The organism is Burkholderia sp. SR8, from assembly GCF_052851275.1.
This window is the reverse complement of sequence record NZ_JAULUC010000015.1, coordinates 1-56,706: the sequence shown is the minus strand read 5'-3', so window position 1 is coordinate 56,706 and position 56,706 is coordinate 1. Positions and strand designations below refer to the sequence as shown.

General features: G+C 63.8%; 54 protein-coding genes, 1 tRNA gene and 1 pseudogene (1 of these 56 only partly in view). 32 read left to right on the top strand and 24 right to left on the bottom strand.

Translation table 11 applies throughout. The annotated features are described in order from the left end of the window. The 5 genes from Q3A80_RS19755 to Q3A80_RS19735 form a co-directional block, all read left to right on the top strand. A protein-coding gene (locus tag Q3A80_RS19755; RefSeq protein WP_006749970.1) for a zinc-finger domain-containing protein crosses the window boundary here: on the top strand, positions 1-168 show its 3' portion. The gene continues 27 nt to the left of window position 1, outside the view; the window shows 168 of its 195 coding nt (coding positions 28-195); its start codon lies off the left edge, out of view; the stop codon is at positions 166-168. Between the two features lie 138 nt (positions 169-306). Further along, entirely contained in the window at positions 307-1,344 is a 1,038-nt protein-coding gene (gene waaF / locus Q3A80_RS19750) for a lipopolysaccharide heptosyltransferase II (RefSeq protein WP_121859459.1), read from the top strand. A 114-nt stretch (positions 1,345-1,458) separates the two neighbouring features. Further along, on the top strand, positions 1,459-1,905 hold the full coding sequence (locus tag Q3A80_RS19745) for a nuclear transport factor 2 family protein (protein ID WP_040141776.1): 447 nt from the start codon (positions 1,459-1,461) through the stop codon (positions 1,903-1,905). A 33-nt stretch (positions 1,906-1,938) separates the two neighbouring features. Further along, the gene (locus Q3A80_RS19740) at positions 1,939-2,976 is read left to right on the top strand and encodes a hydrolase (RefSeq protein WP_446330582.1); all 1,038 of its coding nucleotides are present in this window, start codon (positions 1,939-1,941) and stop codon (positions 2,974-2,976) included. Further along, complete coding sequence (locus Q3A80_RS19735; RefSeq protein WP_446330581.1) at positions 2,969-3,583, top strand: DUF2946 family protein; 615 nt, start codon at positions 2,969-2,971, stop codon at positions 3,581-3,583. The genes Q3A80_RS19740 and Q3A80_RS19735 overlap by 8 nt, the downstream gene beginning before the upstream one ends. A 37-nt stretch (positions 3,584-3,620) precedes the next feature. Here the strand turns inward: Q3A80_RS19735 and Q3A80_RS19730 are convergent, their stop codons facing one another. After that, positions 3,621-5,321: a M48 family metalloprotease gene (locus tag Q3A80_RS19730; protein WP_446330580.1), complete on the bottom strand. Its 1,701-nt coding sequence runs from the start codon at positions 5,319-5,321 to the stop codon at positions 3,621-3,623. 241 nt (positions 5,322-5,562) lie between these two features. Here Q3A80_RS19730 and moaC point away from each other — a divergent pair, with 241 nt between their 5' ends. Continuing rightward, a complete protein-coding gene (gene moaC, locus Q3A80_RS19725) occupies positions 5,563-6,051 on the top strand; it encodes a cyclic pyranopterin monophosphate synthase MoaC (RefSeq protein ID WP_446330579.1) in 489 nt (162 codons plus the stop codon). A 90-nt stretch (positions 6,052-6,141) separates the two neighbouring features. After that, positions 6,142-7,347 carry a hypothetical protein gene (locus tag Q3A80_RS19720; protein ID WP_446330578.1) on the top strand — a complete coding sequence of 402 codons (1,206 nt, stop codon included), beginning with the start codon at positions 6,142-6,144 and terminating at the stop codon, positions 7,345-7,347. A 97-nt stretch (positions 7,348-7,444) separates the two neighbouring features. Here the strand turns inward: Q3A80_RS19720 and Q3A80_RS19715 are convergent, their stop codons facing one another. The 10 genes and pseudogenes from Q3A80_RS19715 to recA form a co-directional block, all read right to left on the bottom strand. Then, complete coding sequence (locus Q3A80_RS19715; RefSeq protein WP_446330577.1) at positions 7,445-7,795, bottom strand: TonB family protein; 351 nt, start codon at positions 7,793-7,795, stop codon at positions 7,445-7,447. A gap of 340 nt (positions 7,796-8,135) precedes the next feature. After that, positions 8,136-8,258 (bottom strand): annotated as a pseudogene (locus tag Q3A80_RS19710) (1,6-anhydro-N-acetylmuramyl-L-alanine amidase AmpD); the annotation flags it as partial. 71 nt (positions 8,259-8,329) lie between these two features. Further along, entirely contained in the window at positions 8,330-10,108 is a 1,779-nt protein-coding gene (locus tag Q3A80_RS19705; protein WP_446330576.1) for a PglL family O-oligosaccharyltransferase, read from the bottom strand. A gap of 168 nt (positions 10,109-10,276) precedes the next feature. Further along, positions 10,277-10,873, bottom strand: a complete 597-nt coding sequence (locus Q3A80_RS19700) for a pilin (RefSeq protein WP_446330575.1) — start codon at positions 10,871-10,873, stop codon at positions 10,277-10,279. Positions 10,874-10,970: 97 nt separating this feature from the next. Further along, a complete protein-coding gene (locus Q3A80_RS19695; RefSeq protein WP_446330574.1) occupies positions 10,971-11,675 on the bottom strand; it encodes a TerC family protein in 705 nt (234 codons plus the stop codon). Positions 11,676-11,831: 156 nt separating this feature from the next. After that, positions 11,832-12,713, bottom strand: a complete 882-nt coding sequence (gene sucD, locus Q3A80_RS19690) for a succinate--CoA ligase subunit alpha (protein WP_006477916.1) — start codon at positions 12,711-12,713, stop codon at positions 11,832-11,834. Between the two features lie 146 nt (positions 12,714-12,859). Further along, positions 12,860-14,026 (bottom strand): ADP-forming succinate--CoA ligase subunit beta, encoded by a 1,167-nt coding sequence (sucC, locus tag Q3A80_RS19685; protein WP_175720016.1) that lies wholly within the window; start codon positions 14,024-14,026, stop codon positions 12,860-12,862. Between the two features lie 68 nt (positions 14,027-14,094). Beyond that, a complete protein-coding gene (locus tag Q3A80_RS19680; RefSeq protein ID WP_446330573.1) occupies positions 14,095-14,703 on the bottom strand; it encodes a DUF2889 domain-containing protein in 609 nt (202 codons plus the stop codon). A 146-nt stretch (positions 14,704-14,849) separates the two neighbouring features. Next, positions 14,850-15,719 (bottom strand): recombination regulator RecX, encoded by an 870-nt coding sequence (recX, locus tag Q3A80_RS19675; protein ID WP_446330572.1) that lies wholly within the window; start codon positions 15,717-15,719, stop codon positions 14,850-14,852. Continuing rightward, entirely contained in the window at positions 15,719-16,789 is a 1,071-nt protein-coding gene (recA, locus tag Q3A80_RS19670; RefSeq protein WP_446330571.1) for a recombinase RecA, read from the bottom strand. Before recA ends, recX begins: the two co-directional genes overlap by 1 nt. A gap of 189 nt (positions 16,790-16,978) precedes the next feature. On the opposite strand from recA, the gene Q3A80_RS19665 reads away from it, so the two are divergent. The 7 genes from Q3A80_RS19665 (at position 16,979) to Q3A80_RS19635 (ending at position 24,246) form a co-directional block, all read left to right on the top strand. Then, positions 16,979-17,707, top strand: a complete 729-nt coding sequence (locus Q3A80_RS19665; RefSeq protein WP_446330570.1) for a response regulator — start codon at positions 16,979-16,981, stop codon at positions 17,705-17,707. A 17-nt stretch (positions 17,708-17,724) separates the two neighbouring features. Then, positions 17,725-19,278 carry a sensor histidine kinase N-terminal domain-containing protein gene (locus Q3A80_RS19660; protein WP_446330569.1) on the top strand — a complete coding sequence of 518 codons (1,554 nt, stop codon included), beginning with the start codon at positions 17,725-17,727 and terminating at the stop codon, positions 19,276-19,278. Positions 19,279-19,512: 234 nt separating this feature from the next. Then, positions 19,513-21,171 (top strand): MFS transporter, encoded by a 1,659-nt coding sequence (locus tag Q3A80_RS19655; RefSeq protein WP_446330568.1) that lies wholly within the window; start codon positions 19,513-19,515, stop codon positions 21,169-21,171. A 134-nt stretch (positions 21,172-21,305) separates the two neighbouring features. Then, a tRNA-Met gene (locus Q3A80_RS19650) sits at positions 21,306-21,382 on the top strand. 84 nt (positions 21,383-21,466) lie between these two features. Continuing rightward, positions 21,467-22,786, top strand: a complete 1,320-nt coding sequence (locus Q3A80_RS19645; RefSeq protein ID WP_446330567.1) for a site-specific integrase — start codon at positions 21,467-21,469, stop codon at positions 22,784-22,786. 94 nt (positions 22,787-22,880) lie between these two features. Further along, complete coding sequence (locus Q3A80_RS19640; protein ID WP_004635424.1) at positions 22,881-23,480, top strand: hypothetical protein; 600 nt, start codon at positions 22,881-22,883, stop codon at positions 23,478-23,480. 4 nt (positions 23,481-23,484) lie between these two features. Then, positions 23,485-24,246, top strand: coding sequence for an autoinducer binding domain-containing protein (locus Q3A80_RS19635; protein WP_209954024.1), 762 nt, complete (start codon positions 23,485-23,487; stop codon positions 24,244-24,246). Between the two features lie 102 nt (positions 24,247-24,348). On the opposite strand, the gene Q3A80_RS19630 is transcribed toward Q3A80_RS19635, so the two are convergent. After that, complete coding sequence (locus Q3A80_RS19630; protein WP_038788748.1) at positions 24,349-24,594, bottom strand: helix-turn-helix domain-containing protein; 246 nt, start codon at positions 24,592-24,594, stop codon at positions 24,349-24,351. 114 nt (positions 24,595-24,708) lie between these two features. Between Q3A80_RS19630 and Q3A80_RS19625 the strand changes: the two genes are divergently transcribed. From Q3A80_RS19625 to Q3A80_RS19615, 3 genes are all read left to right on the top strand, one after another. Beyond that, positions 24,709-25,947, top strand: a complete 1,239-nt coding sequence (locus tag Q3A80_RS19625) for a hypothetical protein (protein ID WP_446330566.1) — start codon at positions 24,709-24,711, stop codon at positions 25,945-25,947. Positions 25,948-26,012: 65 nt separating this feature from the next. Further along, a complete protein-coding gene (locus tag Q3A80_RS19620; protein WP_446330565.1) occupies positions 26,013-26,690 on the top strand; it encodes a hypothetical protein in 678 nt (225 codons plus the stop codon). 33 nt (positions 26,691-26,723) lie between these two features. After that, positions 26,724-27,719, top strand: coding sequence for a hypothetical protein (locus Q3A80_RS19615; RefSeq protein WP_446330564.1), 996 nt, complete (start codon positions 26,724-26,726; stop codon positions 27,717-27,719). Here Q3A80_RS19615 and Q3A80_RS19610 read toward each other — a convergent pair. From Q3A80_RS19610 to Q3A80_RS19600, 3 genes are all read right to left on the bottom strand, one after another. Further along, positions 27,692-28,000 (bottom strand): hypothetical protein, encoded by a 309-nt coding sequence (locus Q3A80_RS19610; protein WP_446330563.1) that lies wholly within the window; start codon positions 27,998-28,000, stop codon positions 27,692-27,694. The genes Q3A80_RS19615 and Q3A80_RS19610 overlap by 28 nt on opposite strands. 101 nt (positions 28,001-28,101) lie before the next feature. Further along, positions 28,102-29,475 carry a relaxase/mobilization nuclease domain-containing protein gene (locus tag Q3A80_RS19605; RefSeq protein ID WP_446330562.1) on the bottom strand — a complete coding sequence of 458 codons (1,374 nt, stop codon included), beginning with the start codon at positions 29,473-29,475 and terminating at the stop codon, positions 28,102-28,104. After that, on the bottom strand, positions 29,472-29,882 hold the full coding sequence (locus tag Q3A80_RS19600; RefSeq protein ID WP_446330561.1) for a plasmid mobilization protein: 411 nt from the start codon (positions 29,880-29,882) through the stop codon (positions 29,472-29,474). Before Q3A80_RS19600 ends, Q3A80_RS19605 begins: the two co-directional genes overlap by 4 nt. A gap of 424 nt (positions 29,883-30,306) precedes the next feature. On the opposite strand from Q3A80_RS19600, the gene Q3A80_RS19595 reads away from it, so the two are divergent. Together Q3A80_RS19595 and Q3A80_RS19590 are read left to right on the top strand one after the other, a co-directional pair. Next, positions 30,307-32,235, top strand: a complete 1,929-nt coding sequence (locus Q3A80_RS19595) for an ATP-binding protein (RefSeq protein WP_446330560.1) — start codon at positions 30,307-30,309, stop codon at positions 32,233-32,235. 168 nt (positions 32,236-32,403) lie between these two features. Continuing rightward, positions 32,404-33,552 carry a hypothetical protein gene (locus tag Q3A80_RS19590; protein WP_446330559.1) on the top strand — a complete coding sequence of 383 codons (1,149 nt, stop codon included), beginning with the start codon at positions 32,404-32,406 and terminating at the stop codon, positions 33,550-33,552. Here Q3A80_RS19590 and Q3A80_RS19585 read toward each other — a convergent pair. Continuing rightward, complete coding sequence (locus tag Q3A80_RS19585) at positions 33,549-34,472, bottom strand: hypothetical protein (protein ID WP_446330558.1); 924 nt, start codon at positions 34,470-34,472, stop codon at positions 33,549-33,551. The two genes, Q3A80_RS19590 and Q3A80_RS19585, sit on opposite strands and share 4 nt — an antisense overlap. Before the next feature lie 64 nt (positions 34,473-34,536). Between Q3A80_RS19585 and Q3A80_RS19580 the strand changes: the two genes are divergently transcribed. The 5 genes from Q3A80_RS19580 (at position 34,537) to Q3A80_RS19560 (ending at position 39,661) form a co-directional block, all read left to right on the top strand. Continuing rightward, on the top strand, positions 34,537-34,935 hold the full coding sequence (locus Q3A80_RS19580; RefSeq protein ID WP_446330557.1) for a hypothetical protein: 399 nt from the start codon (positions 34,537-34,539) through the stop codon (positions 34,933-34,935). Positions 34,936-34,950: 15 nt separating this feature from the next. Beyond that, the gene (locus Q3A80_RS19575) at positions 34,951-36,231 is read left to right on the top strand and encodes an MT-A70 family methyltransferase (protein ID WP_446330556.1); all 1,281 of its coding nucleotides are present in this window, start codon (positions 34,951-34,953) and stop codon (positions 36,229-36,231) included. A 34-nt stretch (positions 36,232-36,265) separates the two neighbouring features. Then, a complete protein-coding gene (locus Q3A80_RS19570) occupies positions 36,266-36,472 on the top strand; it encodes a hypothetical protein (protein WP_446330555.1) in 207 nt (68 codons plus the stop codon). A gap of 220 nt (positions 36,473-36,692) precedes the next feature. After that, positions 36,693-37,877 carry a hypothetical protein gene (locus Q3A80_RS19565; RefSeq protein WP_446330554.1) on the top strand — a complete coding sequence of 395 codons (1,185 nt, stop codon included), beginning with the start codon at positions 36,693-36,695 and terminating at the stop codon, positions 37,875-37,877. Beyond that, entirely contained in the window at positions 37,874-39,661 is a 1,788-nt protein-coding gene (locus Q3A80_RS19560; RefSeq protein WP_446330553.1) for an ATP-binding protein, read from the top strand. The genes Q3A80_RS19565 and Q3A80_RS19560 overlap by 4 nt, the downstream gene beginning before the upstream one ends. A 294-nt stretch (positions 39,662-39,955) precedes the next feature. Here the strand turns inward: Q3A80_RS19560 and Q3A80_RS19555 are convergent, their stop codons facing one another. Beyond that, entirely contained in the window at positions 39,956-40,915 is a 960-nt protein-coding gene (locus Q3A80_RS19555; protein ID WP_446330552.1) for a replication initiation protein, read from the bottom strand. 187 nt (positions 40,916-41,102) lie between these two features. Between Q3A80_RS19555 and Q3A80_RS19550 the strand changes: the two genes are divergently transcribed. Further along, positions 41,103-42,350: a hypothetical protein gene (locus Q3A80_RS19550; protein ID WP_446330551.1), complete on the top strand. Its 1,248-nt coding sequence runs from the start codon at positions 41,103-41,105 to the stop codon at positions 42,348-42,350. 304 nt (positions 42,351-42,654) lie between these two features. Here Q3A80_RS19550 and Q3A80_RS19545 read toward each other — a convergent pair whose 3' ends face one another. Then, positions 42,655-43,632, bottom strand: coding sequence for a LysR family transcriptional regulator (locus tag Q3A80_RS19545; RefSeq protein ID WP_446330550.1), 978 nt, complete (start codon positions 43,630-43,632; stop codon positions 42,655-42,657). A 168-nt stretch (positions 43,633-43,800) separates the two neighbouring features. Further along, the gene (locus Q3A80_RS19540) at positions 43,801-44,769 is read right to left on the bottom strand and encodes a GlxA family transcriptional regulator (RefSeq protein ID WP_446330549.1); all 969 of its coding nucleotides are present in this window, start codon (positions 44,767-44,769) and stop codon (positions 43,801-43,803) included. A 114-nt stretch (positions 44,770-44,883) separates the two neighbouring features. Here Q3A80_RS19540 and Q3A80_RS19535 point away from each other — a divergent pair, with 114 nt between their 5' ends. Both Q3A80_RS19535 and Q3A80_RS19530 read left to right on the top strand, forming a co-directional pair. Beyond that, entirely contained in the window at positions 44,884-45,567 is a 684-nt protein-coding gene (locus Q3A80_RS19535) for a DJ-1/PfpI family protein (protein WP_446330548.1), read from the top strand. Between the two features lie 95 nt (positions 45,568-45,662). Further along, the gene (locus tag Q3A80_RS19530; RefSeq protein ID WP_446330547.1) at positions 45,663-45,974 is read left to right on the top strand and encodes a cupin domain-containing protein; all 312 of its coding nucleotides are present in this window, start codon (positions 45,663-45,665) and stop codon (positions 45,972-45,974) included. A gap of 44 nt (positions 45,975-46,018) precedes the next feature. On the opposite strand, the gene Q3A80_RS19525 is transcribed toward Q3A80_RS19530, so the two are convergent. Both Q3A80_RS19525 and Q3A80_RS19520 read right to left on the bottom strand, forming a co-directional pair. Further along, positions 46,019-46,303: a PAAR domain-containing protein gene (locus tag Q3A80_RS19525; RefSeq protein ID WP_011657840.1), complete on the bottom strand. Its 285-nt coding sequence runs from the start codon at positions 46,301-46,303 to the stop codon at positions 46,019-46,021. Positions 46,304-46,461: 158 nt separating this feature from the next. Beyond that, positions 46,462-46,854, bottom strand: a complete 393-nt coding sequence (locus tag Q3A80_RS19520) for an MAPEG family protein (protein ID WP_446330546.1) — start codon at positions 46,852-46,854, stop codon at positions 46,462-46,464. Between the two features lie 402 nt (positions 46,855-47,256). Here Q3A80_RS19520 and Q3A80_RS19515 point away from each other — a divergent pair, with 402 nt between their 5' ends. Next, positions 47,257-50,364: a transglycosylase domain-containing protein gene (locus Q3A80_RS19515; protein WP_446330545.1), complete on the top strand. Its 3,108-nt coding sequence runs from the start codon at positions 47,257-47,259 to the stop codon at positions 50,362-50,364. Positions 50,365-50,397: 33 nt separating this feature from the next. Here the strand turns inward: Q3A80_RS19515 and Q3A80_RS19510 are convergent, their stop codons facing one another. Next, the gene (locus Q3A80_RS19510) at positions 50,398-50,745 is read right to left on the bottom strand and encodes a GFA family protein (RefSeq protein ID WP_446330544.1); all 348 of its coding nucleotides are present in this window, start codon (positions 50,743-50,745) and stop codon (positions 50,398-50,400) included. A gap of 165 nt (positions 50,746-50,910) precedes the next feature. Here Q3A80_RS19510 and Q3A80_RS19505 point away from each other — a divergent pair, with 165 nt between their 5' ends. Beyond that, entirely contained in the window at positions 50,911-51,156 is a 246-nt protein-coding gene (locus tag Q3A80_RS19505) for a DUF1272 domain-containing protein (RefSeq protein ID WP_446330543.1), read from the top strand. Between the two features lie 21 nt (positions 51,157-51,177). On the opposite strand, the gene Q3A80_RS19500 is transcribed toward Q3A80_RS19505, so the two are convergent. Further along, the gene (locus Q3A80_RS19500) at positions 51,178-51,882 is read right to left on the bottom strand and encodes a FadR/GntR family transcriptional regulator (protein WP_446330668.1); all 705 of its coding nucleotides are present in this window, start codon (positions 51,880-51,882) and stop codon (positions 51,178-51,180) included. Between the two features lie 134 nt (positions 51,883-52,016). On the opposite strand from Q3A80_RS19500, the gene dgoD reads away from it, so the two are divergent. Continuing rightward, a complete protein-coding gene (gene dgoD, locus Q3A80_RS19495) occupies positions 52,017-53,165 on the top strand; it encodes a galactonate dehydratase (RefSeq protein ID WP_072443519.1) in 1,149 nt (382 codons plus the stop codon). Positions 53,166-53,315: 150 nt separating this feature from the next. On the opposite strand, the gene Q3A80_RS19490 is transcribed toward dgoD, so the two are convergent. After that, complete coding sequence (locus Q3A80_RS19490) at positions 53,316-54,248, bottom strand: CopD family protein (RefSeq protein ID WP_446330542.1); 933 nt, start codon at positions 54,246-54,248, stop codon at positions 53,316-53,318. A 377-nt stretch (positions 54,249-54,625) separates the two neighbouring features. On the opposite strand from Q3A80_RS19490, the gene Q3A80_RS19485 reads away from it, so the two are divergent. Then, complete coding sequence (locus Q3A80_RS19485; RefSeq protein WP_059447825.1) at positions 54,626-55,390, top strand: c-type cytochrome; 765 nt, start codon at positions 54,626-54,628, stop codon at positions 55,388-55,390. Between the two features lie 19 nt (positions 55,391-55,409). Continuing rightward, positions 55,410-56,706, top strand: a 1,297-nt coding sequence (locus Q3A80_RS19480) for a c-type cytochrome (protein WP_446330541.1), incomplete at its 3' end; no start/stop codon positions are given.

The window sequence follows — 56,706 nt, the reverse complement described above, 5'->3', positions numbered from 1 at the left end:
GTCGAGCTGACGGCCAAGGATCTTCCCGCCTACTGCCCGAACCCGGCGATGGCGCGCTGGAGCGCGCACCCGCGCGTCTTCATCGACGTGTCGCACGGCGAGGCGCGCTGCCCGTACTGCGGCACGCGCTACAAGCTGCGCGACGGCGAGGTGGTCAAGGGCCACTGAGCCCCGGTCCGGGCCCGTGGGCCCGCCGCACGCGAGGCGGCGCAGCCGGAAACCCGGCGCGCCGCCCTTTTCCTGTTCTGACAACCCGAACGCGGTGCCTGCGCGCCGTGCTTCATTACGACATCGGAAGTCGACCTGATGCGTCGAGCGCTGGTTATCGCACCGAACTGGATCGGTGACGCATTGATGGCGCAGCCGCTTTTTGCGCTGCTGAAGAAGCTCCATCCCCGCATCGCGATCGATGCCGTCGCGCCCACCTGGGTCGCGCCCGTGCTCGAGCGGATGCCCGAGATCCACGATGTCTACGCGACCGATCTCGCGCACGGCAAGCTGCAGCTGCTGCGCCGCTGGCAGCTCGCGAGCGACCTGCGCGACGTCGGCTACGACGCGGCGTACGTGCTGCCCAATTCGCTGAAGTCCGCGGTGATCCCGTGGCTCGCGAACATTCCGCTGCGGATCGGCTATACCGGCGAGCACCGCTACGGGCTGCTCAACGTGCGGCACGCGAACCCCGACAAGTCGGCCGAGCGGCCGCCGATGACGACGCACTACGCGGCGCTCGCGTATGCGCCGGGCGCGAAGCTGCCCGAGTCGATGAAGACGCTGCCCGCGCCGCGCCTCGACGCGGACCTGAACGAGACGGCGCGCGTGTCCGCGCGTTTCAATCTCGATACACGCAAGCCGCTCGTCGTGTTCTGCCCGGGCGCGGAATACGGCCCGGCCAAGCGCTGGCCGCCCGAGCATTTCGCGACGCTCGCGACGATCGTCCACCAGTCGTTCCCGTACACGCAGATCGTCGCGCTCGGCTCGCAGAAGGACGCGGCCGCCGCGCAGGCGATCGCCGACCACGCGCCGAACGTGCGCAACCTGTGCGGGCAGACGTCGCTGTCCGAGGCCTGCGCGCTGATCGCGCGCGCGAACGCGGTCGTGACCAACGATTCGGGGCTGATGCACGTTGCCGCCGCGCTGCGCCGGCCGCTCGTCGCGCTGTACGGCTCGACGGATCCGCGCCACACCCCTCCGCTGTCGGAGCTGGCGAAGGTACAATGGTTGCATCTCGAATGCAGTCCCTGCTTCGAACGCGAGTGTCCGCTCGGCCATCTGAACTGTCTGCGCGAACTCGGGCCCGAGCAGGTATTCGGCGATTTGCGCGGCATGCTCGTCGGGCAGCGCTGACCCTGACCGGCAGCGTCGCACGACGCGCCGGGCAATCCGATTCACCGGTGTATGGCGGCCCTACCCGGGCCGCCGTGCGAATACGGCGCGCGACGCGCGCGAGAGACAACCCCGATGCCACGTTTTGCCCGCCTTTTCGAAGCCGCTGCCGATACGCTGAACGCCTACTACCAGGCCGTCGCCGATGCCAATCTCGACGCGCTGCTGGGGTTGTGGATCGACGAGGACTTCGCCAGCTGCGTCTGGGCCGACGGCGAGCATCTGCACGGCCTCGACCAGATCCGCAGCGGGCTCGGCAATCGCCTCGCGACGCGCCCGGTGACGATCGAGCCGCTCGACATCCGCGTATACGATAGCCTCGGCACCGTCGTCTACACGATCGCCGAGGCGCATCAGCAGGCCGACCTGACGGCCGAACCCGACATGGTTTTCGCGACGTACGTGATGATCCACGAACGCGGCGAGTGGCGGATCGCGCACATCCACGCGAGTCCGATTCCCGAACAGGCGGCCGGACAATTCGCCGCGAAGATCCGTCACGGGCAGGGTCCGCTGCACTGACGAAGAACGAAGCAACGCATTAGCGGGGCGATCATGAGTACGGCTTCTCCGCCCACCTCGCCGCTGACCGGGGCCCCGGCCCCCGACGACGATTCATTGCGCTATCGCGCACCGCGCTGGCTGCCGAACAGCCATGTGCAAACCATCGTGCCCGCGCTGTTCGCGCGACGACCGACCGTCGCGTACCGACGAGAGCGATGGGAAACCCCCGACCACGACTTCATCGATCTCGACTGGGTCGCGCACCTCGACAGCGCGGCGCCGCCGCCCGACGCGCCGCTGTTCGTGCTGTTCCACGGCCTCGAAGGCAGTTCCGGCTCGCACTATGCGCTCGCGATGATGTCCGCCGCGCGCGCGAAGGGCTGGCATGCGGTCGTCCCGCACTTTCGCAGTTGCAGCGGCGAGCTCAACCGGCAGCCGCGCTTCTATCATCTCGCCGACAGCGCGGAGGTCGACTGGATCCTGCGCCGGCTCGCCACGCAGCATCGCGGACCGATCGTCGCGGCCGGCGTGTCGCTCGGCGGCAACGTGCTCCTGCGCTGGCTCGGCGAGCACCGCAGCGACACGTCGATCGTGCATGCGGCCGCCGCGATCTCGACGCCGATCGACGTGCATGCCGGTGGCCGCGCGCTGTCGCAGGGCTTCGCGATGGTCTACACGCGCAGCTTCCTGAAGACGCTGAAACGCAAGGGGCTTGCGAAGCTCGACCAGTATCCGGGGCTGTTCGACCGCGACGCGATGCTGCGGGCCGTGACGATGCGCGACTTCGACGAAGTCGTGACCGCGCCGCTGCACGGCTTCGCGAACGCGGACGACTACTGGACCCAGGCCACGACGCGCCCGCTGCTGCGCGCAATCGACGTACCCACCCTGATCCTCAACGCCCGCAACGATCCGTTCCTGCCCGAATCCGCGCTGCCGAGCCCCGCCGACGTGTCGCCGGCCGTCGAGCTCGACCAGCCCGCGCACGGCGGCCATGCGGGATTCATGACCGGGCCGTTCCCCGGCCGCCTCGACTGGCTGTCGGCGCGGGTGTTCGGCTATTGCTCCAAATTCGTCGACCATGGATGACATCGTCAGGCAGGCCATCGCCAAATGGCCCAACGTTCCGCACTGCACGGGCTGGCTGCTGCTCGACCGGCGCGGCGAATGGCGGCTGCGCGACGACGCTGCGCAGGCCGCCGGCGAACTCGGCTCGCCGATCCGGCATGCGGCGCTGAACGCGTTCATCGGACGGAACTACGAGTGCGATGCGCACGGCCAGTGGTTCTTCCAGAACGGGCCGCAGCGCGTGTACGTCGAACTCGCGTATACGCCGTGGATCGTACGACTGGCCGAGCGCGACGGAAAGCTCGCGCTCACCGACCAGACCGGCGCGCCGTTCGAACCGGACGCCGCGTGGCTCGACGATGCGGGCGGCGTACTGTTTCGCGCGGCCGGCACACCGCCGCGCATCGCCGCGTTGCACGACCACGACCTCGGCCTGTTCGCCGATCACGCGGACTTCGACGCGCAGCCTCCCGTACTGCGCTGGTGCGACGGGCACACGCTGCCGCTCGGCAACGTCGCCTGTGCCGACGTGCCGGCGACGTTCGGCTTCGTCGTGAGCCCTGCGCAGCGCGCGCGTCGCGATCAAGACGCGCCGCCGGATGGCGGCGACGGTGACGTCGACAGCTGAGCGCGCAGCAGCAGCCGTGACCGGGGGCTGACGGCCGTCATCCGCGGCCGTTCTTCTCGTCCTCGCGCTCTTCCTTGTAGCGCGCCTCGAATTCCAGCAGCCGTGCGCCGATGATCGACTGGTCGTAGAACGACACGTCCTTCGCGTCGCGCGCCTCCTTCAGCTGGCGGATCGCCGACGGCCACGCGCCGTCGAGCGCCAGCTTTTCCGCGAGCGCACGGCGCCGCGCAAGCACGTCGCCGCGTCCGTCGCTCGCCTTCGCGAGGTAGTCCCACCAGTCCGGCTGCTCGGGGTCCGCCTTCGCCTGCGTGCGCGCGAGCGCCTGCGCGTCGGCGAAGCGGCGCGCGGCGAGCAGCGCCTGCAGGTGCGCGACGATCGCCGCGTGCGACGCCGGCCAGCGCCGCTGCGCGAGCGCCGCGAGCCGCACTGCGTCGTCGGTGCGGCCGGCACGGCGGGCGATGTCCGCGGCCAGCACGTCGAGGCTCGGCGAACTCGTGGCCGGATCGTCCGCGCGCCGCTCGCGTGCGTCGAACGCGGCGCGTGCCGACGCGAGCGCGCGGTCGGCCGCGTCGTATTGGCCGAGCAGCGTGTTCGCGAGCGCGATCCCGTAGTCGTTCGCCGCGACGTTCGGCGCGGTGCGATCGTCGATTTCGAGCTGCATCCGGCGCGCCTCGGCCGCGATGTCGTTCGGCGCGCGGTTCTGCAGGATGCGCAGCCGTGCGCGCACGAAACCGTATTCGGCCGACTGGCGCGGCTGCCGGTACGGCGCACGCCGCGCGCGATCCTCCATGTCGGCGATCCGCTCGCCCGTCAACGGGTGCGTGCGCGCATAGGCCGGCACGCCCGCGTCGCCCATCGACGCGCGTTCGAGCCGTTCGAAGAAGCCCGGCATCCCGTACGGGTCGTAGCCGGCGCCCGCCAGCAGCTGAAACCCGACGCGATCGGCCTCGCGCTCGGCCGACCGCGAGAAGCGCAACTGGTTGTCGACCGCATACGCCTGCCCGCCCATCGCGATCGCGCTGCCCAGGTCGCCGCTGCGCGCGAGCACGCCGGCCAGCACGCCGAGCAGCATCGTCGCGAGCGCGGTGTAGCCCGTCTTCTCGTTCGCGCCGATCATCCGCGCGATGTGCCGCTGCAGCACGTGCCCCATCTCGTGGCCGACCACCGACGCGAGTTCCGATTCCGTCTGCGTCGTGACGACCAGCCCGCTGTTGATGCCGATGAAACCGCCCGGCATCGAGAACGCGTTGATCTGCGGATCGCGCACCGGGAACAGGTCGAAGTCCGGCGTGTAGCCGCCGATGTAGCGCGCCGCCGCCGCGGCCGCGAGCCGCGCGGCCATTGCGTTCAGGTAGTCGCGCACCAGCCAGTCGTCGAGATAGTCGGGGTCGCGCCGCACCTCGCGCATCACGCGCTCGCCGAGACGGCGCTCCGCCTGCGGCGTGAGCGAACCGCCGGAGCCGTCGCCGAGATCGGGCAGTTCCAGCGCGCGCAGCGGGGCGCGCAGGGTCGCGACGGGCGCGGAGGCGCCGCCGGCGCCCACGCCCGAAAAGCGGCTTTCCGCGCCGCCGTAGGTGCCGAACACGCCGGGCGCGATGCCGGCCGGCACCGTCGAAAGCGACGGCGATGCGCCGGCCGCCGGCTCGAGCGGCAGCGCCGACGCGCGCTGGGCGTAGCCGCTCGGCGGCACCGAAAGCGCCGCCGACAGCAACACGGCAAGCAACTGTTTGACACGCATGGCAGGTTGAAGGCGACGCCGTCCCGCGCGCCGGGCGCGCATCGCGGCGTTTGGTCTGAATATTCGGGTCATTGTACCGGTGCGATCGCGACTGTTCGGTGCGGCGAACGCACGATCTGCGCGCGTGGCGTCGTACCGGCCGCTGCTATGATAGGCGCCCGTTGAAACGTTGCAGATGTTTGCGGCCCGGCGCCGGATGCGGCGAACCGAGCGGCCGCGACACCCGAGATCGGAGCACGACATGTCAGGACTTACCCATTTCGACGCCGCCGGCCACGCGCACATGGTCGACGTCGGCGGCAAGCAGGAAACGCAACGCATCGCGATCGCGCGCGGCACGATCCGGATGTTGCCCGCGACGTTCGCGCTGATCCGCGACGGCAAGGCGAAGAAAGGCGACGTGCTCGGCGTCGCGCGCATTGCCGCCATCCAGGGCGCGAAGCGCACCGCCGATCTCATTCCGCTGTGTCATCCGCTCGCGCTGACGCGCGTGGCCGTCGACTTCGAACTCGACGATGCGCTGCCGGGCGTGCATTGCATCGCGCAGGTCGAGACGTTCGGGCGGACCGGCGTCGAGATGGAGGCGCTGACGGCCGTGCAGGTCGGGCTGCTGACCGTGTACGACATGTGCAAGGCGGTCGATCGCGGGATGGTGATCACCGACGTGAGCGTGCGCGAAAAGCGCGGCGGGAAGTCGGGGGACTGGAAGGCGGAGGATGCGGCGGGGTAAAGCATGCGTGCCGCGGGGCAATTCGGAGGAATCGTCGGCCGTAACGATTCGCCGGCTCAAATTTCAGAAAATCAAAACGACACGTCATCGATGAAGAAGACGCTCAAGTACGCGGCGCAGATACTGTGCACGCTTGTCATGCTACCGCCCGCGAGCTTCGCCGCCGGCCCCTGCCCCGCCGCCGACACCGCCGCGCGCGCCGCCCTCGACGCGCAACATCGCGTGCAACACGTCCCCAACCCGGAAAGCGACGGTGCCGGCACCGTTGACGTTTCGCCGCCTTTACGCGACGCGCTTCGCGCCTACAAGCAGGCACTCGTCACGGCGATCGACGCGCGCCTTGCATGCAGCGACGAACACGTCGAACCGGCCACACTGAAACGCACGCTCGCGGCGACGCTCGGCGTGCCCACCCAACCTGCCCAGCCGAAAGCCGGCGAATCGTCGTTCGGCCGCAACCCGAATATAGACGTCACGCGCGACGGCACGTCCCGCCCGCTGCTGTTCGTACGCGCCGGCTTCGACATCGCATGCGGCGACGACAACCTGCTCACCGCGTACGCGTGGGAAAACGGCGGCTGGCGGCGCGTGCTGCGCTGGCAGGCCGACGACTACAAGGATATCGGCGGCGCGTACGGCGGCGGCTTCTGGTTCGGCGCGTTGCCCGGCGGGCAAGTGGCGATCGTCCATGGCACGCCGTGGTGCTCGTCGCGCTGGAGCCGCTTCGGTGCGGACGTGGTCGCGCCGGCCAACGGTTCGGCCGCGCAACGCACGCTGTTCCACACTGCGCACGGCTACGTGATCGACGACGATGCGATCCGCTTCAAGGTTCGCGCCGACGGCTTCGAGCTACGCACGACCGTCGGCTCGCTCGACAGCGACGTGATGACGCGGCCGGGCATCTTCCGCTATCGCGTCGACGGCGACACCGTGCAACGTGTGCAGCCGGCGGCCGCCAACGGCCGCGATTTCGTCGACGAATGGTTGAAGGTGGACGACGCGCTCGCGCGCGAATGGAGCGAACCTGCGGCCGCCGCGGCAGCGCTGAAAGCCCGGCAGGCGTTCAACGCCGAAAGCAAGGCGCCCGATATCGGCTTCGCATACGGCCCGGTACGCGGCTGTTCCGACAGCAAGGATCGCTTCCAGGTCGAACTGGATCTGACGGGCAAGGGCGGAGAAACGGTCGCGCGTCGCTACGCGCTGATCCGCCAGGAGCGCAACGGCTTCACGATGCTCGGGCTGCGCAATGCGCCCGAGCCCGCGTGCCGCGGCGCGGATCTGATGCCGCGGCGCTGAATGGCGGCCGCGTGGCGCAACGGTGAAATCGCACCGGACGAGCAACGATGATCGGCGGCCGGTGCGTCACGGCATGACCGTACGCACCGGCCGCGCGTCATTCGGCGCGCCGCGGCTCGAACACGAATGGTTGCGTGAGCAGGAACGGATTCGCGGTGGCGCCGGTCTGCGCGCAGGTCGCATGCGTCATCGCGTCGACGGCCGCACGGTCCGCCGCCGCGTTGCGGCTGCTCGTCGTCACGGTCACGTTCTGCGCTTCGCCGGAAGTCGTCATCAGCGCACGCACGAGCACGGTGACCGGCCGCGTCAGCGGCTTCGCGCCGTCCGGATAGACGGCGCGCGGAATGTGGCAGGTGAGCTTGCTTTCCTGCGACGACGACAGCATCGCGCAGCCGGAAAACAGCACGGCGACGGCAGGCAGGATCAGGAGTGTGGAGCGAAGGGCCATGGTCGATGTCGTTCTTCAGTACTGTTCCGGACGAATGCCGCACCGGCGTACGTCGTGCGCCGCCTGCATCGCCCCGCGCCGCGGCCATCGGACCGGCGCCCCGTTACGGCCGCACGGCCGATCGTTGCATCGGCCGCGATCCTGCTTGGCGGATTCCCCGATCGCCGGGGCGGCGTTCGCCTGGGCGGCACGCGCCGCCCGGGCATACGAACGCTTTCGCGCATTGTGCACGCACCGTGTTTCCCGTGGCAGCGATTTGACAATGGTTGACGCGAATCGCACCGCATTACCCGGATACCCGTTCTCAGCGCGAAACAATCGCTGGCCCGTCACGGGCTGCCATCGCGTCGCCGCCGAACTCGCCCGATGGCAGGCTGATGTTGCGGACGACGACGAGCGTCGGCACCGCGCCCGCGGGCCGCGCCTCGAAATTCGGCGACGGCGCATGGCGCGCGTCGCGCACCCAGCCGTGTGCCCCACGGCGTCATCGCGCGACAACACATGCCGGAATTCCCCGCCCGGCGCTGCGCGGCATCACTCCGAATCGTCTTCCGCGTCTTCATCGTCCGCGTCGGCCGGGACTTCGCCGTACTTCGCGACGACGGCCGCCTTGAACGACTTCAGCGCCGGCTGCTGGTCGCACAGCTTGTACAGCGACGCGAGCTGCTGCGGCCAGTCCTTCAATTCCTTCGCGAAAACGTGCAGCCGCGCGACCGTATCGAGCGCGTCGGCGTCGCGGTCGGCCAGCGCCTGCAGCGCCGCATAGCGGCGCAGCACCGTCTCGCCGGGCAGCAGCGCGATCGCGCGCTCGTGCGCGGCAAGCTTGAGCGGCAGGTTGTCCGGCGAAATCGTCAGCAGCGTCGCCGCGCCGTAATCGCCCCATGCGCCGAACAGCAGCGACGGCGCATCGCGGTACTGCGCGGCCGGATCGCTACCGTAATACAGCACTTCCGCGCGCTGGTAGTCGCGCAGCACCGGCACCGCCGCCAGCACGCCGCCGACCGACAGCACCGCGAACAGCGCGAACGCCGCGCGGCCCGGCAGGATGCGCAGCGGCTTCACGTCGAGCAGGCCGATCACGAACATCGCGGGCAGCAGAAAGAACATGTACTGCTGCGGGTATTCGACGAGCGCATGCATCAGCAGGATGCCGATCAGCGCGAGACCGAACACGCGTGTGCTCGACTGCGGCGCGCGCACGGCACGCACGAACCACGTCACGAGCGCGATGACCAGCACGCCGAGGCCGACGAAGCCGGACTTCGCGAGCAGGTCGATGAAGATATCGTGCGAGTTGTTCGCGATCTCGACACCGCCGAGCGTGCGCACCAGCGCGAACTGGTGCGACGGGAACTCGCCCCAGCCGACGCCGAGCACCGGATGCTCGCGGAACATCGCGAGCCCGTACTTCCACAGCGCGAGGCGCGGTGCGATCTGCCCGGCGTCGCGCATCCGTTCGGCCGCCGATTCGGCGAGCCCGAGATGGAAATGCACGTTGGCCCAGCGCACCGCGACGTTCACCGCGACGAACGCCACCGCGAGCACGACCGGCATCAGCCACGCGCGGCGGTTGCCCGGCGTGCGGCGCGACTCGAGCCATGCCATCCAGAAGCCTGCGACCACCATCACCGCGACCTGCAGCCACGGACCGCGCGATACCGTCAGCGCGAGGCCGGCCGACAGCACGATCGACAGCGCGAGCCATGCCCACACCGCGAGACGGCGCGTCTGCACCAGATACAGCGCGCCTGCGAGCGCGAACGCGATGTAGCTCGCCAGGTGGTTCGCCTGCGCCATGTTGCCGTACGGGCGGCGATCGACCGTGATGTTGTACACGACGACGAACGGCGACAACGCGGACTCGAGATGGAACAGCTGCGCCACCTGGGTCGCAACCGCGAACACGCCGCCGACGAGCAGCGCGCCGGCCATCATGCGAGCAGTTGCTTCGGCGAGCCCTTCGCGTGCAAGCGTATAGCCGGCCTGCATCGCGACCAGCGCGGCGGCCAGATAACCGACCGCCAGCCAGTTCATCGACGGCACCTTCAGCGGCATCAGCGCGACCTGCGCGATCAGCACCGCGGCGAAGCCGAGCGGCGCGACGAACGCGGCCGGCGCGGCAAACGGTTGCGCCGGGCGGCCCGTGCGCGCGAGCAGCACGACGGAGAGCCCTACCAGCAGGTACAGCACCAGCGCGGCAAATTCGGAATAGAAGGTCGGGATCGGATACGTGTGATTCGTGATCGCGTACGGCACGATCAGGGCGACAGCCAGCGCAACGAGCGGCAACGAACGGGAAAAAGTAGAAGGCATGAGCGAACCGGATGTCAGCAACCGGCGCACTATACAAAACTTTCCCCCGTCTGTGCGGCCGCCGTCGCGCCGCCACGCGACGCGGCAGAACCGGCGCGACCGGCCGGCGCAGCTGGCACCGCATCGTGCACGCCGCCCCGCCCTGCCCCGGCGCGCACGCCGCTGATCCTACGCGCGGCACTCCGCAGGCGCGTATTTCGCAGGCAACGTCGCGGCCTCGGCCGGCAACGGGCCTGCTCCGGGCGCCGGCAGCGACGATGCGGTCTTGCCGGACGCAAAGCATTCCCACGCGATCGCGCCGGCCTGCATCGCGCCCTTTTTGAGCGGCACGCGTGCGGTCGGCGTGTCGGCCTTGTCGGGCGCGGACGGCACCAGCACCAGCGTATTCGCGCCGGCCGCGGCGACGCGGGTGGTGAACGTCACCGTGATCTGGCCGGTGTCGCCGTCGATCGCGACGGACTCGACGTTGCGGGTGCCGGCCGGCGGGCTGTAGCCGCCGTCGAGCCCGGCGCCGCTCGCGGCGTTGTCGGCAACCGCGAGCCGCGCGGACGATGCGAGTGCGAGTCCCTCGCCCACGCGCGAGCGCGCGAGGTAATCCTGGTAAGCGGGAATCGCATACGCGGCGATCACGCCGACGATCGCGAGCACGATCATCAGTTCGATCAGCGTGAAGCCGGCCGGCCGCCAGCGCGGCACCGGCCGGCGCGCGTGCCGCAGGTCGGCGGCGATGCGACGGAACAGGGAAACGGAAAAGGCTTCGAACATGACTGGCTCCGGAAACGAAAAACGCCTGCCGAATCGGGCAGGCGTTTCGATCGTAGCCAGCGGGCCGCGAACCCGGCAGTCGGCCGGACGGCCAACGTCAATGCGCGTGCGGCACGGCGCGGCGGCGCCGCAGCGCATAACCGGCCGCCACGACGAACAGTGCGCCGGCGATGCTCGCGCCGTAGACCGCGGCCGGCGTATCGAGCACCGGCCAGCGATCGCCGACCGGGTCGTGCACCATCAGCCCGCCCGCGATCCAGCCGAGCAGCCCCGCGCCGAGCGCGACGACGACCGGGAACCGGTCGAGCAGCTTCAGCACCAGCGTGCTGCCCCACACGATGATCGGCACGCTCACCACGAGCCCGAAGATCACGAGCGCCAGCCGGTGCGACGGATCGGCCTGCTCGGCCGCGCCGGCGATCGCGATCACGTTGTCGAGGCTCATCACCGCGTCGGCGATCACGATCGTCTTCACGGCGTCCCACAGCCGGTCGGCCGGCTTCACGTTGTCGTGCGCATCGGCGTCCGGCGCCATCAGCTTGATGCCGATCCACAGCAGCAGCAGGCCGCCGCCGAACTTCAGGAACGGCACGTCGAGCAGCACCACTGCGAACGAGATCAGCGCGACCCGCAGCAGGATCGCGCCGGCGGTGCCCCATACGACACCGCGCAGCCGCTGATTCGCCGGCAGGTTGCGGCACGCGAGCGCGATGACGACCGCGTTGTCGCCGCCGAGCAGGATGTCGATGATGACGATCTGGAATACGGCGCCCCAGTGCAGCGACGTCAGGAATTCAAGCATGAGTGGTATCGGATGGAGGAACGGCAGTCGGGCAGGCTGCCCGCTTCATCGCCGGCGCATGCGTCGCGCATGCCCGGGGCTTACAAATTCATTGCGCGAGCATAACAAAAAACGCCGGCAGAGCCGGCGTTTTTTGCAGGACGAACCACGCGGAAATTACAGCGCCTTCTTCAGCAGACGGCCCATTTCCGACGGGTTGCGCGTGACGGTGATGCCGCACGCTTCCATGATTTCCAGCTTCGCTTCGGCCGTATCCGCACCGCCCGAGATCAGCGCGCCGGCGTGGCCCATGCGCTTGCCCGGAGGCGCCGTGACGCCAGCGATGAAGCCGACGACCGGCTTCTTCATGTTGTCCTTGATCCACTCGGCGGCGTTGGCTTCGTCCGGACCGCCGATTTCGCCGATCATCACGACCGCATCCGTATCCGGATCGTCGTTGAACATCTTCATCACGTCGATGTGCTTCAGACCGTTGATCGGGTCGCCGCCGATACCGACTGCCGACGACTGGCCGAGGCCCAGCGCGGTCAGCTGCGCAACCGCTTCATACGTCAGCGTGCCCGAACGCGACACGACGCCGATGCGGCCCTTGCGGTGGATGTGACCCGGCATGATGCCGATCTTCAGTTCGTCCGGCGTGATCGTGCCCGGGCAGTTCGGCCCGAGCAGCAGCGTCTTGCGGCCTTCGCGACGCATGCGGTCCTTCACTTCGATCATGTCGCGCACGGGAATGCCTTCCGTGATGCAGATCGCGAGATCGAGGTCGGCTTCGACCGCTTCCCAGATCGCGGCAGCAGCACCTGCCGGCGGAACGTAGATGACCGACACGGTCGCGCCGGTTTCCGCCTTCGCTTCCTTGACGCTCGCGTAGATCGGAATGCCTTCGAAATCTTCGCCGGCCTTCTTCGGGTTCACGCCCGCGACGAATGCTTCGCGGCCGTTTGCGTATTCACGGCAGGCGCGCGTGTGGAACTGACCGGTTTTGCCGGTAATGCCCTGCGTGATGACCTTCGTGTCCTTGTTGATCAGAATCGACATGTATTTTGACCTCTGTTCGATTGGCGTCGCGTGCAAGCCGCGCCGCCATGCGTATTCGATAGCTATCAAGAAAACGCCGGGCAGCCCCAAGTTTTCTTGACCCCTCTGGGGCCCTGGCGCGCAGCGCCAGGTCCGGGGGCGCTTCTTTACTTGCCTGCGGCAGCCGCGACGACCTTCTGCGCAGCCTCTTCCATGCTGTCGGCCGAGATGATCGGCAGGCCCGAATCGGCCAGCATCTTCTTGCCGAGGTCCTCGTTCGTGCCCTTCATGCGCACGACGAGCGGCACGTTCAGATTCACGGCCTTCGAACCGGCGATCACGCCTTCCGCGATCACGTCGCAGCGCATGATGCCGCCGAAGATGTTCACGAGGATCGCCTTCAGGCCCGGGTTCTTCAGCATCAGCTTGAACGCTTCCGTGACCTTCTCGGTCGTCGCGCCGCCGCCGACGTCCAGGAAGTTCGCCGGTTCGCCGCCGAACAGCTTGATGGTGTCCATCGTCGCCATCGCGAGGCCTGCGCCGTTCACGAGGCAGCCGATGTTGCCGTCGAGCGAGATGTACGCGAGGTCGAACTTCGACGCTTCGATTTCAGCCGGATCTTCTTCGTCCAGATCGCGGTACGCGACGATTTCCGGGTGGCGGAACAGCGCGTTCGAGTCGAAGTTGAACTTCGCGTCGAGTGCGATGACCTTGCCGTCGCCGGACACGTTCAGCGGGTTGATTTCAGCCAGCGATGCGTCGGTTTCCCAGAATGCCTTGTACAGGCCTTGCAGGATCGCGCGCGCTTGCGGGATCGACGCAGCCGGCACGCCGATCTTCGCGGCGAGGTCGTCGGCCTGGGCATCCAGCAGGCCCGTCGACGGCTCGACGATGACCTTGTGGATCAGTTCCGGGTGCTTTTCGGCGACTTCCTCGATGTCCATGCCGCCTTCGCTCGAACCCATCAGAACGATCTTTTGCGACACGCGGTCGACGACGAGGCTGACGTACAGTTCCTGCTTGATGTCCGCGCCTTCTTCGATCATCAGACGGTTGACCTTCTGGCCTTCCGGACCGGTCTGGTGCGTGACGAGCTGCATGCCGAGGATCTGGTTCGCGTATTCGCGCACCTGCTCGATCGACTTCGCCACCTTCACGCCGCCGCCCTTGCCACGGCCACCCGCGTGAATCTGAGCCTTCACGACCCAAACCGGGCCGCCGAGCTCTTCTGCCACCTTGACGGCCTCGTCAACCGAGAACGCCGGCTTGCCGCGCGGTACCGCGACTCCGAATTTCCGCAGGATTTCCTTACCCTGGTACTCGTGAATCTTCATGCGTGATTCCCTTCAGTCTGAGAGTTGGATGAAATGTCGCTTAAGACGCTTCTTCGAATGATTTCCGTTCATTCCTTCGTGCTGCCTTCACCGGGCAGATCCGGCCGGAGCGGGCCATACCACCGCGGGTAGTACTGCCGCACGACCTCGCCGTCGAACCGCAGCGCCCGGCAACGGCCGAGCTGGAAAGGCGGTTCGGCGTGCACGCCGTCATGGTCCGGTCCTTCGCCGCCCTCCTCGCGCACGTTCCATACGTCGCCGGCGAACGCCTGGATCGCTGCGGTGGGCAGCACGGCGCACAGTTCGGTGAGATGGGAACAGCCTGCGACGCCGGCGAGCAGCCGGTTCGCGTTACGGCGGAAATTGCGGAAGAGGTTGAGCCCGATGAGGGCCCGATAGGCAGGAGGGGCGGATTGACAGTGACCGGGATAGGGAACCCATTCCGACGACGCTTCGGCGTCGACGACATTGAGGTCACGATCGATAGTCACGCGCAGCCAGAGTTCGTGGATCGGCAGGCCCTGAGGCCGGATGCCCGACGCAAGCGCGACATCGCGCGGCTTGTGGTCGGTCAGGCAGGCTTCGATATCCCACAAGCCGTCGCCGCGCTCGTAGGCTTCCGCTCGGATTGCGCGTCGATGTCGCAACTGACGGGGCACGGGCTCGGATAGCGGCATGCTGGAGGTTGAGGCCGAAGAGGAAAACCCGTGGATTTTAGCATATTGGGTATTTGAGGCAGTCGGCCGCAACGGCGGGTATTCCCGCCTGTCCGGAAACGGTTGCATTGCAGCAAAATCGCGCGCCGCGCGCGCGACCGGACCGGTCAGTCGTCGAGCGGAAAATCGTCGCCGACCTTCAGCAACTTCACGATGGTCGCACTCGAGAAGCCGCGCGCGGCAAGGAAGCGCGCCTGCTTCGCGCGTTCGGCCGGCGTTTGCGGCAGTGCACCGAATTTCTTGCGCCAGACGGCCTGCGCGCGTGTCCACTCGGTCTCGCGCAATTGTGCATTCACTTCCTCGACGAGACTGTCGCCGACCGCATGGCGCTTCAGTTCGCTGACGATGCGCGCGACGCCGACGCGCGATGCGCGGCGATGCACGAGGCTTTCGGCAAAGCGTGCGTCGGACAGCCAGCCTTCCTGCTCCAGCGCATCGAGCACCGGTTCGACGGATTCGTCCTCGCCGACGTACGGTGCGAGCTTGCGCGCGAGTTCCGCGCGGCTGTATTCGCGCCGGGACAGATAGCCGAGCGCGCGGCCCTTCAGTGAACGCGGCGACTTCGACGATTTGCGCGCGGTGGCGCCGGACTCGTCGCCGGAAGCCGCGCCGGCGCCACTGCCGGACGCACGGCGCGTGCGGCGCGGATGCTGGCTGCTGCGCGTATAGACGTCTTCCGTGGCCGGCGCCGCCGCATCGGCCGTACGTTCGGCCGGGAAGCTGACGCCGGACACGCGACGGCGCGACCGGTCGTGCGCGTCGAACGATTCGTCGTCGTCGAACGGATCGACCGGCGCAGTGATTTCAAACGAAACGAGGGCATCGTCGGATGCCCTCGTCGTGGTGCGGTGCGCGGGATGATTGCCCGCGCGCCGCCGGTCGGCACCCGAGGATTCGGCTCGCCGGCCGGAGCGAGCGGCCGTTTCGGGCGTGTCGCTCGGCTCCGGTTCGCCAGCCTGACCTCGGCGCCCGACCATCACTCTTCTTCGTCCATCGCCTCGGCTTCGTCGACCACGCCATCGGGCATCGCGACGACGCCGAGCGACTCGCGAATGCGGTTCTCGATTTCGCGCGCGATTTCCGGATTCTCGCGCAGGAATTCACGCGCGTTGTCCTTGCCCTGACCGATCTTCTCGCCGTTGTAGCTGTACCAGGCGCCGGCCTTGTCGACGATCTTCGCCTGCACGCCGAGGTCGATGATTTCGCCCTGACGCGAAATGCCTTCGCCGTACAGGATGTCGAAGATCGCTTCGCGGAACGGCGGCGACACCTTGTTCTTCACGACCTTCACGCGGGTTTCGTTGCCGATCACCTCGTCGTTCTTCTTGATCGAGCCGATCCGGCGGATATCCAGACGCACCGACGAGTAGAACTTGAGCGCGTTGCCGCCCGTCGTGGTTTCCGGGTTGCCGAACATCACGCCGATCTTCATCCGGATCTGGTTGATGAAGATCACGAGGCAGTTCGTGCGCTTGATCGTGCCCGTCAGCTTGCGCAGCGCCTGCGACATCAGGCGAGCCTGCAGGCCCGGCAGCGAATCGCCCATCTCGCCTTCGATTTCGGCCTTCGGCACGAGTGCCGCGACCGAGTCGATGACGATCATGTCGATCGAACCCGAGCGCACCAGCGCGTCGGTGATTTCGAGCGCCTGCTCGCCGGTGTCCGGCTGCGAGATCAGCAGCTCCGGCACGTTCACGCCGAGCTTCGCTGCATATTGAACGTCGAGCGCGTGCTCGGCGTCGATGAACGCTGCGGTGCCGCCCAGCTTCTGCAGCTCGGCGATGACCTGCAGCGTGAGCGTGGTTTTACCCGACGATTCCGGACCGTAGATCTCGACCACCCGGCCGCGCGGCAGGCCGCCGACGCCGAGCGCGATATCGAGGCCCAGCGAGCCCGTGGAGACGACCTGGATGTCTTCGGCCGCTTCGCCGTCGCCCATCCGCATGATCGACCCTTTGCCGAACTGCTTCTCGATCTGCGCGAGCGCGGCCGCCAGCGCCTTGCTCTTCTCGGCGGTCATCCCGGAGCCCTTCTTGCTATCTTCCATGAATCGTCCTTTGCTATGATGAGCAGCGTCTGTCAGAGGCGCGCCCGCTTTCAAGCGCTGCCCACGAATGCAGACACTGTATAAAAAAACAGTGTTTTATGCAAGCCCGCAATGCAGGCTGCGTTGTACACGGATAACTTCGGAGACAGCCGCGCCGGCGCGCACGCCCGCCGGCCACCGGTCAGCAACATGCGAATTCTCATCGCCGAAGATGACAGCATACTCGCGGACGGCCTCACCCGGTCACTCCGCCAATCGGGCTATGCGGTCGACCACGTGAAGAGCGGCGTCGAGGCCGACACTGCGCTGTCGATGCAGACTTTCGACCTGCTGATCCTCGATCTCGGGCTGCCCAAGATGTCCGGGCTCGACGTGCTCAAGCGCCTGCGCGCGCGCAATTCCACCCTCCCCGTGCTGATCCTGACCGCCGCCGACAGCGTCGACGAGCGCGTGAAGGGGCTCGACCTCGGCGCGGACGACTACATGGCCAAGCCGTTCGCGCTCAACGAGCTCGAGGCGCGCGTGCGCGCGCTGACGCGGCGCGGCGCGGGCGGCGGCCCGACCGTCGTGCGCCACGGCTCGCTCGCGTTCGACCAGGTCGGCCGCATCGCGTATGCGAACGACCGCGTGCTCGATCTGTCCGCGCGCGAGCTCGGGCTGCTCGAAGTGCTGCTGCAGCGCATCGGCCGGCTCGTATCGAAGGAGCAGCTCGTCGACCATCTGTGCGAATGGGGCGAGGAAGTCAGCAACAACGCGATCGAAGTGTACGTACACCGGCTGCGCAAGAAGATCGAGTCGAGCGGCGTGCGGATTTCCACCGTGCGCGGCCTCGGCTACTGCCTCGAGAAAGTCGCGCCCGCGGCGCCGGCCGATCCGGCCGCGCCCCGACCCGCGGCAGCCGGCACGCCGCTGCGCTGACGCCGGCCGCTGCCGCGATGGCCACGCCGGCCCGTTCCCGCCATCCGACCGGCGACCAGCCGTCCGCCGCCGACGCCGTGCGCGACGCGCGCTACGCGAACCCGTTCGCGCCGCCCGACGAAACCGACGCGCCGGAGGCAGCGCGCCCGCGCTCGCTGTTCGGCGAGATCCTCGACTGGATGCTCGCGCCGCTGCTGCTGCTGTGGCCGATGAGCATCGCCGTCACCTATCTGGTCGCGAAGACGATCGCGAACGGCCCGTTCGACCGCGCGCTCGAGACCAACGCGTACGTGCTCGCGCGGCAGATTCATCCCGTCAACGGCGTCGCCGAACTGACGCTGCCGCAGCAGACGCGCGACTTCCTGCGCGCGGACAACGTCGACAGCGTTTACTTCCAGGTGCTCGGCACGCGCGGCGAGCTGGTCGCGGGCGAGGCCGACATGCCGCTGCCGCGCGACGAGGACCGTCCGCCGCCGGGCGTCGTCGTGTTCCGCGACGATCTCCTGCGCGGCAACGACGTGCGCGTCGCGTATACGACCGTCGAGCTGCCGCAGTCGAACGGCGCGCAGCCCGTGCTCGTGCAGGTCGGCGAGACGCTCGACAAGCGCAACGCGCTCGCGAACGACATCATCAAGGGCGTGATCCTGCCGCAGTTCGTGATCCTGCCGCTCGCGATCCTGCTCGTCTGGTTCGGCCTGTCGCGCGGGCTCGCGCCGCTCAATGCGCTGCAGGCGCACATTCGCGCGCGGCGGCCCGACGACCTGTCGCCCGTCGAGGCGCAGCGCGCACCGCCCGAGATCGAGCCGCTCGTCACGTCGTTCAACGACCTGCTCGCGCGCCTCGAGCAGAACATGGCGCTGCAAAAGCGCTTCATCGCCGATGCCGCGCACCAGATGAAGACGCCGCTCGCGGGGCTGCGCACGCAGGCCGAGTTCGCGCTGCGCCACCCGGTGCCGCCCGACGTGCAGCGCTCGCTCGAGCAGATCGCGACGAGCTCCGAGCAGGCCGCGCGGCTCGTCACGCAACTGCTCGCGCTCGCGCGCGCCGAGAACCGCGCGAGCGGGCTGACGTTCGAGCCGGTCGAAATCGGTTCGCTCGCGCGGCGCACGGTGCGCGACTGGGTGCAGGCCGCGCTCGCGAAACGCATGGACCTCGGTTACGAAGGCCCGGACGACGACGCGCCGCTCGACGTCGACGGCAATCCGGTGATGCTGCGCGAGATGCTCGGCAATCTGGTCGACAACGCGATCCGCTACACGCCCGAAGGCGGTCGCATCACCGTGCGCGTGCGGGCCGAGTCCGCGGCGCGGCGCGTGCATCTCGAAGTCGAGGACACCGGGCCGGGCATCCCGGCCGCCGAGCGCGATCGCGTCGTCGAGCGCTTCTACCGGATCCTCGGGCGCGAAGGCGACGGCAGCGGCCTCGGGCTCGCGATCGTGCGCGAGATCGCCGCGCAGCACGGCGGCACGCTGACGCTCGACGATCACGTGTACCAGCACGCACCGCGCCTTGCCGGCACGCTCGTGCGCATCAGCCTGCCGTTGTCGGAAGCCGCCCCGGATCAATCCTGATCCATGTGGCTCCCTGCCGCGCGGCGCGGGGCGGCGTGATCGCGCCGAAAACGGTGCTTTACCGCCCGTTGGCGGCACGATCGGCGCGCGAACGAGCCGATTCTTCGCGGGTTAACGCGCAGTCGTTTTGTCCGCGCGAGTCAGTGCGCCGTAAGTTTCCCTGCCAATAATCGTCGACAGGCCCGCCCACCCAAGGCGGCCGCATATCTATATCAAGGGACTTGGAGACGATTCATGGCAACGTTAGGCGGGCAAATTTCGCACTCGCCGATGACGGGCGAAGAGAAGAAGGTGATCTTCGCGTCGTCGCTCGGCACCGTGTTCGAGTGGTACGACTTTTACCTGGCCGGCTCGCTCGCGGCCTACATCAGCAAGAGCTTCTTCTCCGGCGTCAATCCGACCGCCGCGTTCATCTTCACGCTGCTCGGCTTCGCGGCCGGCTTCGCCGTGCGCCCGTTCGGCGCGATCGTGTTCGGCCGGCTCGGCGACCTCGTCGGCCGCAAGCACACGTTCCTCGTGACGATCGTGATCATGGGCGTGTCGACGTTCGTGGTCGGCTTCCTGCCCGGCTACGCATCGATCGGCATCGCCGCGCCGGTGATCTTCATCGCGATGCGGCTGTTGCAGGGCCTCGCGCTCGGCGGCGAGTACGGCGGCGCGGCGACCTACGTCGCCGAGCATGCACCGGCGAACCGGCGCGGCTTCTACACCGCGTGGATCCAGACGACCGCGACGCTCGGCCTGTTCCTGTCGCTGCTCGTGATCCTCGGCGTGCGCACGTTCATCGGCGAGGAAGCGTTCGGCAGCTGGGGTTGGCGCGTGCCGTTCGTCGCGTCGATCCTGCTGCTCGCGGTGTCGGTGTGGATCCGGATGCAACTGAACGAATCGCCGGTGTTCCTGCGCATCAAGGCCGAAGGCAAGACGTCGAAGGCGCCGCTGACCGAAGCGTTCGGCCAGTGGAAGAACCTGAAGATCGTGATCCTCGCGCTCGTCGGCCTGACCGCCGGCCAGGCCGTCGTGTGGTACACGGGCCAGTTCTACGCGCTGTTCTTCCTCACGCAGACGCTGAAGGTCGACGGTGCGAGCGCGAACATCCTGATCGCGATCGCGCTGCTGATCGGCACGCCGTTCTTCCTGTTCTTCGGCTCGCTGTCGGACAAGATCGGCCGCAAGCCGATCATCCTGGCCGGCTGCCTGATCGCGGCGCTCACGTACTTCCCGCTGTTCAAGGCACTCACGCACTACGCGAACCCGCAGCTCGAGCTCGCGACGCAGAAGGCCCCGATCACGGTCGTCGCCGACCCGGCCACCTGCTCGTTCCAGTTCAACCCGGTGGGCACGTCGAAGTTCACGAGCTCGTGCGACATCGTGAAGAGCGCGCTGGCGAAGGCCGGCCTGAACTACGAGAACGTCGCGGCGCCGGCCGGCTCGAACGCCGAGATCAAGGTGGGCGATACGGTGATCCCGGCCTATGACGGCAAGGCGGCCGATGCGAAGGCGCAGGGCGCGGCGTTCGACAAGACGCTCGCGTCGACGCTGAAGGCGGCAGGCTACCCGGCCAAGGCCGATCCGGCGCAGCTGAACTGGCCGATGACGATCGTGATCCTGACGATCCTCGTGATCTACGTGACGATGGTCTACGGGCCGATTGCCGCGATGCTGGTCGAGATGTTCCCGACGCGGATCCGCTACACGTCGATGTCGCTACCGTATCACATCGGCAACGGCTGGTTCGGCGGCTTCCTGCCGGCGACCGCGTTCGCGATCGTCGCGGCGAAGGGCGACATCTATTCGGGGCTCTGGTATCCGATCGTGATCGCGCTGGTCACGTTCGTGATCGGTCTGCTGTTCGTCAAGGAGACGAAGGACTCCAACATCTACGCGCAGGATTGACGTCTGTCGAGGTCGGCGAGCGGGCGGCTCTCGCCCGCTTCGCCTGATCCGAACGGGCTACCGGCAACTTTTTTCGGGAAAGATCGAAAAAGGTGTTGACAGCCGGGCGGTAGATCTACATAATTCAAGTCTTCGGCGAATTAGCTCAGTCGGTTAGAGCGACGGAATCATAATCCGCAGGTCCGGGGTTCGAGTCCCTGATTCGCCACCAAATGCTGTAAGCCCTTGATACTTCGCGAGAAGTTCAAGGGCTTTTTTCTTGTGGTGTCCCGGTCGGTGTCCCAGATACCCGACCATGCATAAAATCCCCCGCCTGACCCGTTCCCGTCACGGCGTGTACTACCTGCGCCTGACGCACGGCAAAACCGACACCCGTCGCTCCCTCGGCACAAAAGATTTTCAGCGGGCTAAACTGTCCGCTTTGTTACTGAACGTGCACGTTGAGATGAGCAAGTCCCGCCTTGATGCTGAGATGTTCCGTCACCTCGATATCGCGTTGCCGAACGGGGTCAAGCTCACGAATATCCAGCCCGAGGACAAGGGCATTCTGTTCGACATTCTGGACAAGCTCGGCGTGACAGGTGAACAGCTTGCCGCGATGCCGACAGCGGAAGTCGCCCGGTTGCTGGCCGGCCCCGAGCCCCAGCGCATAGAACCACCCAAACCGAAAAGCAAGCCGCTCTCCGACGTCATAGCGCTCTACCTCACGGAAAAGAAGCTCGACAACGTGGCGAAGACGCTGGACGACAAGGAGCGAACCTACGCGGAGTTCCAAGGGTTCTTCCAGGACAGCGATATCAACGCCTTCGGTGCCGATACCGCAATCGCCTACAAGAACCGACTGCTCGCGGCCAATGCGTCGGCCAGCCGTATCAATGCGAAGACCTCATTCCTGAGGGACCTCTTCGCCTATGCGATCGACAACAATCTGTACTTCGCCACCAACCCGTTTGAGAAGGTACGGGTCTCGAGCAAAACCAAGCTGAAGCAGCAGGTGGAGCCCTACCGGGAATTCACCGACGACGATCTCAAGCTGATCTTCGACGAAACCTCCTATCGAGGCTACCTGCGAAAACCCGATTACCACTGGCTGCCGTTCCTCTCCCTCTACACGGGCGCCCGCGTCGAGGAACTTGCCTGCTTGCGGTTGGACCAGATCAAAAAAGATGGCGGCATTCACTACTTCGAGATCGAAAAAGCCAAGAACCGCAATTCGATCCGCAAAGTCCCGATGCACCGGGAAATCGAAGCGTCCGGGTTCCTCGCCTACGTAGAGGACCTGCGAGCCAAGAACGCCACCATGCTGTTCCCGCACCTGAAGCCAGGCAAGAACGGCTATAGCAAGAATATGTCACGCCGGTTTGGCGATTATCTGGACGTCCTGAAGGTTCCAGACAAGCGCAAGGTGTTTCACTCGCTGCGCCACACCTTTATTACTCGCCTGACGGAAATGAACGTCCACCCCGTGATGCTGATGGCCCTAGTCGGGCACTACGAACAAGCGAAAGTGGATTTTTCCTCGCCGCACGTCGTCAACTATCAGCACGAGAAGCCGTTATCCGTTTTGAAGCAGACTATTGATCGACTGGAACTTCCGATCAAGCATTTCTGGTAACGCTTCACCACCCTGCCCCTCGGCAGCAGTTCCACTGACTGGAGATAACGCAGTCGGCAGAATATTACCGTTCTGACCTGCCCGCTTTCGCGCCATGGATTTCGAGAACCGAATAAAAAAGGAAATGACCGAGGGTATCGTCAAGGCGATCCTCGAAGACGCGGGCTATCGCGTGATCGACTCTGGCATTGAGAAAGTCATTCGGGAGCTCTCCTGCATGTCCAGCTTCGAGTATGCGAAGCTGGCCTACCCCGATGCCATGAGCCGTCTGCCAGACTTCACCGTCATGACGAAGGACCAGGACGACAAATTCCTGGTCGAGGTGAAATACCGGAGCAAATGGGGAAAAGACCTGTTCGAGGAAATCAGGCCGCAGGTGGAAATTTTTGGCGAGCTCGTACTTGTCTCGATCAACGCCGATCCCCCGAATCACAAGGGCCTGTACTATCCGTCGACTTATCTGCGGTGCTGTCGAGTCAGATACCAAGATGAGAAGTACAGCGTTCAACTGAAATATGAAGACGATCAGGTATGGCGGCATTACTGGAAGGCCGTCGATGAACTAAAAGAAGACAGCCTCTGGTGGGCGATGTCTCAGCTCGACAAGGTCTTTCCGCTGCTGAAAGACCGGAAACTGGATGCCCAGAATTCCCTCGACAGCGCAATCAAAGCGTTGTCCGGGATTTTGAAATAAGGTCATGGTGTCGCCGCTCTACACATTCGAGGGCCTGCTGACGGCACGCTCACATGCGGAGATCGCAGCTTTCATGGAACGCCATGCGGGCAACCTTGGCTATGGCCGCTTCTTCTACTCGCCGCTACTTGTTGCTGGTGATGCCCGTCACTTCTTCAAGGACGATCACAACGTCGTTGAGGCGGAGAGGCTGTACACCAAGAACATTTTTACGACCTACCCGGCCTCCTGGATTCGCCGCTATCAAGAAGCTGGGCATGTGGCCGCCGATCCTGTCGTCAAGCTGATTACGACCAGCAACCTTCCGATCCACTGGGATGCCGACGATTTGCAGGCGGCACGGAGCCGCGTGTTTGACGAGGCCCGTGAGCACGGGCTGGCAACCGGCATCACGATACCGATCAACGGTTTCGACCACACTCGGGCTTTGTTCAGCGTGACGTCCGATCAAGCTCCAGAACGTTCGCAACGCCACACCGACGCAATCTCCGGCCTTGCTGTGCTAACTGCCCTGCATTTGCACGAAGCGGTGCGGCGACTGGATGCATCAATGTCCAGCGCCCCGATACCTTCGCTGACGTCGCGCGAGAAAGAATGCCTGCAATGGGCCGCGGTCGGCAAAACCTCGTGGGAGATCGCGCACATCCTCTCCGTCTCCGAGCGGACGGTGATCTTCCATATCGGGAATGCGACGAAGAAGGTCGGTGCTACAAACCGCCGTCAGGCGGTGGCCCGCGCAATCAGCCTTCGCCTGATTGCTCCTTGAGCACCCTATAACTTCTTACAGCTACCTCCCCCGGTGGCTCGCCGCGACAATCCCCCCAAATCAACACATTCTTCGGGGGAAGTCTACATGCAACCAATCCGCTTACAGACCGGCGTCAGCTAGCAATTCGGACGGTTTGCAACCAAGCGCCTGCGAAATTCGCAGGACGTTGAGCATGGTGACGTTTCGCTCCCCACGTTCGATCTTGCCCATGTGAGAGCGATCGATGTCGGCGAGGTCGGCTAATGCCTCCTGAGACAGTGGAATGGCCTTGCGCCGTGCACGCACTGCCGCTCCGATCAACGCGAGCTGACCGTCCTTATCCGTTTTGAAAGAGACCCTTGGCATGACGGAATCGTCACGCTATGATCGGTTTATGACCACGGCTTTTACGACCCTTTTTGATCGCCAAGCTCGCTTGGCGAGCCTTTTGTCAGACGCTCCTAATAGGCAACCCACCACATGAAAACGACTTCGGCCTACAAGAAACGCGCTATCTCGGTCCAGAACGTGCTGGCACTCGGCACCATTGCAGTCGCCTTGGCAGCATGCGGTGGCGGCGGTGATGGAAACGGCAGCAGCAATACGTCGACGTCGGGGGGCTCGACAACCACGACGCCGCAACAGGATGCCGTCAGCCAATCTTCAACTGCGCTTGTCGCTCAGACTGGCGCAACTGCGGTGCCCGGAACAACCTCCACTGCACAAGCCTTCGATCTCACGGCGGATATCGGCGACACGTGGCGTCTGGTACTGAACCAAGACGGCTCGTTCACGATCAAGGTGTTGTCGACGCAATACAGCCTGACCGACATCTCGGGCACCTATACCCAATCAACGAGCGGTAGCTTCACGACGTACACGGGCACCAGCGCAAATGGCAGTTTCGCGCTACGGCTGGACACCCGGACCAAGACCATCGTCGGTCAGGCGACGCTCGGTACTCGCTCGTCAAGCGTGGCAGGCACGGGGTACTCGGTACCGAACAATACGATGACGCTAGCGGGTGATTATTTCTTCCTCGGCGCGACCCGCAACGCGAGCGACGGCAGCTCGTCCTCGACCGTGGCCGGCACGTTCCGCCTGGCGGCGAACGGGACCGACATCACGCTGTGCGACAGCGGACTCATCAACAATCTGGGGACATGCGATGCGCCGCCCGGAAGCACGACCAAACCAACTCAAGTAGCGCTCAAACTGGTGCCCAACGCCAACGACGGTTTGATGCATGTGCAAATCAACGACGGCACCTCGGCTGCGCCTGTGTGGGACGACTTTGGCATTCTGAACTTCCAGGCAGGCGATCGCGGTCCTGTGCTCACGATCGATCGCTTCGGCACCAACCAGGCGACGCCTCCTGTGACGCGCACGGGCGCGATCTATGCGAGCAAGCTGCAAATACTTGCGCAGACGGTCGTCAACGGATTCCTCGCGTGCCAGGATGGCGGCACGCCGTTTGCCAATCTTCAAATCGATGGGCCTAAAGTGCTGCTCGCCGACAGCAATGGCAATTACCAGCCGTATGGGCAGCTCTGGTACAACAACATCAGCACGGGCAAGAGCCTATATGAAGTTAACGGCGTAGCCACTCTGGTAATAGGTAACCAGTCTGTCGGCTCCGGCGACCTCTTCCTGCCGCTGTCGTCCAGTTTGACGGTATTCGAGCGTGACGCCACGCAGACCGTCGCCGTGTGCCGCTGACAGTTCCACTTTCGCTCATGGGGTACCAGGTACGCCATGAGCCTCCCTCTCGAGATTGAGCCTCCATGCGCCATTCATATCGCGCCGCCGTATTCGCGGCAGCCTGCACGTTGCTCACTGCCTGCGCGGAACTGCCCCAGCAAATGGATCAGGTTGCCGATAACCTGCGCAAGCTCGGCCAGAGCGTCTCGGGTCCGATTGTCCCCAGCGGTCCGACAGCCTTCAATCAATCAGGTTTGGCCAACGTGTTCAAAGGAACCGAGGCGGCTGGCAAATGGCCTCGCGTTGCGCTGGCCATCGACGCCATGCCGCCAGACGCCATGAATAATTGGTTTGAATGGAGTGCCGGTGCAGTCCCCGCTGCAAGTATCGCGGTCGCACCCGCCAACTATTGCATCGTGATCTCTGCCGTGGTTTGGAAGAACGAAAAGTCTTCACAGCGGTTCGACCACATTCCCTACTGCGGGCGTGATGCCAAGATCCGCGACATCACCGACGACTACACGTTCACGCTGCTGGGGTGGGCACAGATGCCCAAGAACGGTGGAAAAAACACCGGAGCCTCGCGGACGTTCGGCCCGAATCCGCCGCTGAAATCGTTCCCCTCCCGGTCGATCATCATCGACACGGCGAACTCGCGGGCAAGCTTCATGTTTGCCCATCTGCTGATGAGCATGGGGCTCGATTTGACTGTCGACTATCTCCACGAGAACCGTCTGTGGGTAGTCAGCACAGTTCAGTAAGCGACCCACAATAGGACCGGTAGAAAACCGCAAATGGATGACGACTTTTACAGCCCAGAGAGTGAACGAAAGCGACAGCAAGCGTTGCGCGAGCAATTGCTGGACATGCAGCAGAATTGGGGGATGCTCGACGATCAGCACATCGCTCCACCGACGGATTCTTCCCGCCATTACTGGCAATGGGTAGCCAACAGTGAGCAGAAGCGCGCGCAAAGCGGCACCGGTTCAAGCGGCATCAATAGCGGCGGGGGCGGTGGATCTGGTGGCGGCGAGTTCTTGCTGGGATTGCTCCTGCTTCCTCTTCTTACCGTGGCAATCCTACCAGCCGCGCTGGTCTGGCATTACCGGAAGAAGAACTGGTTCTATCTTGTCTTGACCGCATTGCTGTTCGCTGCTTCGGCATGGTACTTCCTGACCAAGACCCACGGCGCTCTGCTAGACACCGTACTCGGTGTGCAGGTGGTGTTCGGTGTCGTGTACCTGCCCTTCGCTGTTACTGGATGGATATGCCATCGGCTGAATGACCGGATCGCCAAAGGCGCACCATTCAATTTCGGTGCGTGGTCCTGGACCGTGCTGATCTCGCTGGCGATCTCGCTCGAGACGCTGTTCTTCCTGTGGATTGAAGGATTCCACTGGGGTGCAGATCTGGTGCGGTTCGTCGGGAATTCGATTGTCTTTTTCGGCGGCAGAACCTACATCTCGCTGAGCAATTACAACGACTCCGCGACCATGCTGCTCGCCGCGTTTCCCAACGCAGTCACGCTCAGCATCTTGCAGGCATGGTTCAGGAAGCGGCAGGCACAAGGCAAACGGGCAATCCCGTGGTTGCTCTACCTACCCGTGGTATGGGTGGTTGGTATGGCACTGTTCCTGGGATTCGTCATCACGGTCAACCACCTCCAAAGAGACTCGCACGCTTCAGCTACGGTCCCAGAGGATCACGTCCTGCAGGCAGCGGCGCAGCCGACATTGCAACCTCATGCGCGATGTACGCAGCATCACAAGCACTGCAAGTCAACGCGATAGCGCTCGTAGTACTGCTTGAGCGCGGTGCTTTCGGCGATAAGCGAATCGCAAATCGTGGGGAACATTTCGAGGAAAGTCAGCAGCGGGAAGTCATCTGCCTCAGCATCGAAGCCGTCCTGTCGGCAATCGATGACGTAATCGCCAGCTGTATCGCGGATCAATATCTCGGGGTAGATCAGCGCGATGAAGACATCGCCGATATCCGCGTTGCTATCGTTCTTGAACGGCTCCGGGATGGCCTGCTGAAAGAAGGTCAGCGGCGTTCTTCGATGGGCATCCATTGATGCGCAGATCCAGTCGATGGAACAGTACAATGGATTGAACGTTTCTCCGCGTCAACGAGAAGCCGGGTAAAACACCCGGCTATTCAGATACATCGTTTTCAAATACGCCAACGCTTCGCACTGGCATTGATCTGACGGAGCTTGGCTTGCGCGAGCTGCTGTAACAAGCGGTTCTTCTGGGCAATCAGTTTGGCCACACGCTCTTCAGCCTTTCGGCGTTGCTCGGGTGTCTTGGCATGATTCACGTCCGCCGTAGCTGCACTGATATCGGATTCGATCTCGCCCAACGCACCCTCGACTTCATGGGCTGTATCCATGGCCGCATATTCGCTGAGATCGCTCTTGCTGGATTGGTATACCTGATCACGCAGATGTTGGATGCGGCCGGCAACGGCAGCACGATGGGCTGGTGTGAATACAGGACGCTCCGCACGGATTTGGCGCGCAACGGATAGGGCATCGGACGCGACGCGCTTGATGGCATTCAGTTCTGGATGCATGGTTTTGGTCTCCTTGTAGTTATGGGGTGTTGATGGGCGATGCCGCATTGGCCTTGGTCGTAATGTGGCTCTGGCCTTATGGGCACGCAGTTGCCTGGGTTGCAGATACGCAGCCGCGAAAAACTGTTTACGTTCGGCAACGAGCTCCGCGAGCACGGTCTTATGCTTGCGGTATTCGGTATCGGTCAGCCTGGCAGGTGGCGGACGGCGGTACTGTTCCAGCAGTTGCGCATAGTCGGCATCGGCTCGATATAGCGGCCCGCGCATGCGCTTTGCCCGCTGGCTGCCGGGAAACTTGACCGAGATGTAATCAGCCCCCTTGCGGGTGATGGTCACGCCGAACTGCTCTTCGAGGTGCTGGCAGAGCTGATCGCGGTTCGTGATCTCGCCACGACGAATCGAGCGGGCAAGATGCTTGTGCAAGTGCAGCTTGTTGCTGCGGTCTCTCTGCGCCTCTGGCACCTTGCGCTCGAAATCCGACAACGCCAGCTTCAATGGATCGGGGATGACTTGGTCATAACCGAACTCATGATTCGAGACCTTGGTAAACGCATCGTAGAGTGCGATATTGCGGGGCCCAGGCGGATGAATCGATAGTCGGCGTCCCGTGGTCAGCTCAAGGCTAGGCACCACGAAATGGATCTCGGTGTTGCCCTTGTCTCGATGCAGAACAAACAGACTGTTGTAATGGCGCGCATCAAGACCAGGGCAGACAGTCTCCTTGAACCGGCCGATGATGTTCATGATCTGCTCACGACTGGGCTGCTCTTGATCGCGGAAAGCGATGGCACCGGACACGTACTTGTGCTTACGTGTGATTGTGTTGATCGTAGCAATTGTCAGATCGGGGCTGCCTCCCAGCACCTCGGGTTCGACGGAGCGCTTCTGCCCGGCATGGTCGATGTCACTCAACAGGTAGCGGACTGGAGACTCGCCACCCGAGGTTCCGCTTTTGAAGATGCGCACGATCATGCGTCACCTGCTGGCTTGCTGTCCTGCCTGGCCTCCTTCCAGATGTCCTCGGCCATCTCGTGGACCTGGAGCAAGTAATAGAGCATGTCGTCGTCAGGCTGACGGCCGCCGACGATCTGATCCGCGATTTCTCGGACGTGATCGGCGATGCGATTGACGGCTTGTAGCCATTGCAATTGCAACTGATAGTCGGCGGTCGGTGGCAAAGCACGGCCGGTATGCAACCCGGTCTCACGAAGATACTGCGCGAGATTGGTGTAACCCGATGCCAGCGCAAGCGCTTCCAGTTGAGCACGCTCGATGGCGGTCACGCGCAGTTCAATGCGCTGTGTGCGTCGTTGCTCGACGACGATCTGATTGGTGTTTGATGATATAGCAGGCGCGGCCTGCTCGAATTGTTGTTCCATGACGGCTCCTTGTTCTTGTTGTTATTGGGCCGAGGCGACACGTGTTGCGCAGTGAGGCGCTTTCTCAAGGGGACTGGGGCGAGCCCCAGAATATCCTGACCGCGTGATACGGCGGACAGGTTAACCTTGCTTGTGTTTTGCTCTTCAGCTTTGTCCACCTTACCGCGAATCTGGCTGATTGCAAGGCGGTTTGGATAGGCGGTTGGATTAGTGGATAAGCGGCAAGCTTCCGGCATCCGGAAAATCCACGATTCCGGTCAATATCAAGGGCTACCATCGCGTCCCCACTGATACAATTGCCGTGTGCCGTACCACGTTCGACATCGCGCCATCAAGGCACTGGTTACAAACATACTGCTATCTGCAAAATGATCGCTCCCGTTATCGGCGACGATTAAGCGGATGTTCTCGGGAGAGCCCGCTCATGTCTGAACCGCTGCAAACCTCGCTGTTCGAAGACGACTATCTGCTGCGCGAACTGGGAGATGTCGCCCATGTGCCGCAAGTGGCTTTGACCGAGTTAGTGGCGAACGCCTGGGATGCTGGTGCTGCGCGTGTGGACTTGATTCTGCCCGCTGAAATCGGTGGCACGCTTACGGTCACTGACGACGGGCACGGCATGACGCCGGCGCAATTCAAGAAGCGCTGGATGACCTTGCGCTACTCTCGTCTAAAGCACCAAGGTCCGAATGTTGAGTTTCCGTCTGGGCGATCAGCTCGCCCCCGAAAAGCCTACGGACGCAATGGCGTTGGACGACATGGTTTGCTGTGCTTCGCTGATGAATACGAGGTAGAGACTTGGCGCGACGGTACGCTTGCGACATTCGTCGTCGGCACCGAGTCAGGTCCCAGCCCCTTCGTATTGCGCAGCGAAACGCTCGGGCGACGAGCAGGTAACGGCACTCGGCTTTCGGTGCAGATAACACGCAAGCTCCCCGATGCTGATGAAATCCTGACCGTACTTGCGGCGCGCTTCATCCATGACCCTGAGTTCGAGATCCGGGTCAACGGCAATCAACGCCCCTTCACCGAAATTGACGGCCGAGTCAGTGAGGAAACACTTGAGCTTGGCGATGGACGTCGTGCCACCATCATCGTGATCGACTCGACACGCCTCAACCATTCCTCCGTACATCAGGGTATCGCTTTCTGGGTGCAACGGCGGCTGGTCGGCATGCCCTCATGGTCGATCGGATCGGTGGCTAGTTTTGACGGACGGACGCGCTTTGCTCGTCGCTACAAGGTCATTGTGGATACACAAGGCTACGAGGCTGATGTAACGCAAGATTGGACCGCTTTCCGTATGACGGACGAAGTTCAGAAGCTGTATTCCGCAACGGCGGAACACATCGGGAAAGTCGCGCGAGAACTCGCCGCAGAAGTCGTTGAGGCGGCCTCCGAAGATGCCCTGACGCAAAACCGAAGCGAATTGGCCACCTTGGGGCAAGGAGCACGCTTGGAAGTCGCCGAGTTCACCAAGGCGGTAGCCCAGACGCATCCAACCGTCTCGCCCGATTTCCTCGCAACCGCCGTCAAAGCGGTCATCCACCTAGAGAAATCAAAAACAGGGGCTGCGCTCCTACAGAAGCTGTCCGGTTTGCAACCCGACGATATTGATGGACTGGATCGCTTGCTTACCGAATGGACCGTCAAGGATGCGCTGCGTGTGCTCGATGAGATAGACAGCCGAATCAGCGTGATCGAAACCATCCGGCGCTTGGCCGACGATCCGCATACGGATGAACTACATACGCTACACCCACTGATACTGCGCTCGCGGTGGGTATTTGGTCCGGAATTTGAGTCGCAGGAATACTGCTCAAATGCCACCTTGCAGACAGTGGCGCGTGAATTGTTCAAGAGTGCGGATGCGCAGTTCATCAACGAACGTCATCGTCCCGATATCGTTGTCCTGCCTGACAAGACGACGTGGCAACTTACCGGCATTGAATCGTTCGACCCCTCTGACCCGACTCTCACGCGATTGCAACATGTCTTGGTGATTGAACTCAAGAAGGGTGGCTTCGAATTGACGCGCAAAGAGGTCAATCAGGCTGACGGCTACGTGCAGGACATCGCTTCGTCTGGCGCTCTTTCGGGGACACCCTACATCTGCGCATGGGTGGTCGGTCAAAAAGTGGCAGCGGGCGTAGCGCGCGAAAAGGAAGTCGGCGACGGTAATCAGAAATATGGACGCATACGAGCGACAACTTTTGGCACGCTGGTGGACACGGCGAACCGCCGCCTGCTAAAGATGCGCGACGTGTTAGCCGCGCGGTATGGAGACGTCTCAACCGACGGTCTGTTGAGTCGAGTCTTTGCGCAGCCAGAACAAAGAGCAATTGAGATGTAAGGATTTCTGCTAGGCAGAGTACCTCTCAAGAGGTGGGCACGCGCGCCGAGAAGAAGCGTACCGCTCAAGATTGAGGCTCCACGTTGGCCGCACGTCCAGACGAACTGGGTTGGGATGCTGGCGTGGGTTCGGTTCCGTGCCACCCCAACCGCCTCCCTGACAGCCACCATGACCCCGATTGAATTCCTAGCCAGACTTCGCCAGCTTCCAGCATCGACGCCGCTGAGCCTGCCGCACGTCGCTGCCGCGCTTGAAATGCTGTCAGGCGTTCTGACTCGTCGCCCCAATGCCGATGTCGGGCAACGTGCGCGATGGATCGACGAAGCTGCACTGGCGCAATGGCTAGGCGAACCAATCAGCGCCGTCAAGGACTGGCGGCTCGACGTCATTGGCAAGCAGCAGTATCGCCTTGGGGCTGTGGTTGACTGGCTGGACGGGCATATGGTCGCGTTCACGGACACCGATGAGGATGCCACTCACATTGCCGAAGCATGCTGGACGAGCCTGATCCCAGCACTGGAGGTCGATGGTTGCCTGATCGGTTTCTTCCGCAGTCTCGATCTTAAGATGGAGCCCCAAGGGTATGTGCTCGTCCAAGGTGAGGATGTGCGTGCGCTGGAGGCCGCGAGACTCACGCCTGAGCATGCCACCAACCTGGTGGCTGGCTATCAAGCTCTCGCCGATTTTGCCCAACAGCTTTCCACCTCACCGAGCCAAGCTCTGGCAATCTGGCACCGCGTCCAAGATATTGTCTCGCCCCACCTGGCGCTCCAGTTCTTCCTCGCTGCCATCGGACGAGATTACGACGTGGCGACGGAGATCGTCGTCGGCCTGGACAGTACGCTTCTGCGCAGCCGCTGGCACCTCGGCTGCTGGCTATGGGAACTACTGCTCAACCACGAGCTCCGCAACCTGAACGCCAACACACTGCTGTCCGCTTTCGCATTTGCCATTGAGCGGGGCATCGACGTCAATACCGTCAAGGGGAACAAAGACTCCTTGGGCTACCCGGTTTTCAACGGCACAGCAGCCCATGTACTGGCCGACACTTGTGGCGATCATTTCAAAGTGAATCTGCGTCGTGGTTTCGGCGAGCAAGCCTACAAGGAATTTCTTTGCGGCTTGCTGGATTGCCGTCTCGACGTAGATGTCGCCAATTTCAGCGGACATACCGCTCGCAGCATCGGCGAGTCAGTGCAGAGCAAGCATGATGGCGGCAGTCCCTTCAGCAAGGTTCTCAACGCCTACACGCTACACGGCAAGCTGGAGAGCTCGCTCGACGTCAAGACCGAAAAACGCAGCAAGCAACTCGTCTAACCAAACGGATCGGCACGCTTGCCATCTGTCCCAAAACGAGTAAGCGCACGCGCAGCAGCGGCGACGTTGCCCTGCTGTATGTGATGGTCCTCGGCGATCATGCGTAGCAGATCACGCATCTCCTCGCTGATACCAAGCTGCGCGATTACTCTTGTATACGGCCCGGTCATAAGCCAATCGAGCAGCGTCTCCATTGGGCCCCATTCGTCTGCTCCCTTCAGGCATAGCATCCAAAAAGCAATTGCGGTAGCAAGCCGTCGAACGTCAGCAGTGAAGTAGCCCGCGTCATAGGCCCGCTGCGCGAGATTCGGGCCTGCGGCCACATCGGAGCTTGTTCGAAGCTCGTGCCATTGGTCTGCTGGTAGAAAGAGCAATGCGACACGATCCACGCGACCCACCCCGAGATCCGATGCCGGTGACAGCCGCAGTCCCGATTCAATAATCTCGTCGAACTCCTCGACGCGGTCTTCGAAGATCGCCCACAGTGGCACGTTGCCCTGATCCTCTTCGGGGCCAATCTCATGAATCAGACGAGCGGATGCGAGCCTTTTCTTCTGGGAAACTTGCTTTAGCAGCAGTTCCGTGACCGTCAGGTTGCCATTGATAACCCGATCAAAACGTGGGTTCCATGTCACTGCGAGCGAGAGTGCGGAGGCCGAATCGCCATCCTCAGACAGCACAGCCCTTTTGAGTTCTCCAGCGTCGGCCACATTCGTGCGGCGAATCAGTTCGTAGAGATAGGCGCGCGAGCGCATGACATTCAGTAGCGAGCGCCGGTCTCGCCCCGCTTTGCGCTTGTTCCCCGCACCTTCCTCACGATTGCTCTCGGTAGCTTCAGTCATTTCGGTAGATCCCGTGGATCGAAATTCGGAATTTCTGTCCACGATAAAAATCTTCATTTCTGGAATGATGTGAAACATCGAATGACGCGTTGACAAAGGCGAAATTCGATTTAACTCATCATCATTTAAAGGAGAAATCGAGATGAATCAAATTGAAAACCCAAGCAAGCAATTCACTGATGCAGACTTTTTTGATGCTTCTTGCATCATGGATCAATTGCTAGAAGTCGTTATCGATCAGGTTGCATTTCTGGTCATGGATTACATCACACCCACCGTCAAGTTCCGCGTGAGCTTCATTCTCTCTACGGAGAGCATGACCGGCTTCGGCATCGTCGAACGCCAATATTCGCAGGTCCTTGCCGCAATCCATAGCGACCCTCGCCCTCGCAAAGTGGTCGGTCAGCCTGTCCAACTCAGTGGGGAAGATGTTCCTGCGCCTATCGCCGCGTTCATTATGATCGCCGCGAATGCGCCTGAAATCTTCGACGACAGCGATGACTATTTCGCATTCGACATTACCGCCACACCAAAACAATAACAAGGAGCCTCTGCAATGAAAACACCAAACAACGCAACACCACGCAACAGCTTACCCATCCATCCCGTCGCTCATCTGTTCCCTGTCATGAACGACGACGATTTCGAGCAGTTCAAGGAGGACATCCGCGAGCATGGGCAGCAGGTTCCCATTCTCGTGCAGAACGGGCAACTGATCGACGGCCGTCACCGCTACCGTGCCTGCCACGAGCTTGGCATCGAGCCCAAGATTGAGGAGGTGGCTGCTGGTCAGTCCATCGAACGTCTGGTGGTGAGCCTTAACCAGCATCGCCGCCATCTGAGCGACAGCCAGCGCGCCATGATTGCTGGCCGCCTTGCCAACATCGGCCTTGGCGGTAACCAGCATACGGGCGGCGTATCCCAGCAACAGGCTGCGGATGATCTGCATGTTTCAGTGGCTTCCGTACAGCGCGCCAAGTCTGTTCTCAAGAACGGAACCGAGGAGCTGATTCAAGCCGTGGACGCTGGCCAGGTCGACGTGACCAATGCCGCTGAAATCGCCAAGCTACCTCAGCCGTCGCAACGCAAGATGCTATCAGTCATCGATGCAGACATTCTCAAACAGGCCAAGGCGATCCGTCACGCTTTGACCGATGAACGTCGCAAACAGCGTCTGGCTGAGATTGAAGCCAAGCGCGCGAACAGCAAGCCTCTTGATCCCAACGCTGGACCATACAGCGTGGTATATGCGGATCCTGCGTGGAATTATCTTCAGGAGGAAGCGCTAGGCTATACCACCATGACGCTTGAAGAGATTTGCGCGATGCCTGTCAACGAAATCGCTGCCGAGGACGCCGTGTTATTCCTTTGGTGCTCCGCCTCCCTTCCACAAGAGGCGCTTGACGTGATCAAAGCGTGGGGATTCACCTTCAAGACGCAGGCCATTTGGAACAAAGTGCATCCTGGCATGGGGTCATATTTCCGCGTTCAGCACGAACATCTGATGATCGCAACGCGCGGCAATGTTCCCGAGGTTCCAGACACGGTCCGCTTCGCTTCCGTATTTGCAGAAAAGCGTCGTGAGCACAGCCGCAAACCTGACTGCGCGTATGAAATGATCGAGGCGATGTATCCGGAGCTAAACAAGATCGAGCTGTTCTGCCGTGGCGAGCCTCGCCCTGGCTGGGCGGGCTGGGGCAATGAATGCGGCAACGGCAAGATCGTGCAGGCTGGTGTCGAGGTTGTGGTCGATACCGATGCCATGCCAGATGCTGCCAACGACGGTGGCGATACACCTCGCCGTCGTGGCCGTCCTCGCAAGCAAGATCGCGCATGATCTGAGTCATCCGTAGCCTGGCGGTAAAACAGGCATGCAGCAGATGCTGCCCGAAACTGGTCGACAAACTGAGGTCGGCCATTTTTGTTTCTGCTTCTCGTTTTCGTGGATCTATTCGCTGCGCTGGCGGTTGCGCTTTGTCGATTTTGGTTTTGCGCCTATCGGCTATCGCGCATCATCTGACAGGCGCATGATGTTTTCGGTAGTGGTGCGCTACTGCGTCGGCAGCGATGTCGGCTAATTACCTGTTGTACGCCGTAGTGGTCGCGATGCAGCAGGGTCCATCTCAGGAATGAGGCGGGTGCGCCAGACTCTGCGAAATCGAATCCAATTGGAGCGAGCACGAATATACTGGCGATCGTGGTGTACAGAGCTGCGCTCGGCTGATGTTGGACAGGCCATGCGGGCCATTCCTGTCACGGTTCAGGTCATTGAACACAAGTAATACCGGGGGGCGAGCAGTGATTTCCATCGGCGATATCTACGACAAGGATGTCAACTTCCTATTCGGCTCCGGGGCATCATATGGCCTCTTGCCCACCCTGCAGCTTCAATTGTTAAACGGGGACAGACGCTACACGCTGGAAGAACTGGCTACCAAGTTCGAGCAAGAGCATGATCGGCGTTTCATTCCGCTATTCATGCACTACTACTGCACATGCATCAGACCCGCTCAGCAGCTTACTCTCGAAACTGCGATGGACACGGGTGCGGGCAAGCAGGTCATAAAAAACTACCGTACCTTCCTTACAACTGCCCTAGATATGGTCAAGCGACGGAAGGCTCTGGACCGTCGGTGCAACGTGTTCACGACGAATTACGACGGTTGTTTCCCGCTCGTGGCCGACCAGTTGCTCAAAGAGGGCCAAACTGACTTCGTGCTCAATGACGGCGCGCGGGGCTTCACCAAGCGCATATTGCAAGCGCGGAATTTTGGTTCGTACCTGTGTCAAGCCGGTGTCTTCGGACGCTATCAGAGCAGCATCCCGCAAATCAACCTCATCCACCTCCACGGGTCGGTGTACTGGAGCAAGGCGGATGGGGCCATTCAGGTGGATTATGACCTGTCGGACCGGGAATCGTTACTGGACGCAGAAGCGACAACCATGTTGCAGCCGTTCTCGACCGTGCTCGACACTCCCACGGCCACGCTGGAAGACTTGCAGGTTCCAGCATTCGATGATGACGCGCTGAAGGCGTTCTGGGCGAAGTACGAACAGATGCCCATCGTCAATCCGACCAAATGGAAGTTCCATGAGACGGTGTACGAGGAGCATTATTACCAGATGCTCCGACTGCTCAGCTATGAACTTGAGAAGCCCAATGCAGTCCTCATAACCTTTGGCTTCTCGTTCGCCGACGAGCACATCCTCAATCTGGTGATGCGCTCTTTATCCAACCCGGGCTTGCAGGTGTTCGTGTGTTGTTTTAGCGCTGAAGGATACGAAGCGATGCGCGATAAATTCAAAGGGCATCGCAACGTTCAGTGCCTTGCGCTTGACGAGGGCGTGCTGGACTTCACTGCGTTCAACGAAAAGGTGCTGGCATGGCCAGAAGCGACCGGACCGACAGTCGTCACGGCCAACGTACCCGTGAGCGAAGCAGATGTTGCCTCGATCGATACTAGCGCCGAAGGTCTCGTATGAGCATCCGTGTTGGCGAGGTAGTGGCCGTACATGGCACCAAGGTAATCCTCAAGATCGACGAACAGTCCAGCAAAGAAACGCTCTTTCACGCTGGCGAGAAGTACAAGGGGGTGTCTATCCGCGAGTACCTTTCGATCCAGCGCGGCTTCCGCGACATCATCTGCATGGTTGAGGGTGAATACCTGGACGAGAGCCGGATAGAGATGCAAGACGGCAAGCCGACGTATGTTCGGAAGGTTGAGGCTAGGCCTATTGGTTTTTTCGACAGCACCGGTTTCTCGCAGGGTATCAAGTACCTGCCAATGATTCAGGATCCGGCGTTTCTTTTGCCCGAGGAGCGGATTCGGTCCATCTTCGACCGTAAGTCTGACGGTCAATTCAAGATCGGGCGAATGCTGAAGGAGGAGATCGCCATCGGGTTGCCGTGGAAGCGCCTCTTCAACAGCCACATCGGCATCTTCGGTAACACGGGCAGCGGGAAATCCAACACGCTGGCAAAGCTCTACACCGTTCTTTTCGATCAGAAGCTGCAGCTTATCGCGGGCAAGAGTCGCTTCGTGATCCTCGACTTCAATGGAGAATACGGTGGCGAACAACTGGCACCTGCCGCTCACAAGACCGTCTATCAGCTCTCTACGGCGACCACCCCAGATCCCAACGACGCGACGGCCCGCTTTCCCTTGGCACCACAAGAATTCTGGGACCTTGAAACTCTCTCCCTGTTGTTCCAGGCGACCACTAACACGCAGCGCCCGTTTCTCAACCGAGTCATCTCGGGCAAGCTGAAGTATGGGGGTAACCCAGCCTCGTTGGCGAACTACGCGAAGAGCAAGTTCCGCCAGTCGTTCTGCGCCGGCGAGGTAAAGCCCGCGACGCTAGACCTGATGCGAACGGTCGCACGGCGCATGAACAACCAAGCGGTTCAAGACCTGCTAGCCGACGTCACCTGGTACCGCAATGGACGCTTCCACTATAGGGCGTTTATCGATCCCGACGGCAACCAATACGCCGCGCACATCGCACCGACTGTCGACACACTGGATGTCCAGGGGCTCGACGAGTTCGACCAGCTTATCCTTCGTGTCAACCTGCAACTGATGTCCGACCTAAACGCTGGCTACGTTCAGTTCGAGCACATCCAGCCGCTGCTAAAGCGCGTCGAGTCATCGCTGGCCAGCTTGCGCAAGGTACTGGTAATCACAGACGCGCCGCCTGTCGAGAAGCTGCTTACAGTCATCTCGCTGCGCCGCAGCAACAACGAGGTCAAGAAGATCCTGCCGCTGCTTTTCGCCAAGCACTACTACAACTTCCACAAGGCCACTGTCGCCACACCTCCTGACCGCACGGTCCATGTCATCATCGACGAGGCACACAATATCCTTTCTGATCAGTCCACGCGTGAAAGCGAAAGCTGGAAGGACTATCGATTGGAGCAGTTCGAAGAAATCATCAAGGAGGGGCGTAAGTTCGGCATGTTCGTCACGATCGCCAGTCAACGTCCCGCTGACATCTCCCCAACAATCGTTTCGCAACTTCACAATTTCTTCATCCACCGGTTGGTGAACGATCGAGACCTATTTCTCATCGACAACACAATCTCAACGTTGGATGCGCTGTCACGCAGTCTGATCCCAGGGCTTTCGCAAGGCTGCTGCGTCGCCACTGGTACCGCGTTCGATTTGCCACTGGTGATCCAAGTGGATCGCCTACCCAGCGATAAGCAGCCAGCTAGCGAGGACGTTGACCTCGAGAAGCTTTGGGGGGCGCCTCCCGCTGGCGCGTAGCTGCGATGGAGGAGTTCGCCTATCGCAGAAAGGCAATACTGGAATGTATCGCCCTCGCAAACAGTTCGACAAGGTAAGGTCGGCCATCTTTGCTTGTGCTTTTCGTGTCATTGCCGGTGACGCCTTATCGATTTCGTTGTTGGGCCTATCGGCTACGGCGCATCATCTGGTTAGCGCATGATGTTTTCGGTTGTGGCACGCTATCGCGTCGGCAGCAATGTCGGCTAATTACCTGTTGTACGCCGTAGTGGTCTCGACACGGCAGCCTCCATCTCAGGAATGAGGCAGCGATCTCTACCGAATGATCTGGGAAAAGTATTTGCGCACGGTCTTGATGTTCATGCCCGTGTGGTCCACGATCTGGCGTACGCTGATCTGATCGCCGTGCTCGATACGCAGAGCGTTGAACGCGTCTTGCAGTGTTTGTAGCGATTTCTCGCGGCGAAGGGCATTGGTATAGGCCGCCCCCTGACGCATGCGTTCTTCGGACGATTCATCGGTGAACGTCAATATGCGTGGGCGCGAATGATGATGCTCATGGCGGCGACTCCATACCCGCTTGGCCGTCGATCTGGCTGTGGCCCTGACTTCAGCGAACCCGAGCGGCTGCGTGAATATGGCGTTAATTTCTTCGGCCTTCGCTTGCACGGTGGCATACCAGCGTTGTTCGTCAACATAGGCATGAACGGCTCCGTATGCCCAACGGAGCAGTGTGTCGAATAGCTGGTGGTTTCTGCCCTTGTAGATCTTATTGCTGGGAACAGCGATGTGAGTGCCTGGTAAATCGATCCACTCGAGGAAATCGCCGAGATGGTATCTCGCGGCCGGGTGCGTGATGACCTTCCAGCGAGGATGCAGCGGATTCTTGGTGATCGTGTGGTTGTACGCGGTGTCAGCGCCGAGTCGCCTTTCCATCTCGCGCTGAATCGCCCCGAAATAATCCTGCGGACCGCTGCGCGCGTTCTTCGTAAAAGCCACGGGTGTCACCAGACGGTACAGCATGTGGCAATGCGCGTTCTCGGGATTGATCGTGATGATCGTGGGCGGAGGCAGATGCGCATCCTCGAAGCGGAATGCCGAACCTGGCATGTCGAGGTCGAAGCTCAGATAGCTCCGATACATTGGATTGAGGCCGCAGTATGCGAACTGATCGACCTTCTCGCGCTTGCGGAATTTGGTGCCTTCAGAAAAATCGTTCGTGGTGACGACGGCTTCGTTGAGGTGAGTGTAAAAATCGTATCGTGCCTGCTCCATCCTTCTTGTTCGTTGTGACGGTACACAACAAACAAAATTTTTTGGGCGAAGTCAAGTCATCCCGAGCAATAAAACGCCATATCCAGCCGTCTACGCGGAGTAGACGGAGTTGTCGGTATAGCGGTCGGCTCGTAGCTGTCTTTCACTGATATGCTCGTCATCTCGTTTGCACGTCGGGTGAAACCAGATGGCCCTCTATGAAATCACCGGTGAAAGCCTTAAGCCAATTACCCGGAAAACCTTCACGTCGCTAGGGCTGCTAGAGCGAGCAAATATTCAACGCGCGGTCCGCACCCATATCGCAGCGATCACACCTGGCGTCAAGACAATGGTTCTCGCGGAAGAGTTCGGCGACTGGGTTGGAGCGAACAGGCGCATCGACTTACTATGCCTTGACGAGAATGCTCGTCTGGTCGTTGTTGAGCTGAAACGTGACGATTCTGCTCACATGGAATTACAAGCTTTACGGTATGCGGCGATGGTGTCGACCATGCGGTTTGACCAAGCAGTCGAGGCGCATCGAAAATATTTACTCTCCATAGGATCGACCGACGATCCAGAGCAGGCGATCCGCGAATTCCTTGACCATGAAGAAGGACCGGTAGCACTGTCTGAAACGGTGCGAATCGTTTTGGCCTCGTCCGAATTTCAACAGGAGCTAACGACGACCGTCCTGTGGCTCAACAAACAAGGTCTCGATATCCGGTGCGTACAGATGCGACCGCACCTCATCGAGGATCGCGTCTTACTGGATATCCACCAAGTAATTCCGCTACCGGAGGCAGCGCAATATCAAGTGGCCGTTCGTGAAAAGTCGATGGAGCAGGATGCGGCACGCGTATCCGACCGAGACACCACCCGCTACGACCTTTCAATAGGTGATGCCTCATTCAGTAGCTTGCCTAAGCGCCGCCTGATCTACGAGATCGTCGCGGAGGCACTTAGGCAGAGGGTACCGCTGACCGGAATTGCCGAAGCTGTGCCGTGGCGGGGAAATGTCTTCGCGACCGCAGATGGTCAACTCGACGAGGCGGCGCTCCAAACGGTATTGGGGACAAAACGATTGCGCTATTTCACCGCCGATGACGATCTGTTCCACGTAGACGGAAATACATACGCTCTCTCGAATCAGTGGGGCGCACGAACCCTCGAAGCAATAGAAAACATCCTCCGCCTCATGCCGAACAAGGAGCTGGTCAGCTACTCGCCAGCTACAGCGCTAACGGACGAAGTCGTTTATGGCGAGTACCTCATACGCCAATGTGAAAGTGGCGCCATTGAGGTTGAGCAGGACGGTACGCAGGTACAGCCGGTGAAGCCCGTCCTCCGGAAACTTGCCGAGCAGCTGGGTGTTCCGTTGCAGAATGCAAACGGCAACAACTTGAACACTAGACAGCTCGGGGTGCAGGTTATGAATGCGATTCGGTCGCAGTGACGGCTTGCCCGTTTTGGGCCAGCAATTATGTCCCCTTGCCCGTCAAGCAGTGGCGGTATGCGACACATGCAACACTAAATTTGGTGGCAAACGTGTTACGCTAGGTGACCCGATTTGACCGTGACACCTGCCAGCCCTCGGAACTGGCAGACCCTTGTAAACAGGGGCTTGGAGCGTTGTGGGGAGGTATATCCCTGATTCGCCACCAAATGCGAAAAGCCGCTGTTCCGAAAGGATCAGCGGCTTTTTTCATTGCTCCCGTCCGGCGCACGGATGTCGCGCGCCCCGCCCTTCATGCCACGCGCTACGCCGCGACCACCGCCCCGCGCTGCGCATCCGGCGCCTCCGCCCGCACCTTCCCGCGCCAGTTCTCACCGCCCTCCAGCGCCGGCGTCGACTCGAACAGCTCCGCGATCCAGTCCGCGAACACGCGTACCTTCTGCGACAGGTGCCGGTTGTGCGGATACACGATCGAGATCGGCTTGGGTTTCGGATTGCAATCGGGCAGCACCTCGACGAGCGAGCCGTCGCGCAGGTTCGACAGCACCATGAACAGCGTCGGCTGGATCATCCCGAATCCTTCGAGCCCGCACGTGACGTACGCATCCGAATCGTTGACGGTCACGGTGCCGTTCATCCGCACCTCGACCTGCTTGCCCTCGATCATGAATACCCACGGGACCGCACGTGCGCCATGGCTCGCGCGGAAATTCACCGCATGATGGTCGGCCAGGTCGGCAATCTCCTGCGGCTCGCCGTGGCGCGCGAGGTAGTCCGGCGACGCGCACGTCACGCGCTTGAGCATCCCGATCCGCCGCGCGACCATCGACGAATCCTCGAGCGGCCCGACCCGGATCATGCAGTCGATACCCTCCTCGACCGGATCCACGTAGCGGTCCGACAGACCGAGGTCGAGCGTGATGTCCGGATAGCGCTGCCGGAAGATCGACAGCGACGGCAACACCACGCGCCGCCCGAGCGAGCTCGGCATGTGCACGCGCAGCACGCCGCTCGGCTTGCGGTTGCCGGTCTGGAAGCTCGAATCGACTTCGGCGATCTCCGAGATGATCTTCATGCAATGCTCGTAGTACGCGGCGCCCTCCGGCGTCAGCGACAGCCGGCGCGTCGTGCGGTGCATCAGGCGCACGCCGAGCAGCGCCTCGAGATTCTGGATGATCGTCGTGACCGATGCGCGCGGCATCGCGAGCGTGTCGGCCGCGCGCGTAAAGCTGTTCGCGTCGACCACGCGGGTGAAAACTTCCATTGCCTGGATACGGTCCATGCTGCGCCCCCCTTCGAATCGCCAACAGGACAGAATAGAGCCCGCAGCGGGCGCGGCACAAGCCCCCGCCTATTGTTCTCCACTTCTGAATAGTCGCGGCGTTTCGGACTCGAAAGTGATGCGCTTTCGTGCAGTTTCGCGCGACGACGGCTCTGTCGCCAGTCGCCGCTATCGCACGAACCGCTCGCGATAGCCCTGCGGCGACACGCCGAGCACGCGCACGAAGCTGCGCCGCAGCGTTTCTTCGGAACCGAAGCCGCACCGCGTGGCGATCCGCTTGACGGGCCACGCGGTTTCGCCGAGCAAGCGCTGCGCGGCCTCCACACGAAACTGCTCGACCGCACGTGCAGGCGTGCGGCCCGTCTCCGCGCGATAGTGGCGCACGAAACTGCGCTCGCTCATGCTGACGCGCTCCGCGAGCGCGGGCACCGACAGGTCGGCGCTCAGGTGCTCGGCGATCCATGCATGCAATTCGCCGAAGCGATCGTCGCTGCGCTGCATCGACAGCATCGCGCTGAACTGCGCCTGGCCGCCCGGCCGTTTCAGGAACACGACGAGTTCGCGCGCGGCGTCGAGCGCGACCGCCCGCCCGAGATCCTCTTCGACGAGCGCGAGCGCGAGATCGATGCCGGCCGTGACGCCGGCCGACGTCCACAACGCACCTTCGCGGATGAAGATCGGATCGGGCTCGACCCGCACGTTCGGATAGCGCGCCGCGAATTCGCCGCAGCGCGCCCAGTGCGTGACCGCGCGCCGCCCGTCGAGCAGGCCGGCCTCGGCAAGCAGGAACGCACCGGTGCAGACCGAGGCGACACGTCGCGCGCGCTGCGCCTGCTGCCGCACCCAGCGCACCATCCGCGCGTCCTGCGACGCAGCGTGCACGCCCTTGCCGCCGGCGACGATCACCGTATCGGGCCGCCCGGCCGAACGCAGCGAATCGGCCATCACGACGAGACCGGACGACGTCTCGATCGGCCCGGCCTCGGCGGCCACGACGCGCGGCGCATACGGTGCGGGCCGACCGCGCTCCTGCGCGAGTTCGTTGACGGATGCGAACACCTGCAGCGGCCCGGTGACGTCGAGCAACTGCGCACGGGGAAACGCGAGGATCAGGATCGAGCGCGCAACGGCAGACATGGCGATTGGCAGAAATCGTGGGCGATATGGCAATTTCGCCAAACACTACGCGCCTAGAATCGAACTGTCCATCGTGCGCCGGCCACGGCGCCCCCTTCCCTTCGGAGCGTTCGCATGACCCTGCACATCGGCCTTCTCGTGTTTCCCGGCGTCCAGCAACTCGATCTCACCGGCCCGCACGACGTGCTCGCATCGCTGCCCGACGCGGCGGTCCATCTGGTCTGGAAATCGCGCGACACCGTCGCGTCGAGCAGCGGCCTCGCGCTCGCGCCGACCTGCACGTTCGACGACTGCCCGCCGCTCGACGTGATCTGCGTGCCCGGCGGAATCGGGATCAACGACCTGCTGCTCGATGCCGACACGATCGCGTTCGTGCAGCAGCGTGCGGCCAGCGCGCGCTACGTGACGTCGGTCTGCACGGGCGCGCTGCTGCTCGGCGTGGCTGGGCTGCTGCGCGGTCGCCGCGCGACCACGCACTGGGCGTTTCATTCGCTGCTCGAACCGCTCGGTGCGGTACCGGTGCGCGAACGCGTGGTACGCGACGGCAACCTGCTCACCGGCGGCGGCGTGACGGCCGGCATCGACTTCGCATTGACGATCGCCGCCGAGCTCGCCGGCGACGAAGAGGCGCAGGCGATTCAGCTGCAGCTCGAATACGCGCCCGCGCCGCCGTTCGATGCAGGCTCGCCGGATACCGCGCCGGCGTCGGTCCTCGAGCGCGTGACCGAACGCTCCGCGGCGGGGCTGGAGAAACGCCGGCAGACGATCGACGCAGCGTTGCGCGCGATATCGCGCTGATTCGCGCACACGACAACCGGCGGGCGCGCACGCGGAAAGCAAGACCGCGCCGGCCGCCTTCCATCGCCATCGCATTCGCAGTCACGAACCCATCGATGAACATCATCCGCAGTACGGCATTCACCGCGCAGCGCCCGTGGGGCGCGCTGGACATCGCGAACCTGAACGGCATCACGGTCCGCCTGCACTGGACCGATCAGCCGTACCGCTGGCACGTGAACGACGGGGAGGAAGTATTCGCGGTGCTCGACGGCCGCGTCGAGATGCGCTACCGGGAAGCGGGCATCGAGCACGCGACGGTGCTCGAAACGGGTGACGTGTTCCATGCGACGATCGGCACCGAACACGTCGCGCATCCGCTCGGCGAAGCGCGCATCCTCGTGATCGAGACCGAAGGCAGCGTCTGACGGTCGACACCCCGCCGCGTGCGGTGCCGGGATTCGACGGGACGTCAGCCCGAGATGGTGCCCGTGCCCTGCGACGGGATCAGTTTCGGCTGCGGCGTGCACAGACACTGGCACAGGTCGTGTTCGAGCGCGACGACCTTGCCCATCACGGTCATCGTCCGCTCGCCGCCGTCGGACACGATCACGCCCTGCGTCTTGCATGCGGCGCAGAACACCGGCGCGCCGAGATAGGCGAGTTCGCGGCCGTCGAACGACGAATTGGCGATCCCGTCGAGCACGACGCCGCCATGGTCGGTCGTGTCGCCCTTCAGAATGAATTTGCGGCTCATGGTTCGGCTTTCCCTCGGAAACGCCGCGCAGCACGGCGTCGAGGCCGTGCGCGGGCAGTCGGTATCCGCCCGTCGGTCGCGGGCGTTTCGCGAGGATATCACCGCACGGTCGGCAGATCGCCGAATGCACGCGGTTCGACGCGATGGCCGCGCGGCGATCAGAACAACAGCGCGACACATAGCCCGGCGCCGCACAGGTAAGTACCGATCGCGCCGACGAAGCGCGCGGGATTCGGCCTCGCCATCGTCGGCCACGCGAGCAATCCGATCACAAGCAGACACCGGCACGCGGTTGCCGCGACGATCAGCGACAAGACGGCGCGCGACGGATCGTGTGCGCCGAAATAGAGAAACAGCACGGCGAGAAACGGCACGTATTCGGCCGTGTTGCCGTGCGCGCGCACGACCTTGTACAGCCCGTTGTCTGGCTCGGGCGTGCACCCGCAACCGGTGGTGTGCCGAAAGCGCGCAACCGATACGAACAGCCCGAGCCCGAACAGCAGCACGCCCAGGATCGCCGTGCAGACGAGCGCGACGGGATGGATCGACATGGCGCCCCCGGAGGCCAACGCGGCAGTCGCCGCACAACCGGTGATCGTACCTGCGAGCGGCGAGGGCCGGACCATCTCGGAAACCCGTAGCGACGTCACGCGCGGTCGCGAATTCGCGAAGACACTTTGGCCCTATTTGTGCAATACCGCGACGCGCGAAGCCGGTGCGTTCGCATGGCCGCCTGCTGTCGCCCGTGTCGTCGAGACGTCCGCGCGACACGCGCAACGTTGGAGCGCACGGGCATGCACAGTCGGAGTGCAACGCCGACTGCCGCAGTCGCGGGCACGCTCGTTGCGCCGACGCATCTCAGTAGTCGACCGCCCTTGGCAGCCCGCTGCGGAGGACTACACTAATCCTTAATGAGGTGCGGCCGGAGCCCGCGCCTTCAGGGAGACGCCGCCATGAATCGGCCGCTGAATCGCATCCTGCCGCGCGTGACCGGGACTGCATCGGTCTGGACGTGGATCAAGTGGTCCTTGCTGGCCGCGCTGGTGATCGCGATCGCGATCCTCGCGCGGCTCGTGATGACCGAGATCGAGACGTCGCGCCTGCAGGCGCACTATCTGTCCGAGCTCACCCGCGACGTCGGCTACACGGTCGAAACGGGTGCGAGCGATCACATCCGTTTCCCCGCGAACGGGCCGTACGATCAGCGCCTCGGCTATTCGATGATTCCCGCGTTCCAGCAGCGTCTGCTCGCGCGCGGCTTCGTCGTCGGCAAGCAGGCGCGCGATTCCGACCGGATGCTCGCGCTCGCCGACCACGGCCTGTTCCTGCCTTACGAAGAGAAAGACCAGACCGGGCTGATGCTGTTCGACTCGACCGGCTCGCCGCTGTTCGCGACCGTGTTCCCGCAGCGCGTCTACGCCGATTTCGACACGGTGCCGCGCGTGGTCGCCGATTCGCTGATGTTCATCGAGGATCGCTACCTGCTCGACCCGAACCAGCCGAACCGCAACCCGGCGATCGACTGGGGCCGCTTCAGCCGCGCGCTCGCCGACCAGGCGATGCACGTCGTCAACCATCACCAGGCGCGCCCGGGCGGCAGCACGCTCGCGACGCAGATCGAGAAATTCCGCCACTCGCCCGACGGCCGCACCGCGACGCCGCCGGAGAAGCTGCGGCAGATCGCGTCCGCGTCGGTGCTTGCGTACCTGAACGGCCCGCAGACGATGCTCGCGCGGCGCGCCATCCTGGTGCGCTACCTGAACTCGGTGCCGCTCGCCGCGCGGCCGCACGTCGGCGAAGTCACCGGCCTCGGCGACGGCCTCGCCGCGTGGTACGGCCGCGACTTCAACGACGTGAACCGCATCCTGTCCGCGCCGACGACCGGCGACAACGTCGACGAGCAAGGCAAGGCGTTCCGCGAGGTGCTGTCGCTGATCATCGCGCAGCGCGCGCCGTCTTACTTCCTGAATCGCGGCTATCCGGCGCTGCAGAAGCTGACCGACAGCTACCTGCGGCTGCTGTCGAACGGCGGCGTGATCTCGCCCGCGCTGCGCGACGCCGCGCTCGCCGCGCAGATCGAACGCAGCGCACCGCCGCCCGCCCCGCGCGTGCAGTCGTTCGTGTCGCGCAAGGCCGTGTCGTCCGCACGCGCATCGCTGCTGGCGGCACTCGGCATCAGCGACCTGTACCAGCTCGATCAGCTCGACCTCGAAGCCACCAGCACGCTCGACAACGGCGTGCAGCAGGCGGTTGCCGAGCGGCTCGCGCTGGCGTCGACCCGCGACGGCGCGCAGGCGGCCGGCCTGTACGGCTTCGAGATGCTCGCGCCGAAGGACGACCCGTCGCACCTCACGTACAGCTTCACGCTGTACGAGCACCGCAACGGCGCGAACCTGCTGCGCGTGCAGACCGACAGCGTGAACCAGCCGTTCGACGTGAACCGCGGCGGCCGCATCAACCTCGGCTCCACCGCGAAGCTGCGCACGCTGATCACGTACCTGCAGATCGTGTCCGACCTGCACGCGCGCTACGGCGGCCTGTCGAACGCGCAGCTCGCGAAGCTGAAGCCCGATCCGATCGACGGGCTGTCGCGCTGGGCGCTCGACTACCTGTCGCACACGCGCGACCGCTCGCTGCAGGCGATGCTCGACGCGTCGGTCGAGCGCAAGTACTCGGCGAGCCCCGACGTGTTTTACACGGGCGGCGGCGCGCAGGTGTTCTCGAACTTCGAGAAGTCGGACAACGGCCGCATCCTGACGCTGCACACCGCGTTCGAGCATTCGGTGAACCTCGTGTTCGTGCGGCTGATGCGCGACATCGTCCATTACGAGATGCTGAAGGCGGCCGGCCCGTCGTCGTCCTGGCTCGGCGATCCGGAACAGCGCAAGCACTACCTCGCGCAGTTCGTCGACGGCGAAAGCAAGGTGTACGTGAAGCGCTATTACACGCGCTATGCAGGCAAGGCGCCCGACGACGCGCTCGCGCTGATGCTGCAGGACGTGCGCAAATCGCCGCCGAAGATCGCGACGGTGCTGCGCAGCGTCGCACCGAACGAGTCGCTCGCGTGGTTCAGCGCGCAGATGCGCGCGCAACTGAAGGGCACGCCGGCCGCGACGCTGTCGGACGACGATCTCGCCGCGCTGTATGCGAAGTACGCGATCGACCGCTTCAACCTGAACGACCGCGGCTATATCGCGAGCGTCCATCCGCTCGCGCTGTGGACGCTCAACTACCTGCGCGCGCACCCGAACGCGTCGCTCGCCGACGTCCAGCGCGACAGCCACGACGCGCGCTTCTACACGTACTCGTGGCTGTACAAGACGCGCTATCACGCGACGCAGGACCGCCGCATCCGCCGGATGGTCGAGCTGCGCGCGTACGGCGAAATCACGAAGGCGTGGCGCGCGCTCGGCTACCCGTTCGCCGAAGTCACGCCGTCGTACGCGGCCGCGATCGGCGCATCGGGCGACCAGCCCGACGCGCTCGCGAAGCTGATCGGCCTGATCGCGAACGGCGGCCAGAAGGCGCCGACCGAGACGATCACGCGGCTCGACTTCGCGAAGGGCACGCCGTACGAAACGCGCTTCGTGCGCGCGGCCGCGCAGCCGCAGCCGACGCTGTCGCCGGAAATCGTCAACGTCGCACGCACGCTGCTGCGCGACGTCGTGCTGAACGGCACCGCGCGGCGCCTCGCGGGCGGCTTCACGCTGCCCGACGGCAAGACGCTCCCGGTGTACGGCAAGACCGGGACGGGCGACCAGCGCTTCAACGTGTACGCACGCGGCGCACGGCTGATCGAGTCGCGCAAGGTCAACCGCAGCGGCACGTTCGTGTTCGTGCTCGGCGACCGCTTCTTCGGCGTGCTGACGGCGACCGCGCACGAGCCGTACGCGGCGCGCTACGACTTCACGAGCGCGATGGCCGTGCAGTTGCTGAAGTCGATGGCACCGGCGCTCGCGCCGCTGATCGAGCGGCCGGCCACGGCCGGCACGCGCACCGCGGGCCCCGCGCCGCAGGCCGAAACGCCGGCGCCGCAGGCCGCGCCGGCCGAACCGTCGTGACGGCAGCCCGGACGCCGGGCGACGGCGCGCCGCTCAGAGCGAACGGCCGTCGAAGTGCGTGACGGGCAGCGCATCGATATCGACATCTTCGAGACAGCGCACGTTGATCGCGGCCATCTCGGTACCGTTCGGATGCGCGCCTTCGCCGAACGTGTGAATCCCGCAGCGCTTGCAGAAGCGATGCCTGATCACGTGCTTGTTGAACAGGTAGGTGGCAAGGTTGTCGTCGGACGTGACGAGCGTCATGTGATCGCGCGGCACGAACCACATCAGCGCGCCCTTGCGCCGGCAGATCGAGCAGTTGCAGGCCATCACGCCCTGCAGATCGCCTTGCGCCTCGAACTTCACGTCACCGCAGTGACAGCTTCCGCGATAGAGCATGGTCGTCTCCCGAGGGCGGCCCGAGCGCTCGGCGGCGTCCCGGCGGGACACCGTTGGCCGGGCCGGCTCAAGCGCGTACAGTAGCGCGCACGCGTGCCGCCCGCAATGTCCGGCGGTGCGCATCCCGACCGCTCCCCGACCGTTCCGACTGCAAGGAAGACCGTGATGCTCGAACTGCGCCCCGGCTGCGAATGCTGCGACAAGGATCTGCCGCCCGATTCGGCGGACGCGCGCATTTGTACATTCGAATGTACCTTTTGCGCGAACTGCGCCGACGACGTCCTCAAGGGCCGCTGCCCGAATTGCGGCGGCGATCTGGTCGTGCGCCCGCGCCGGCCCGCGAGCCTGCTTGCGAAGTATCCGGCGTCGACGCAGCGCGTGCTGAAGCCGGGCGGATGCCCGACCCACTGACCGCCCTGCGCGCGCCGCCGCTCACGACTGCTCGATCCGCGCCCGCGTGACCGCGAGCAGCGACGCCATCGCGCGGCGCGCGCCGTCCTCGTCGCGCACGCGGATCGCGTCGCTGACGGCCGTATGCTCGGCAAGCGACGCGTTGAACACGTGCGCGCGCCGCGCATTCAGATGCAGCTGCGCCTCGAGCGTGCGGTCGATCAGCGCGCCGAGCGGCACCAGCAGCTCGTTGCCGCCGGCCTCCAGCACGCTCAGGTGAAAGCGCAGGTCCGCGCGCACCCATTCGTCGACGTTGCGCGCGGCGGCCATCGCGCGCACCGCGTCCTCGATCGCGTCGAACGCGCCCGGCGCGTGCGCACGCGCGGCGAGCGCGGCCGCATGCGGCTCGATCATCTCGCGCATCTCCTGCAGCTTCAGCGCGAACGCGAGCGGCGGCGCGACGCGCGCGTACCAGTCGAGCAGGTCGGCATCGAGCAGGTTCCACGCGCGGCGCGGCCGCACGCGCGTGCCGACCTTCGGCCGCGATTCGACCAGCCCCTTCGACGTCAGCGTGCGCAGCGCCTCGCGCAGCACCGTGCGGCTCACGCCGAACATCTCCATCAGGTCCGGCTCCCGCGGCAGCAGCGTCTCGGGCGGATAGTCGCCGCGCAGGATCGCCGTCGCCAGCCGGAAGGCCGTCTGTCCATGCAGGTCGCGTTGAATGATCGTTCTCCGGTGGCCGGGCAGCTTGCGGGTGCCCACTATCTGCACAATAGTGCTATTAATACTATTTTTTAACGCGCTACGCTAGGATATCCGTCACGTACTCGACCGGCGCCGCATCCGCACGCGAGCGCCGGTCCACCCTGGAGACTCGCGACATGAAAATCACCCGCCTCGAAACTTTCGTCGTCCCGCCGCGCTGGCTGTTCCTCAAGATCGAAACCGACGAAGGGATCGTCGGCTGGGGGGAGCCGATCGTCGAAGGCCGCGCGCACACGGTCGAGGCCGCGGTGCAGGAACTTGCCGACTACCTGGTCGGCCGCGACCCGCTGCTGATCGAGGATCACTGGCAGGTGATGTACCGCGCCGGCTTCTACCGCGGCGGCCCGATCATGATGAGCGCGATCGCGGGCGTCGACCAGGCGTTGTGGGACATCAAGGGCAAGCATCACGGCGTGCCCGTGCACGCGCTGCTCGGCGGCCAGGTGCGCGACCGCATCAAGGTGTATTCGTGGATCGGCGGCGACCGGCCGAGCGACGTCGCGAACAACGCGCGCGCGGTGGTCGAGCGCGGCTTCAAGGCCGTGAAGATGAACGGTTCCGAGGAGCTGCAGATCGTCGACACCTACGACAAGGTCGAGCAGGTGATCGCGAACGTCGCGGCGGTGCGCGACGCGGTCGGCCCGCACGTCGGAATCGGCGTCGACTTCCACGGCCGCGTGCACAAGCCGATGGCGAAGGTGCTCGCGAAGGAGCTCGATCCGTACAAGCTGATGTTCATCGAGGAACCGGTGCTGTCGGAGAACGCCGAGGCGCTGCGCGACATCGTCAACCAGACCAACACGCCGATCGCGCTCGGCGAGCGGCTCTACTCGCGCTGGGACTTCAAGCACATCCTCGCGGGCGGCTACGTCGACATCATCCAGCCCGATGCGTCGCATGCCGGCGGCATCACCGAGTGCCGCAAGATCGCGACGCTCGCGGAAAGCTACGACGTCGCGCTCGCACTGCATTGTCCGCTCGGGCCCATCGCGCTGGCCGCGTGCCTCCAGCTCGATGCGGTCAGCTACAACGCGTTCATCCAGGAACAGAGCCTCGGCATCCACTACAACCAGGGCAACGACCTGCTCGACTATCTGCGCAACCCCGAGGTGTTCCGCTACGAGGACGGCTTCGTCGCGATTCCGCAGGGCCCGGGGCTCGGCATCGACGTGAACGAGGAGAAGGTGCGCGAGATGGCGAAGACCGGCCACCGCTGGCGCAACCCGGTGTGGCGCCATGCGGACGGCAGCGTCGCCGAATGGTGATGAACGTCCGGGATGAAAACGATGCGTTGCGCGGCACGCGCGCCGCGCAACGCGTTCGACACGGCCGCCCTGACAAGGCGGCCGTTTTTGCATCCGCGCCACGCAGGCGGTGCCTGCCGGCGCCCCGCCTTGCGCTGCGCGGTCCGGCCGTCAGCCGAGCGCCGCGAACCCCGGCACGCTGAACGACAGCACGGCTGCCGCGACGAACACGCCGATCATCGTCAGCGCCTCGAGATGCAGGATGTTGCGGAACGTATGCGCGTCCTCGGTCGACGCGGTGCGGCGCAGACGCGGCAGCGCGGCGAAGCGGTTCAGCGCGCCGAGCACGAGCGCGAGCGCGACGAGCAGCAGCTTGAGCAACAGCACGCGCCCCCACGTGCTGCCGTCGAGCGGCGCGAGCGAGCCGCCGAGCCCGCGCAGCGCGTTCAGCACGCCGGTGCCGAGCACGAACACGACCGCGATCGCCGACGTGCGCGACAGCTGCTGGCCGATCCGGATCAGCGCGCCGCGCGCGACCGACGAGCCGAGCACCGGCAGCACCGCGAGCCCGCCCGCGAGCACGAGGCCGCCCCACACCGCGGTGGCGAGCAGGTGCAGCGTCTGCACGCCGACCGCCGCGGACAGCGGGCCCGTGTCGGCCGCATGGCCGAGCGACGCCTTGCCGGCCGCGATCGCGATCACCGCGAGCCACAGCACCGCGTGCGCAACCGGGCCGTCGGGCTTCGCGAGCGCGACGAGCGCGAGCACGACGGCGCCCGCGAACGTCACGCTCCACGCGAAGCCCGTGTGGGTCTGCATCAGCACCGTCGGCATCGCGGCGAACGCGCCGCCGAGCCCCGCGCCGCTCATCGATGCGGCTTCGTACAGCAGCCAGCCGAGATCCGCGAGCACGAGCGCGAGCGCCGCCGCGACGAGCGAATGTTGCGCGCGCAGCCATGCGGGATGCGCCGGCGCGACGACCGGTCGCGCACCGTCCTTGCCGAGCCACGCCTTGAGCAGCGCCGAGCCGACCGCCATCGCGAACGTCGCATCCATCAACGCCGCGAGCGCGACCTGTCCGACCCACAAGCTGTCGATCCTCATCGTGCGCACCCTCCGGCGAACGGCCGGCCAGCGGCGCGGCGGCAAGTGAAAGGACAGCGGGAAGACGGCAACGGCACGGTAGAAAACGTCATCGATGAATCCGGAAACGGGGGAAATGACTGGATCAGCGGCGGAGGCGGCGCCGCGCGACCCGCGAGTGTACGGTCTTCGATGGTCAAAGCGCACGCCGGTTCACACGACTGCGACACGCAGCGCGTCAAATTGTCGCAAGTCGCAAACAGACAGGAACCGATGTCCTTTAGCCAAATAGCCGTCATTACCCATCGATGATAGAATGCCGCGTCGCAGCAGCCCGGCTGTCCTGCCGTCCATGCGCCGAGCCGATCGTAGCCCGGACAGGTCCCCGACGAATAAACATGGAGTCTCGTGTGTCTTCAAGACGCCTCTTCCGTCCGCTGCTCGCCGTTCTGTTGATCGGCGGAGCGGGCCTTATGAGCGCTGCCCAAGCGCAGACCAAGCCCACGGAGCAAGCGCACGCCCAGCAGGCGCCGCTCAAGGCACCCGATACGATGGCCGAGCGCGTGCGCGGCTGTACCGCATGCCACGGCGTCCACGGCCAGGGCACGGACAACGACTATTTCCCGCGGCTTGCCGGCAAGCCGGCCGAGTACCTGTACAACCAGCTCGTCAACTTCCGTGACGGCCGGCGCAAGTACCCGCCGATGAACTACCTGCTGACGTACCTGAACGACGACTACCTGAAGGAAATCGCCGAACACTTCTCGGCCGAGCGTCCGCCGTACCCGACGCCGGCGAAGCCGACGCTGCCGGCCGCGACGCTCGCGCGCGGCAAGCAGCTCGTCACGCAAGGCGATCCGTCGCGCAAGCTGCCGGCCTGCGTGGCCTGCCACGGCGCAGGTCTGACCGGCATGCAGCCGGCGATCCCGGGCCTCGTCGGCCTGCACGCCGATTACCTGAGCGCGCAGCTCGGCGCATGGCGCTCGGGCAACCGTCACGCGAAGGCACCGGATTGCATGCACGAGATCGCGTCGAAGCTGTCGGATGAAGACGTGACGGCCGTGACCGCATGGCTCGCCGCGCAACCGGCGCCCGCCAACCCCGTGCCGGCACCGGCGCGTTCGATGAAGACTCCGCTCGCCTGCGGCAGCGAACCGCAATAAGGCAAGGGAGACAGACACAATGAAACGCAAGTCCCTGTTTGCACTCTCGGCCGTCGCGATCGTCGCGGCTGCCGCCCTCGTGCCGGTCCTGTGGCCGGGCAACGACACGCTGCACGGCGCATCCGCCGTCGCGGCCACGCCGGCCGACCAGGCCGCGCTGATCAAGAAGGGCGAATACCTCGCGCGCGTCGGCGACTGTATCGCGTGCCACACGGTGCGCGGCGGCAAGTCGTTCGCGGGCGGCCTGCCGATGGCGACGCCGTTCGGCACGATGTACACGCCGAACATCACGCCGGACGACAAGGACGGCATCGGCAAGTGGACGTCGGACGACTTCTACCGCGCGATGCACACCGGCCGTTCGAAGGACGGCAGCCTGCTGTACCCGGGCTTCCCGTTCGCGAGCTACACGAAGGTCACGCGCGCCGATTCGGACGCGATCTACGCATACCTGCGTTCGGTCCCGCCGGTTTCGGTGCCGAGCCGTCCGCACGAACTGAAGTTCCCGTTCAACAACCGGAACCTGCTGATCGGCTGGCGCACGCTGTTCTTCAAAGAAGGCGAGTACAAGCCGGATCCGACCAAGTCGGTCGAATGGAACCGCGGTGCCTACCTCGTCGAAGGTCTCGGCCACTGCTCGATGTGCCACACGTCGATCAACATGATGGGCGGCCCGGTGAATTCGGCAGCCTTCGCGGGCGGCCTGATCCCGCTGCAGAACTGGTATGCGCCGTCGCTGACGAACGACAAGGAACTCGGCCTCGGCGACTGGCACGTGCAGGAGCTGTCCGACCTGCTGCAAGCCGGCGTGTCGAACAAGGGCGCGGTGTTCGGCCCGATGGCCGACGTCGTGCACAACAGCCTGCAGTACATGAACGACGAAGATACGCGCGCGATGTCGACGTACCTGAAGTCGATCCCGCAGAAGGCTGAAGCGCCGAAGAACATGCAGTACGAGCCGTCGAAGCAGTTCGGCAACGCGCTGTTCGACCAGGGCAAGAAGATCTACGCGGACAACTGCGCGACCTGCCACGCCGAAACCGGCGCGGGCAAGCCGCCGGCGTATCCGCCGCTCGCGGGCAACCATTCGATCGTGATGGAATCGGCGGTCAACCCGATCCGCATGGTGCTGAATGGCGGCTATCCGCCGAGCACGTTCAAGAATCCGCGTCCGTACGGGATGCCGCCGTTCGCGCAGTCGCTGTCGAACCAGGAAGTCGCGGCGGTCGTCACGTATATCCGGATGTCGTGGGGCAACAACGGTACGCCGATCTCGCCGCAACAGGTGAGCGACCTGCGTTCCGCGCCGCTTGACT

Bases quoted from the DNA above. Each gene is read 5' to 3' on its own strand.
- waaF (WP_121859459.1), top strand. From the start codon at position 307: ATGCGTCGAGCGCTGGTTATCGCACCGAACTGGATCGGTGACGCATTG.
- Q3A80_RS19745 (WP_040141776.1), top strand. From the start codon at position 1,459: ATGCCACGTTTTGCCCGCCTTTTCGAAGCCGCTGCCGATACGCTGAAC.
- Q3A80_RS19740 (WP_446330582.1), top strand. From the start codon at position 1,939: ATGAGTACGGCTTCTCCGCCCACCTCGCCGCTGACCGGGGCCCCGGCC.
- Q3A80_RS19735 (WP_446330581.1), top strand. From the start codon at position 2,969: ATGGATGACATCGTCAGGCAGGCCATCGCCAAATGGCCCAACGTTCCG.
- Q3A80_RS19730 (WP_446330580.1), bottom strand. From the start codon at position 5,321: ATGCGTGTCAAACAGTTGCTTGCCGTGTTGCTGTCGGCGGCGCTTTCG.
- moaC (WP_446330579.1), top strand. From the start codon at position 5,563: ATGTCAGGACTTACCCATTTCGACGCCGCCGGCCACGCGCACATGGTC.
- Q3A80_RS19720 (WP_446330578.1), top strand. From the start codon at position 6,142: ATGAAGAAGACGCTCAAGTACGCGGCGCAGATACTGTGCACGCTTGTC.
- Q3A80_RS19715 (WP_446330577.1), bottom strand. From the start codon at position 7,795: ATGGCCCTTCGCTCCACACTCCTGATCCTGCCTGCCGTCGCCGTGCTG.
- Q3A80_RS19705 (WP_446330576.1), bottom strand. From the start codon at position 10,108: ATGCCTTCTACTTTTTCCCGTTCGTTGCCGCTCGTTGCGCTGGCTGTC.
- Q3A80_RS19700 (WP_446330575.1), bottom strand. From the start codon at position 10,873: ATGTTCGAAGCCTTTTCCGTTTCCCTGTTCCGTCGCATCGCCGCCGAC.
- Q3A80_RS19695 (WP_446330574.1), bottom strand. From the start codon at position 11,675: ATGCTTGAATTCCTGACGTCGCTGCACTGGGGCGCCGTATTCCAGATC.
- sucD (WP_006477916.1), bottom strand. From the start codon at position 12,713: ATGTCGATTCTGATCAACAAGGACACGAAGGTCATCACGCAGGGCATT.
- sucC (WP_175720016.1), bottom strand. From the start codon at position 14,026: ATGAAGATTCACGAGTACCAGGGTAAGGAAATCCTGCGGAAATTCGGA.
- Q3A80_RS19680 (WP_446330573.1), bottom strand. From the start codon at position 14,703: ATGCCGCTATCCGAGCCCGTGCCCCGTCAGTTGCGACATCGACGCGCA.
- recX (WP_446330572.1), bottom strand. From the start codon at position 15,719: ATGGTCGGGCGCCGAGGTCAGGCTGGCGAACCGGAGCCGAGCGACACG.
- recA (WP_446330571.1), bottom strand. From the start codon at position 16,789: ATGGAAGATAGCAAGAAGGGCTCCGGGATGACCGCCGAGAAGAGCAAG.
- Q3A80_RS19665 (WP_446330570.1), top strand. From the start codon at position 16,979: ATGCGAATTCTCATCGCCGAAGATGACAGCATACTCGCGGACGGCCTC.
- Q3A80_RS19660 (WP_446330569.1), top strand. From the start codon at position 17,725: ATGGCCACGCCGGCCCGTTCCCGCCATCCGACCGGCGACCAGCCGTCC.
- Q3A80_RS19655 (WP_446330568.1), top strand. From the start codon at position 19,513: ATGGCAACGTTAGGCGGGCAAATTTCGCACTCGCCGATGACGGGCGAA.
- Q3A80_RS19645 (WP_446330567.1), top strand. From the start codon at position 21,467: ATGCATAAAATCCCCCGCCTGACCCGTTCCCGTCACGGCGTGTACTAC.
- Q3A80_RS19640 (WP_004635424.1), top strand. From the start codon at position 22,881: ATGGATTTCGAGAACCGAATAAAAAAGGAAATGACCGAGGGTATCGTC.
- Q3A80_RS19635 (WP_209954024.1), top strand. From the start codon at position 23,485: ATGGTGTCGCCGCTCTACACATTCGAGGGCCTGCTGACGGCACGCTCA.
- Q3A80_RS19630 (WP_038788748.1), bottom strand. From the start codon at position 24,594: ATGCCAAGGGTCTCTTTCAAAACGGATAAGGACGGTCAGCTCGCGTTG.
- Q3A80_RS19625 (WP_446330566.1), top strand. From the start codon at position 24,709: ATGAAAACGACTTCGGCCTACAAGAAACGCGCTATCTCGGTCCAGAAC.
- Q3A80_RS19620 (WP_446330565.1), top strand. From the start codon at position 26,013: ATGCGCCATTCATATCGCGCCGCCGTATTCGCGGCAGCCTGCACGTTG.
- Q3A80_RS19615 (WP_446330564.1), top strand. From the start codon at position 26,724: ATGGATGACGACTTTTACAGCCCAGAGAGTGAACGAAAGCGACAGCAA.
- Q3A80_RS19610 (WP_446330563.1), bottom strand. From the start codon at position 28,000: ATGGATGCCCATCGAAGAACGCCGCTGACCTTCTTTCAGCAGGCCATC.
- Q3A80_RS19605 (WP_446330562.1), bottom strand. From the start codon at position 29,475: ATGATCGTGCGCATCTTCAAAAGCGGAACCTCGGGTGGCGAGTCTCCA.
- Q3A80_RS19600 (WP_446330561.1), bottom strand. From the start codon at position 29,882: ATGGAACAACAATTCGAGCAGGCCGCGCCTGCTATATCATCAAACACC.
- Q3A80_RS19595 (WP_446330560.1), top strand. From the start codon at position 30,307: ATGTCTGAACCGCTGCAAACCTCGCTGTTCGAAGACGACTATCTGCTG.
- Q3A80_RS19590 (WP_446330559.1), top strand. From the start codon at position 32,404: ATGACCCCGATTGAATTCCTAGCCAGACTTCGCCAGCTTCCAGCATCG.
- Q3A80_RS19585 (WP_446330558.1), bottom strand. From the start codon at position 34,472: ATGTTTCACATCATTCCAGAAATGAAGATTTTTATCGTGGACAGAAAT.
- Q3A80_RS19580 (WP_446330557.1), top strand. From the start codon at position 34,537: ATGAATCAAATTGAAAACCCAAGCAAGCAATTCACTGATGCAGACTTT.
- Q3A80_RS19575 (WP_446330556.1), top strand. From the start codon at position 34,951: ATGAAAACACCAAACAACGCAACACCACGCAACAGCTTACCCATCCAT.
- Q3A80_RS19570 (WP_446330555.1), top strand. From the start codon at position 36,266: ATGCAGCAGATGCTGCCCGAAACTGGTCGACAAACTGAGGTCGGCCAT.
- Q3A80_RS19560 (WP_446330553.1), top strand. From the start codon at position 37,874: ATGAGCATCCGTGTTGGCGAGGTAGTGGCCGTACATGGCACCAAGGTA.
- Q3A80_RS19555 (WP_446330552.1), bottom strand. From the start codon at position 40,915: ATGGAGCAGGCACGATACGATTTTTACACTCACCTCAACGAAGCCGTC.
- Q3A80_RS19550 (WP_446330551.1), top strand. From the start codon at position 41,103: ATGGCCCTCTATGAAATCACCGGTGAAAGCCTTAAGCCAATTACCCGG.
- Q3A80_RS19545 (WP_446330550.1), bottom strand. From the start codon at position 43,632: ATGGACCGTATCCAGGCAATGGAAGTTTTCACCCGCGTGGTCGACGCG.
- Q3A80_RS19540 (WP_446330549.1), bottom strand. From the start codon at position 44,769: ATGTCTGCCGTTGCGCGCTCGATCCTGATCCTCGCGTTTCCCCGTGCG.
- Q3A80_RS19535 (WP_446330548.1), top strand. From the start codon at position 44,884: ATGACCCTGCACATCGGCCTTCTCGTGTTTCCCGGCGTCCAGCAACTC.
- Q3A80_RS19530 (WP_446330547.1), top strand. From the start codon at position 45,663: ATGAACATCATCCGCAGTACGGCATTCACCGCGCAGCGCCCGTGGGGC.
- Q3A80_RS19525 (WP_011657840.1), bottom strand. From the start codon at position 46,303: ATGAGCCGCAAATTCATTCTGAAGGGCGACACGACCGACCATGGCGGC.
- Q3A80_RS19520 (WP_446330546.1), bottom strand. From the start codon at position 46,854: ATGTCGATCCATCCCGTCGCGCTCGTCTGCACGGCGATCCTGGGCGTG.
- Q3A80_RS19515 (WP_446330545.1), top strand. From the start codon at position 47,257: ATGAATCGGCCGCTGAATCGCATCCTGCCGCGCGTGACCGGGACTGCA.
- Q3A80_RS19510 (WP_446330544.1), bottom strand. From the start codon at position 50,745: ATGCTCTATCGCGGAAGCTGTCACTGCGGTGACGTGAAGTTCGAGGCG.
- Q3A80_RS19505 (WP_446330543.1), top strand. From the start codon at position 50,911: ATGCTCGAACTGCGCCCCGGCTGCGAATGCTGCGACAAGGATCTGCCG.
- dgoD (WP_072443519.1), top strand. From the start codon at position 52,017: ATGAAAATCACCCGCCTCGAAACTTTCGTCGTCCCGCCGCGCTGGCTG.
- Q3A80_RS19490 (WP_446330542.1), bottom strand. From the start codon at position 54,248: ATGAGGATCGACAGCTTGTGGGTCGGACAGGTCGCGCTCGCGGCGTTG.
- Q3A80_RS19485 (WP_059447825.1), top strand. From the start codon at position 54,626: ATGGAGTCTCGTGTGTCTTCAAGACGCCTCTTCCGTCCGCTGCTCGCC.